Source organism: Reichenbachiella carrageenanivorans (genome assembly GCF_025639805.1).
Taxonomy (GTDB): Bacteria; Bacteroidota; Bacteroidia; order Cytophagales; family Cyclobacteriaceae; genus Reichenbachiella; species Reichenbachiella carrageenanivorans.
The window spans coordinates 870,001-927,671 of sequence record NZ_CP106735.1; the positions used below are offsets into that span (position 1 = coordinate 870,001).

The window sequence follows — 57,671 nt, forward strand, 5'->3', positions numbered from 1 at the left end:
CCCTTTCTAATGAAAGGTATGGACATCGCAGTAGAACGACTGACCCAAGCCATCGTTAATGAAGAGAAGATACTGATCTATGGCGACTATGATGTAGATGGCACAACTAGTGTCGCATTGGTTTACAACTTCCTAATGGAACTATCACCAAATGTCTTTACATATATCCCTGATCGATATACGGAAGGGTATGGTGTTTCCCGAAAAGGAATACAATGGGCTATAGACCATAACGTCAACTTACTGATTACATTAGACTGCGGCATACGTGCGGTGGAAAATATTCAATTCGCCACTAATCATAATATCAACGTTATTATCTGCGATCACCATTTGCCTGGGGACGTGCTCCCTTCTGCCATTGCGATACTCGACCCTAAGCAATCTGATTGTACTTACCCTTACGATGAATTGTCTGGCTGTGGCATCGGTTACAAACTGCTTGAGGCCTTTTCTATTCAAAATGGCATAGACCATAATAAACTGCTCAACTTACTCGATTTGGTAGCTGTGAGTATAGCATCAGACATAGTGCCTGTAACTGGAGAAAATAGACTGCTTGCTTGGTTTGGGATGAAGAAACTCAACAACTCTCCTCTGCCTGGCTTTGCTGCACTTATAGAAAAAGCAGGTATGCGAACACCTCTAAGTATCTCTGACGTGGTGTTTGGTATAGGCCCTCGAATTAATGCTGCGGGAAGAATAGGTCATGCAAAGACCGCCCTTGATCTGCTGACTCAGCCTACTAAAGAGGACGCTTATGTATTTGCTGAAAAGCTTAACTTAGAAAATCAAGAACGTCGCAACTATGACGAGAGCATTACCACTACCGCTCTGGAAATGATCAAAGAAGATGGGCAAGTAGAAAAGAACAGTACTGTACTATATAAGAAAGACTGGCATAAAGGAGTAATAGGGATTGTTGCCTCGCGATGCATCGAGCATTATTATAAACCTACTATTATAATGACTGAATCGAATGGACAAATCACTGGGTCTGCTCGGTCTGTAAACGGATTTGACATCTATCAAGCACTTGACAAGTGTAGGGGACATTTGATCCAATTTGGCGGACATAAGTATGCAGCTGGATTAACTATGACTCCAGAGAAATTGAATGACTTCAAAATAGCATTTGAACATTCCGTTTCCGAGCTGATCGAAGAAAAACAAAAAACACCAATACTAGACATTGACTTAGAGATCGATTTGGAGGACATAGATTTCAAGTTGTTTAGTGTTTTAAAACAAATGGGACCCTTTGGTCCTAAAAACATGCAGCCTACCTTTTGTAGCAGAAATGTAATTCTCAAAAAAGAGGCACGAGTATTGAAAGAGAAGCACCTTAAGCTCTTTGTCTCACAAGCTGGCACGACCAACAATTTTGATGCAATCGGTTTTGGTATGGGGCATTTTCACAATCAATTGGATACACCGTTTGACATTGTGTATACTTTAGAAGAAAATCACTACATGGGACAAACCACTTTGCAACTTATGCTAAAGGATATCAGGGTGTGAGATCAAGTAAATTGAATTATTATCGTTAAAATTGCTGAAAGCTAAAGTAAGGACATCATATGCAGTTGAGGGCAGAGAATTTAGTTAAGAAATATAAGAGTAGAACAGTCGTAAAAGGGATTTCCGTGAAGGTAGATCAAGGCGAAATCGTAGGTCTACTAGGGCCTAATGGCGCAGGCAAAACGACAAGCTTTTATATGACCGTGGGTTTGATCAAACCTAACAGTGGACACATCTACCTGGATGACCAAGACATTACTGACCTACCGATGTATAAAAGATCCAAACTCGGTATCGGGTATTTGGCACAAGAAGCTTCTGTATTCAGAAAATTAACCGTTGAGGAAAATATTCTGGCTGTATTAGAAATGAAAAATTTCACCAAGCAAGAGCAAAAAGAAAAAGCAGAAGCGCTAATGGAAGAATTCAGTTTGACTCATGTGAGAAACAACTATGGCATCGCGCTCTCTGGGGGAGAAAGACGACGAACTGAAATAGCCCGAGCGCTAGCCATCGATCCCAATTTTGTACTGCTTGATGAGCCTTTTGCAGGAGTAGACCCAATAGCAGTTGAAGAAATTCAGATGGTAGTAGCTCAGCTCAAAAACAAAAACATAGGCATCTTAATCACAGATCACAATGTGCAAGAAACCCTATCTATTACCGACCGAGCTTACCTGATGTTTGAAGGCCAACTGTTAAAATCTGGTACTGCCGAAGAACTAGCTGCTGATGAACAAGTTCGTCGCGTGTATCTAGGAAGACATTTTGAGTTGAAAAGAAAAATATAAGTCTGCGTGCCTCTTCTTAATTCCATCCTCACCTGGGTAATGAAAAAGCGAATCCATCAGATTGAGCTTTTTATGAAATATCCCCACGACGTACAAAAAGAAATATTGACACGTCTACTCCATACAGCCAAAGACACTGAGTTTGGTAAAAAGTATGATTTTAAAAACATTAAAACTTACGAGCAGTACAAGCAAACGGTGCCAGTACAAGCATACGAAGCCCTCTACCCATACATCGAACGTAGAATGAAAGGCGAACAAAAACTCATTTGGCCTTCAGATATTAAATGGTTTGCCAAGTCTTCGGGGACTACCAATGCTCGAAGTAAGTTTATCCCCGTATCCACTGAGGCGTTGGAAGATTGTCATTTCAAAGGAGGAAAAGACCTGATCTCTATCTATGTCAACAATAACCCTGACACACAAATATTCTCTGGCAAGGGACTAGCCATTGGCGGCAGTCATCAACTCAATGAACTAGACCCGTCGATGGGTTCTCATTATGGTGATGTGTCGGCTGTGATTATGCAAAACCTCCCCATCTGGGCACAATTTATCCGCACACCATCTTTGGACGTGGCACTCATGGATAAATGGGAAGAAAAAATAGAAAAAATGGCGGAGTCTACTGCCAATGAGAATGTCACCAACATCTCTGGCGTACCCACTTGGACGATTCCTCTGATCAAAAGGATAAAAGAACTAAAAGGCACAGACAACATCTTGGATGTATGGCCCAACTTGGAAGTCTTCTTTCATGGTGCGGTGGCTTTTGGGCCGTATCGTTCACTATTCAAAGAGCTGATCCCATCAGATCAGATGAAATATGTAGAAACCTATACCGCATCCGAAGGTTTTTTTGGCATTCAGGATCGATCGGATTCTGACGAGCTTTTACTTATGCTCGATTATGGTATTTTTTATGAATTTATTCCTTACGATGAAATTCATAAAGAACACCCCAACACTGTGGGGCTCGATCAAGTAGAAATCGGCAAAATCTATGCAATGGTCATTAGCACCAATGCAGGGCTGTGGAGATATAGTATAGGAGACACCATCAAGTTTACTTCGATCAATCCCTTCAGAATCAAAATCGCTGGGCGTACTAAGCATTTCATCAACGCCTTTGGCGAGGAAATGGTCGTAGAAAATGCCGAAACAGCCATTACTCACGCTTGTGATACTACAGGAGCAGTAATCGAAAACTTTACTGCAGCACCGGTGCACTTTACCGACAAAACCCGTGGTGGGCATGAATGGATCATTGAATTTCAGAAAAGTCCAGACAGTTTAGACCGATTTGCCCTGATCCTCGATGAGAAACTCAGAGAGGTAAACTCTGACTACGACGCCAAACGTTACAAGGATATCGCACTCAAAATGCCCGTTCTACATGCCGCACAACCTGGCACATTCTATGAATGGATGAAAAAAAGAGGCAAGTTAGGTGGGCAAAACAAAGTACCAAGGCTTTCTAATACTCGAGAATACTTAGACGACATTTTAAAATTGATCAACGGAGAGTAATCCAACACTACTAGTGACGTAGTCGATAAGCTGCACTAAAGATAAACTGGTGGAAGTATTCTGTATGAAACTGACAGTCGAAACCATGACCGGCCACTATCGCCCGTATGTCTTTGAGCTGGTTACTTTCTAGTTTTGTAGTTATTCTAAAAAACAAATGCATCAGACGAGACAGCACGGCATGTTGTTTTCGACTGGGTAGTATCTGAAAATCAGCAAGTAGTAAAATAGCGCTCGATTTCATCAATTTAGAAATATGACTCAAATGGTAAGTTAAGCTATGGTCGTTGAACAAATCCAAAAAATAAAAACAGCAGACACAATCGTAAGTGGCATGAGTCTCAAAGTGTTGAAACTTCTCTTCACAATAATTAATCTTCAATAGAGATCCGCTAACCACTCGCCGCTGGGCCTTTTTCATCATTTGACGAGATGGCTCTATAAAATCCACTGTCAAAGGGATTTTCAAATGATCCATAGCAACAAGTACTTGCCCAGCACCTCCCCCAAGAATCAATACACGATCCTCCGCTTTCAATAGATGTAAAAAATGTTTTTGAGAATGAAGTATTCTTCCTCCAAAGATCACATGAGCTAGCGTGTCATAAAACCAAGCGATACGATTGTAATTGTTCAAAACAGATAAATCAATCCAGGAAACAAAAAGACAACATCGCCTATCCAACGAAACCGCTCTTGCTGCTTGAACCACTCTGGGAACCAATAAATAGCAGCCAACAAACCTGACATCATTACAAAAATGTATTGTAAAACAAGTTCACTTTCCTTTGAATGAAGGAAAAAGGAAGTCACAATCAACACACCTAACACCACAATCATCCAGCGCAGATGACTCAGGGTACGTGCTGCGCCAAAATGCGTAGCCCAAGATCTGTGGCCATCCTGCGTATCGTATGCTACTTCATAATAAGAAAACAAGAGCAAATTGATCGCAGCCATCAAAACCGTCTGACTAAAAAATAAAACAAGAGAAGAATCGATATGGCTACCTAAAGAAAAAGTACCTAAATATATCCCACAAGCATATAACACGGCTATAAATATTTCTTTGGCAAAGTAAATCTTGAACAACCAAATAGAGAGAAAATACAACCCAACCAATCCCAACAAAACACAACCATAAATCAATGTGCTATGGGGAATAAAAAACAATAACCGCAAACCTAAGCCTGCGACAAGAAGGAATAGAACAAAAATGGGACGGCGATACTTTCTATGAAAAACATGGCGCTCCATACTCGGATCCCGATCTCTACTATTGCCATCTATCAAGTGATCGAGTGTGTATATGAGCCAAATACAACAGGCCAAAGCTACAGGGATACTAACGGGTAATTCTACCTGAGCCACTTTGGCCATCGAACATGTAAAAATGACTCCTCCTACCACCACATCGAGCGATAGCCAGCGTATTACAGATAATATGTGTTTGAGAAAAGTCACAATTCAATCTAAAACAAAAAAGGCTGAACTTAATAAAGCTCAGCCTTTCGATCGTATTTTATATTCCATTATCCATCACTGGCCAATGCTTCTGCACCACCCACGATTTCAAGAATTTCTTTAGTAATTGCTGCCTGACGAGTCCTGTTATAGGCCAGTTTCAAGGCTTTCAACATTTCACCTGCATTATCAGTAGCTTGATCCATCGCAGTCATACGTGCACCATGCTCAGAAGCGTTAGATTCTAAAGCGGCTTTATAAAACTGCACCTTCAATGATTTCGGAACTAACTCCTCCAACATGAATTCTTTTGATGGCTGATAAATATACTCTTGAGTAGTAAATGAAAATGTAGTAGTCTCTTCTTCTGGCTGCTCCAAAGTCGCCACTGGCAAAAATTGCTCTACCTGCAACACTTGAGTTGCTACGTTTTTGAACTCATTATATACCAATTCAACTCTGTCGTATTTTCCGTCTACAAACGACTTCATCACCTCTTCGGCTGTGCCTTTTGCCTCTTCAAAGGAAAGGTTTGAAAACAAGCCGTAATATTTGTCGATCACTTGATAATCTCTCTTAGAGAAATACTCAAACGATTTTTTACCTAAAGGCAAAATATGCAAGCCACCATCCTGCTCAACATCGGCATACTTTTCTTTGATCAAAGCCACTGTTGCTTTAAACACGTTATTGTTGAACGCGCCACAAAGTCCTCTGTCCGAAGAGATGACCACAAGAAGTACATTGTTTACTTCTCGTTCTTGACCGTAGATGTTTTCAGCATTATCGTCCATTCCCGCAGACACATTCTGCAATAGCCCAGTGAGCTTTTGCGAATAGGGTCTCATCTGAGTAATCTTGTCTTGCGCTCTTTTCAACTTGGCCGCCGCTACCATTTTCATGGCGCTAGTGATCTGTTGTGTAGAGGTGACAGACGATATTCTGTTTTTTACTTCTTTTAAATTAGCCATTGCAGCTTATTAGTTTTCAAATCTTGTAGCTACTTCTTTCGCTACTTCGCCCAATTTAGTAGTTGTATCATCGTCAAACTTGCCAGCGCCTAATGCAGACAAAATATCGGCATGCTGCGTTCTCAGTACGGTCACAAACTCTGACTGGTAAGCTCTCGCTTTATCCACAGGAACTTTATCCATAAACCCTTTAGTAGAAGCATAAATAGTAGCTACCTGCTCACCTACCGGAATAGGAGAGTACTGGGCTTGCTTCAATATTTCTTGGTTTTTCTGCCCTCTTGAGATAACAAGTCTTGTTGCATTGTCAAGATCAGAACCAAACTTAGCGAAAGCTTCAAGTTCTCTAAATTGTGCTTGATCCAATTTCAAAGTACCTGCTACCTTCTTCATTGACTTGATCTGAGCAGAACCTCCTACCCTAGACACAGAGATACCTACGTTAATCGCAGGTCTGATACCTGAGTTGAACAAGTTAGTTTCCAAGAAGATCTGACCGTCCGTAATAGAAATCACGTTAGTCGGGATATAGGCAGAAACGTCTCCCGCTTGAGTTTCGATAATTGGAAGTGCTGTCAACGACCCACCACCTTTTACTTTACCTTTCAATGACTCAGGCAAGTCATTCATATCTTGTGCTATCTCATCATTTTCGTTGACTTTAGCCGCTCTTTCTAGCAATCTTGAGTGAAGGTAGAATACATCACCAGGGTATGCTTCACGTCCTGGAGGTCTTCTCAATAGAAGAGACACTTCACGGTAAGCTACAGCTTGCTTAGACAAGTCATCATAAACTACAAGCGCAGGTCTACCCGTATCTCTGAAATACTCACCCACGGCTGCACCAGTAAATGGAGCAAAGAACTGCATAGGGGCAGGGTCAGCTGCAGATGCAGATACAATCACGGTATATGCCATTGCGCCTGCTTTTTCCAAAGCGGCATAAATACCAGCTACAGTAGATGCTTTTTGTCCTACAGCAACGTAGATACAAAATACAGGCTCTCCTTTTTCGTAAAATTCTTTTTGGTTGATAATGGTATCGATCGCTACAGCTGTCTTACCTGTCTGACGGTCACCAATGATCAATTCTCTTTGTCCTCTACCAATTGGAATCATAGAGTCAATAGATGTAATACCCGTCTGTAGCGGTTCTGCTACTGGCTGTCTGTAAATTACACCTGGTGCCTTACGCTCCAATGGCATATCGAAAAGCTCGCCAGAAACTGGGCCTTTACCATCGATAGGATTACCCAAGGTATCAATTACTCTACCGCATAAGCCGTCGCCAGCTTTAATAGAAGCAATCTGTTTAGTTCTTTTAACGGTATCACCTTCTTTCACACCAGAAGATTCTCCAAGCAATACAGCTCCTACGTTGTCTTCTTCAAGGTTCAAAACCATGGCTTTCAAGCCATTTTCAAACTCCAAAAGCTCACCTGACTGTGCCTGAGTCAAGCCATAGATTCTGGCTACGCCATCACCTACTTGTAGTACTGTACCTATTTCTTCTAATTCAGCCTCTGTTCTGAAGTTCGAGAGTTGCTCTCTCAATATCGATGAAACTTCATCTGGTCTTACATCTGCCATTACTGTAGTTAATTTTAGATCTTTTAATTTCTTTATAGCGTATCACCAGCTGGTGATTACATTTTACTCACATAGCCTTTATCTACAAACTGAAATCTTAATTCTTTCAATTTGCCGCTTACGCTATCATCTATTTGTTTATCACCTATTTTTAATACGAATCCACCAATCAACTCTGGATTGGTTTTTTCTGTGAGCACCACTTCTTGATTTGTGATTTTCTTCACAATGGCGCTTATTTCTTTTCTCACCTCTTCTGATATTGGATTCACCGTAGTGATGGTGCTTTCGACTATACCTTTGAAAAGGTTATATTGTGATTTGAATGCAGCTGCCACTTCTGGCAAATACATTTCTCTATTCTTCTTCGCTAGGATATCAAAAATGGCCATCGTCATATCATTGACCTTCCCATTAAAAACTTCCTTGAGGATAGATAGCTTCTTGTAATGAGCAATGACGGGGCTTTTCAATAGCAAAACCAAATCGCTGTTATTCTTGCATACATCTGTAAATGTATACATGTCGGCATTCACTTCATCCAAGCACTTCTTTTCTACCGCTAGTTCAAGGAGCGATTTTGCGTATCTGGAGGCTATCCTAAATTCTGACATACTAGTTTACTTTTATGTCTTTTATTAAATCTTTCACTAAAGCTTCTTGTGCTTTTTTGTCAGCCAAGCTGTTTTTCAAGACTTTTTCAGCAATGTCTAACGACAAGTTGGCCACGAGATTTTTCACGTCAGCTAGAGCGGCATTTTTTTCCGTATTGATGACGGCCTTTGCCTCTTCTATCATTTTAGCTGTGATCTTAGATGTTTCTTCTTTAGCGTCCTCCTTTATTTTGGCGGCCACTACAGCGGCATCACTGATCATTTTGTCTCTTTCAATGCGAGCCTCTTGAAGCAAGTATTCGTTGTCTTGCTTAAGCTCTTCTATTTTCTTTTTAGCATTTTCTGCAGCGTCCAAAGAATCCTGAATAAAAGACTCTCTTGTTCTCAACGCATCAGTGATTGGCTTCCATACAAATCCAGCCAAGATGCCAAATACTGCTAGGAATACTACTGTCTGCCAAAAAATAAGACCTATACCTGGGGTAACTAGTTCCACTTTATATTTTTTTAAATAATTAAAAAAGAAGACCTGGCCCTGATGCCTAATGCAAACAGAGCCGGGTCAAGAAATAAATTAATTAGTTCCGATGGACATAAATCCAATTACGGCAGCAAACAAGGCAACACCTTCAATCAAGGCTGCTGCGATAATCATTGCTGTCTGGATTTTTCCAGCTGCTTCAGGTTGTCTAGCGATACTTTCAGTTGCTGATTTACCGATCATTCCGATACCAAGACCTGCTCCTAGTACTGCTAATCCTGCTCCTATTGCTCCCATTACAGTTTAATTTATATGGTTAAAAAAAATAATTTCTTAATGATGCTCTTCTACGGCCTGTCCAAAATACATGGACGACAGCAAAGTAAATACATAAGCTTGTAACAAGGCTACAAACAGCTCCAGCATGTTCATCACTGTAGCAAAAGCTGTAGCGCCCACTCCCACGACCACACTCTGTGCGATAAAGGTCAAGCTAAGAATACTCAATATAATAATATGACCTGCTGTGATATTCGCAAACAAACGAACCATCAACGAGAAAGGCTTAGTAAATATTCCAATGATTTCGATTGGCCAAAGGATCAAATACAAAAGGATTTTAGCTACCCAAGGCATGCTATTCCCTAATGGATCCAAGATATGTAGCCAGTATGTTTTTCTCCCTGAAGCTAGCGTGATCACCAAAGTAGCTAAAGAAAGCATCAAGGTCACTGCGATGTTTCCCGTCAAGTTGGCAGCAGCTGGCAATAGGCCAAGCAGGTTGCCAAACCAGATGAAGAAAAACAAGGTAAGTAGGTAAGGCAAATATTTTTCATATTTAGGGCCAATGTTTGGCTTTACGATTTCGTCTCTTACATAAATAATGATAGGCTCAAAGAAAGACTGAATTCCTTTCGGTGCACGTTTTGCGTTCTTCTTATAGCCTCTGGCTACTGCCATGAATATCAGAATCATTACTGTCGCATTTATGAAAAGAAAGAGTACATTTTTCGTAATAGAAAAGTCGTACACATGTGCGCCATTTTCTAGTGCAATATGTTCGTGCTCCAACACGTAGCCGTTATAGGGCACTATCTGATGATCTTCGGTATAGAAATTTGCCGAAGAGAAAATATCCAACCCTTTTTCTGCTGAATATAAAATAACAGGAAGGGGCACTGTAAAGCCGTGAAAAATCTCCCATGAATGGGCATCCATGATGTGATGATTGATCATCGCACTTGGGTCAAATTTCTCTCCCTCTTTCGTTTCTCCTGCAAAAGTTGCCTGTGATAAAAACAGACCGAAAACCGTAAATAAAATGCTGATTTTCAGATGCTTAATTGATGCCATAATTCGACCGTTAATCATGTATTTTGATCTTGACTTGAATTTCGTCGCAAGTTAGACAATAAGGCTATGATTTCAAACACTACGTAGATTAAATAGACGACCATGAAATTTAGCACAAACAATTTAGCGTTGTCTGGGTGCTTCATGAGCCATACGAGCAAGGTGAATAACGTAACTACAAACCGTAAACCTAGGCCAACTAAAGGCAACATAGAGGTATCTATATTGGGGACTTTAGTCGCCAAAAGATAGGAGAAATGGATGCTAGTGTAAAGGAACCACAGAAAACCCAGTATTTGATAAATCGCTGGGTGCATAAATGAGAGCTCAAGTACTTCTAAAAAGAAGTAGCTTATTAAAATTAAAATCCCTGTAAAGACAGAGATTTTAGACAATTCTTTCATGAATTAATTTTTTGGCAACTTTCGAAATAAATTGAGCAATGCTCCTGCGATACCCAACAAAATGCCAACAAGTGTAAGTATAGATTCAAATTGAAAATACTTGTCCAACTGACTGCCAAGCCAATAGCCAATCAAGACAAAAGCCAGCATCTCAAATGCCACTCCTGAAAACTGCAGGAATGATAAAGGCTCGCTGTCTTTTTTATTCGGCTTTGAGGAGTTTTGACTTTCCTTCGGTTGCTTCTCCAATTTGGATTTCTTTTATGGTTACCCCCATTTTACATCCGCCATTGAAGGTCGCACCAGACTCTACAATGAGCTTGTTGGTGATGATGTCTCCGTTGATCACAGCCGACGGCTTGAGGATCAACAGTTCGGATACCTCTACCTTACCAGTCACATGACCAGCGATTTCGGCGTTTTGTGCGATCAAGTTGCCTTCGATATGACAGGAATGCCCACAGGCTGCTTTCGACTTGGTTTTCACATTTCCTACGATCTTTCCTTCGATTCGGATGTTTCCATAGGTCTCGATGTCTCCAGTAAGAAGGGCTCCCTTGCCTATAATATTACTAGAATTGCTAAGTTCTTCCACTTCTTTGATTTCTTGCTTATTATTAAACATAAGTACAGGTGTTTATTAAAATCTAATCAATTCCTCTGGGTTAATGGGATTGCCATTGTACCACAGTTCAAAATGCAAATGCGGGCCAGAGGTTAGTTCACCAGTGTTTCCAATGATGGATATCACTTCTCCCGTGGTTACAAAATTACCTACGTTTTTCAACAAATCCGAATTGTGCTTATACATAGACAATAGATTGCCTCTATGCTGAATTGCAATCACATATCCACTGTCCTGTGTCCACGATGAAAAAACCACGGTGCCGTCTGCCACAGATTTGACTGGCTCATCTTGTTTGGCTACTATGTCAATAGCAAAATGATCGATCTGCGGATCAAAGTGCTCCGACACAATACCGTCCACAGGTTTGAATAGAAAAAAATCTTGTAACTCATCAGAGAGTCTATTGTCCGTGAGTTGAAACTCTAACCCTCCTTTTTCAAACTCTTCGCGAAACTGAGAGTCGATAGGCTGAAGAGTTTGCGTACTAACAATATCCGTCACCTCATTTCTTTCTAATGTGGCGGAAGTCTCCTCTTCTTCACTCCCATTTACTTCGCCAGACATCACTGCTTTTATATTATTGATGAAATCATCCTTTTTCTTTACTTCATACTGTAAAGAATCTACTCGCGTGGCCAATTCCATCACTTCTTTGGTGGCTTTGAGCTCTGCAAACCGAGGATCGAACCAAGCTTCGAGTAGGGAAGTAGAGAGATAAAAGCTAAGTCCAAAAAATCCAAAGAAAGAAAGCATCAAGACAAGAATGATCTTGGAATAAGTGAAACTATACGTGGATTTTTCTGCGAAATTTTCTTCATTACGAACAATGAGTAAGTATTTCGTTGTCAGTCGATTTGATAAAGTTCTTTTTTGTTCCAAGGAAATTGCTTCTGATTTGCGGTAAAAATATATATTAATACATATTTACTAAGCCAATATTGTATTAATTGCATTTCAATTGGCGTTTATTCGAAAACATTGAATTTGATTCCTCGAAGTATAAAATTGTTGCTCGGCTTTGCCGTTATTTTAAGTTCCTGTGCTCCGGAAAAAAATAACGTAATGAGCAACTCTTATCACAACATGACCGCTCATTATAATGCCTATTTTATAGCAAAAGAGCACATTACCACCATCGAACAAACCATCGAGGATCAGTACGATTGGAATTATAACCTGATACTACCTGTTTTCCCTCAATTTGATTCTGTATCTGCCAGCGCCTTTACTCCTCAGATAGAAGACTGTATAGAAAAAGCTTCGCTAGCCATACAGCGACACAAAGGCTCCAAATGGGAAGACGACTCCTATGTGCTGGTGGGCAAGGCCAGGTTCTACAGTTTGGATTATCAAAATGCAGTAGAAACCTTCAAATATGTAAACACAAAAGGCAAAGACGACAATGCCAAACATGAAGCTTTAGTCGCACTCATGCGAACCTTTATCGAATACAACGAGAGCAACAATGCGATTGCGGTCTCGGATTATTTGAAAAAAGAAAAGCTCAACAGAACAAACCTCAAAGACCTGTACCTTACTCGTGGCTATCTCTACCAGCGAGCAGGAGACTACAACAATATGGTACAAAACCTGATTCAGGCCGAGGCATTAATTACTAATTTCAAAGAAAGAGCTCGAATCAACTTCATTATAGGACAGGTGTACCAAACGCTAGGTTTCGATGGCGAGGCTTATCTGTTTTATAAACAAACCCTAAAAAACAACCCTCCATACGAACTGTCATTTTATACTAAGCTCAACATGGCTCAAGTGACCCAGTTGGCCAAAACTAATGACGCGAAGAAAGTCCGGAAATACTTCAGAAAGTTGCTAAAAGATAGAAAAAACGAAGAATTCAAAGACAAGATCTACTATGAAATGGCCAAGTTCGAAGTCAGACATGGTCACTTAGATCAGGGTATCTCCTATTACAATTCATCCGTACGCTCTAGTGTAAATAACAATCGACAAAAAGCACACAGTTACTTGAGCTTAGGCAAAATCTACTACGACAGCCTGGCCAAATATAAGCTGGCTAAACTTTACTACGACAGTACATTGAGCGTACTGCCCAAGGACGAATTGGAATATGCTGAGATCGAAGCACGACAAAAAATCTTAGAAAATTTTGTAACACAATACACCATCATCCAAGTCAATGACAGTTTGTTGAACCTGACCAAATTGCCACCAGATTCTCTGGATCGATTCCTAAATGCCTATATCGCACAAGAAGAAGAAGCCGAAATGAAGCGGCGCGAAGAGGAGAAAAAAAGAAAACGAAATGAAGCTCGACTGGCTGCAAACAGCTCCAGTTCATTCACCCAAAACACTGGAAATATTGGGGGCAACAACTTCCAAGGCACCACTTGGTATTTTTACAACCCCTCGGCTGTGTCGAGAGGACGCTCCGATTTTAAGCGCCTATGGGGAGATCGTGCCCTCGAAGACAATTGGCGTCGATCCAACAGCGCAGCCGCCATTGAGATCGATGATGAAGGAGGTGCCGGGCCAGATGGCAAACCACTACCAGACGATAAAGAAGGCACAAAAGATAAAGAAGAAGCTTTCAAAATAGACAAAGCAGAGCTGATAGCTACCCTCCCACAGACAGAAGAAGACAAACAGCAATTACTCAATGAAATAGAAGAAGCATCCTATCAACTGGGTAATATCTACAATTTTGATTTGGACGAAAAACACAACTCAGCAGAAACTTTCGAAAATCTCTTTAATCGTTTCCCTCAATCCGAATACCGCCACGAAGTGATGTATCTATTATACATCATTTTCAATGAAATGGATAACATACCTAAATCCGACTATTACAAAAACCTATTGCTCGAAGAAGCACCAGAAAGCATCTATGCAAAAATCATCATCAACCCTAACTACCGTGCCGAGTCACAAGCCGCTAGCGAAAAGCTCAAAAAGGTATACGCTCAGGCTTACGCCCAATATCAAACTGGCGACTATAAGCAAGCAATGGCACTGATCAATGATGGGCTGCGCGAGTATCCAGACAACGACTTCGTGGATAATATAGCCCTACTGAAAATATTGGTACAAGGCAAGTCTGAATCAATTTACAAGTACCAATACGAACTCAATAATTTCATCAAAACATATACAGAAAGTGAGCTGATTCCGTATGCAGATTCGCTAGTGAAAGCTTCCGAACAGTACCAAATAAACTTGGTCAATAGTACTCGAGCCAAATTCATTCCTCGATTGGACAAACCACATTTTTTTATTTTCGTCTATGAAACAGATCAACAATTGTCCGATGCACTCCCACAATATTTCAAAACATTGATACCCGAAGAAAGCTCATTGAAAATAGGCAACTTACTCCTAGATGAAAAGCATTCGATCATCCTGATCTCTGAATTTGCAGACAAGGCTTCCGCCATCGCTTTCAACGAAAAAGTAGAAACCGAAAAGCCATCCGAAAAAATCAATAAGAGTGGCAAATTCTCTAATTTCGTAATTACAAAAGACAATTTTAATATCCTTTATCAAACGAGGGAATTAGATACTTACCTTAAGTTTTATAGGAAAAACTACCAGCAATGAATAAATACAAGAAGCTAATCGCACTAGTCTGGATCTTGCTAGCCACAGGTGTACTGGCCATTTTCCTCATGTTTTATTCAATCAAAATCGATGCATTCGGTTTGTACGGGCCACTCCCAAGCACCAAGTCTCTCGAAAAACCTGACCCAGACCTTTCTTCAGAATTATTTTCTGCAGATGGCGTGTCACTTGGCAAGTATTTCCGACACAACCGAACAGAGGTTGCTTACAATGAGCTTTCACAAGAACTCATCGATGCTTTGCTTGTCACAGAAGACGTACGCTTCACCCAACATTCTGGCATTGACCTCAGAGGCTTAGGCAGAGTCTTGTTTCAAACCATCCTAATGGGCAACAAAAATGCAGGAGGAGGCAGTACCCTCACTCAACAAGTCGCCAAAAACCTATTTAAAACTAGAGACCTTGGAGGCAAACTAAGCGATGTCCCTGGTTTAGGGATTTTTATTATTAAAATGAAAGAATGGATTGTTTCCATTCAACTAGAAAGTTCTTATACCAAAGAGGAGATTTTGGCCATGTACCTCAATACCATCGAATATGGCAACAACACCTATGGCATCAAAGTAGCTGCTCAGACTTACTTTAATAAGTTACCCAGCGAATTGAACTATAAAGAATCTGCGATATTAGTTGGTCTTATCAACAAGCCCACACGATACAACCCGATCCGAAATCCAGAATTTGCAATGGAAAAAAGGACTGAGATTTTGTATAACCTATACAAGTACAACAAAATAGATGAAGCATCTTATGACACACTTAAAGTTTCGGACTTCGGTTTGCAATACAAAGTACAAGATCAAAACGAAGGACTAGCTACCTACTTCAGAACCGTAATGCGCAATTTTCTCATGGGTTGGTCTAAGACTCACGGCTATGATCTCTTTGCTGATGGTTTAAAAATATATACAACCATAGATAGCCGCATGCAACTCTATGCGGAGCAGGCGGTGGCTGAAGAAATGGATGAACTACAAAGCGTCTTTATCGACCACCTAAATGGTGATGATCCTTGGATCGACGAAGATGGAAATATCATGTTAGACTTTGTAGACAAGGCAATCAAACGCACACCAACCTACAGAGATCTTGTTAACAAATACGGTAAAAAGTCAGACTCTGTCGATTACTGGTTGAATTACCCAAGAGATATGTCTGTATTTAGCTGGAAAGGAGAAATCGACACTACCTTTAGTTTGATAGACTCATTGAAATATTACAAACATTTTCTTCAAGCTGGCTTCATGGCCATGGATCCTCAAACAGGCCACATCAAAGCTTGGGTTGGTGGTATAGATCATAAATATTTCAAATATGATCACGTAAAACAAGGCAAGCGTCAACCTGGATCTACATTCAAACCATTTGTATATGCCGCTGCGATAGACCTAGGTTACTCCCCCTGTTATACTGCAGTAGATGCACCAGTTACTTGGATGCTAGACGATCCTGAAAAACCCACTTGGACACCTCAAAATGCAAATGGTAAATTTACTGGGGAAACCATGACCATCAGAAGAGCCATGGCCGCATCTGTAAACTCTGTAACGGCTCGTATCATGCAAAAAATCACGCCAAGAGCCGCAGTAGACATGGCACACACCTGCGGAATAGAAAGTGACCTGCCAGCAGTTCCAGCCCTATGCCTAGGCATCGGCGAAGTCTCGCTATATGAATTAGTAGGTGCCTATTCCACTTTTGCCAATCAAGGCGTATGGACACAGCCATTTTTCATTACTCGCATCGAGGATAAAAATGGAGTTGTTATTCAAGATTTTATTCCAAAAAGAAGAGAAGCTCTTAGCGAAAAAACGGCCTACTTGATGATACATATGCTAAAAGGTGCCATGGAAGAAAGAGGAGGCTCTGCCCATGCTTTAGATTACCGTTTAAAACAAAACAACGAAATAGGAGCTAAAACAGGAACTACTCAAAATGCTTCTGACGGCTGGTATATGGGGGTAACTCATGACTTGGTAGCAGGTGCATGGGTCGGAGGCGACGACCGCAGCATTCACTTCAAACACTGGGCACTAGGTCAAGGTGGGAAAACTGCGCGACCTATCTGGGAAAATTTTATGCTTAAAGTATACAACGACCCAAGGACAGGTGTAGAAAAGGGTTTCTTCAAAAAACCTAGCTCACCACTTGGCGTAGAGCTTGATTGCGATCTTTATGAAGGAGGCTCAGAACAAGTAGATTCATTAAGTTTGGATCTGGGATTTGACGATTTAGACCTTTAATCCTTCCCTGTTTTGGGTGAAAAATTAAAATATCCCATCGACCTCAAATCATTACCCAGCACACCTGGTGTATACAAGTACTTCCATAAAGAAGTATTGATTTATGTAGGTAAGGCTAAAAACATTAAAAAAAGGGTTTCTAGCTACTTCAACAAACAAACTGGAAATAGCCTAAAAACACGTAAACTAGTCAATGAAATAGATCACGTCGAATATGTGATCGTAAACTCTGAGTACGATGCCCTCTTGCTCGAAAACAACCTAATCAAAGAAAATCAGCCGAAGTATAATATCCTCCTCAAAGATGACAAAAGCTTTCCTTTTATCTGCATATCGAACGATCGATTTCCTAAAATATATACAACACGAAGAAATGAACTCAATGAAGGCGAGTACTTCGGCCCATACACCAGCGTAAGGGCACTAAACAATGTCATCGAGCTTATTCGAAGTCTTTATAAAGTAAGAACATGCAACTACCTTCTTTCCGAAAAAAATATTGCTAACAAAAAATTCAAAGTTTGTCTCGAATATCACATTGGCAATTGCCTAGGGCCTTGTGAAGGTCTTCAAACAGAAGAAGACTACTTAAAGGAAATTGATCAGGCTAAACACATCATTAAGGGGCACCTTAAAATAGTAAAAGATCATTATTTACTGTCTATGAAAAATGCAGCAGAAAACCTCGCTTTCGAAGATGCTCAAGAATACAAAACCAAAATAGAACTACTTGATAAGTTTCAATCTCATACGGTAATTGTTAATAAAAAACTTAAGGATATTGACGTAATCACCATTACCTCTACGGAGAAAAAAGCATTTATCAACTACATGAGAGTAGATAATGGAATGGTGAACATATCTGACTCGCTCACGATCAACAAACGGCTTGATGAGACTGACGAACAGATACTAGAACTTCTGATTATAGAACTACGTGATCGGTTCAGCAGCAACTCTAAAACGATCCTAAGCAACAAATCATTTGAATTCTGGCAAGAAGACACCGAAGTTGCCATTCCCCAAATAGGAGACAAGAAAAAACTCGTGGAATTGTCTCTAAAAAACGCACTCTATCATAAAAAAGAAGCCATTTCACAAGCAGAGAAATCGAAACAAAAAGAAAATAGGGTTACTCAACAGCTCATGGATGACTTGAAGCTAAAAGTAATCCCTAATCACATTGAATGTTTTGATAATTCTAACATTCAAGGTACTAACCCAGTAGCTTCTATGGTGTGTTTCAAAAATGGAAAACCTTCAAAAAAAGATTACCGTCATTATAAAATCAAAACAATAGTTGGTCCTGACGATTTTGGATCAATGCGAGAAATCGTAACCAGACGATATAAACGTCTACAAGAAGAAAACCTTCCCTTTCCTAACCTTATCTTAATAGATGGCGGAAAAGGACAATTGCATGCGGCCTGTGATGCCCTAAAGGACTTAGGAATCTATTCCGAAATCCCAGTAATAGGCATAGCCAAACGGCTAGAAGAAATCTATTACCCAGAGGATAGTATTCCACTACATATTAGTAAAAAATCCGAATCACTCAAACTCCTCCAACAACTACGGGATGAGGCACATAGGTTTGCCATCACTTTTCACAGATCGCTAAGGAGCAAATCACAAGTAACGTCGGAATTGGACGTGATACCTGGCATCGGGCCTCAAACACGACAGAAACTGCTCTCAAAATTCAAATCATATAAAAAAATATTGCAAGCATCCGAAGCAGAACTAGTTGCAGAAATAGGAGTAGCCAAAACTCAAGTTATATTAGACTACACACAAAAAAAGGGATCAAACTGATCCCTTTTAAATAGTATAAGTGCTCGATTTAAGTTAGAACTCCCAAAGTTCATTCTCAAATTCAACCATGTCATATTCTAATTGCTTTGATGCCAAAATCGCATCTCTTCTAGATTTAGTATAGATATCTACAATTCGATTATCCTTAGGGTTCGCAATCTTAGTTAAGTTTGACCCAAACAATCTCAAATTAAAAGCATCAGCCATATTTCTATGCTCAGCCATATTTTGTGAATTATACCAAATAGCTTCATCTGGCATACTTCTAAACAGGGCTTCTAAATCCTTATATTTAAAGGATGCTAATGGCTTTTCAAAAAGCGCAGGGTTTTTGTCTGCAGGAAGAAAAAGAGTGATTGCTTTAAGGTCATAGAATATTCTAGATCTCATTCTATCAAAATATACTTCTTCCTTCAACTCAGCAATAGAAAAATCTCTAGTTGCAAACTCATTGCTCTCTTCTATTACTTCCTCTGGCTCTTCACCTTCGTCACCACCACCACCAAAGAAATCATCATCAGAATCTGCACCAAAGCCCATATCCATTTCCTCTTGAGTAAGACCTCCGCCCTCCTCTTCATACTTCAAATTCTGCAAAAATGTCTCTTTAGACATTCTTGTAGTCACAGAATCATTTGTATATGGAAATAACAAACCTGCTTTAACTGCATCAATGATAATTGTTGATAATTCACCATTTCTTGAGAAGAATGGAGCATTTTGCTTCTCCTCCAAATCAATTCTTCTCCATACTGTCTTTTTGAACATTTTGTATGCCTCATTCACAGGGTAAACGGAATTCTTATCGTATCCTCTTACATTTTCCTGCGCACTACTCGACTCAATATTGAATAGAGCAAAACATACAAAAAGGCCAATTACATAACAAAACTTCTTCATAACCTATTTGTTTAGTTTATTCTTATCGTGATGATTTTAGGTCCAAAGTTTGAGAAATTTTCGATATCTCCTTTGAAATTCCTTCTCTGCACTTTTTTCACTTCAATCACCAATGCATCTCCCGCTCGCGCTTGCGAAGCCAAAGATGACAAATTCAAATCTGGACCTTTAGGTCTCACACTACCTACAGATCTTCCAGCTCTTACTAAGTTTACTTCAGACTCAGCCACTCTAAACTTGGCATCCTTCGGTAGGAATTGCGCAAATGATTCATCTGGCTCAGCTGCCAATTTCAAAGATCTTGGTGCACCTTTCACCCCTCTTTTCAAATTAACTGGACCACCTTTCTCATAAACAACAATTTCTGGCTTAGGTATCCTTTTTACTTTAAAATCTTGAGTGCCAATTAAGTTGCCATTGCTTGACACACTCAATGTCACCTTAGCAGAATTCGGGATAATTACAACTTCACCCTTTTGAGAGCCCTTAATATTAGTTCCTCCTTTGGTATTGAAAGAAGGGTTATAAGCCGTTCCCATAGCAGGCACCTGTACATCCAATTCGTTACCACAATTCAAGTAAAGTGCTTGAACAGATGCTGATTGAATCTGCATCACTGGTTTAGAAACGATATACTCAATTGTATCTACAAAAGTAGTATCTCTTCCTCCTGGCATTTTCACGCTAATTGCTCCAATAAAAGATTTTGTAGCATTTCCCGATTTATCATAATTGCCTGGAGTAGCAGTAAATGATACTTTACCCATTCCGCCTATTACTTCTATTTCCTCACCGTCTACTGTCATCGTTGGCGTAACAGAAGATGAAGAAGCAGCAATAAATAAATCAGCTTCATATTTTGTTCCTGCAGCAACCACTTTAGACTGTGGTTTCACCATTGGTACAATTTGATCAAACTTCAAATCTTCTGCACCAACTTGGCGAGCCAAGTTTTCCAAAGCCTTAGTTTCTTCTGTGATGACATCAGATTGAAATTGGCTAAGCGAAGCTAATGCACCAACCATTGGTGTGCTACTACCAAAGTTTAACTCAGAAAACCCTTTTGTGTTTTGATTCGGATCGTCTTTAAAAACGGAAATATCTTTTGCGTCCTTAGCAATATCATTAATAGATTCGTCTCCAGTTACTGTTCTTAAAAAATCTGAATAACCATTCAATTTATCTTTCAGTTTATCACCTTCTTTTTCAGTTACAAACATCGCAGACGAAGCATCAATATCCTTTTGACCAATATACACACCTGTTTCGGTGACCCCGCCCGTTCTTGCTACTAGTTCTACTTTATATGCTTCAATCTCTTTCAAGATTTTAGTTGTAGAAGCACGAACCTCTTGAGCTTTGGTAAGAACAGCTAAGTCCTTTTCTCTATTTCCAGCATCAGAAACCGTTTGCTGAATACTTTCTACTTTTTTAGCGTTGTTACTGATTTTATTTTCATTCGTAGCTTCAAAAGCTTGGTTAATGAAAATAAATTTTTCAAGAACGCTATTACTTACTTGCAGAGCTAATAAGGCAGTCAGTACCAAGTACATCATGCCTATCATCTTGTCTCTTGCGGATTGTTTACCTCCAGCCATAATTTTCGCTTTTTAAGGTTAAAAAATTATTTAACTTATTTAGCTGATGAAGTATCTCCCCCACCTCTCATAGCTGCCAACATGCTTCCATAAATTTTGTTCAATGAAGTGATGTTGGTATTCAAACTAGTCATTCCAGATCTGAATTTTTCGGTATCTTTTGCAGCTTCTGCCATACCCTCCATTGCAGACGTCACATTAGAATAGAATTTGTTCATAGCCTTCACATGACTATTCGCATCTTGCAATTCCATTTCATAAACTGCATTTAGTGCCCCTAGGTTTTTAGTTACATTTTTCACTTGTGAGTGATACTCTGAGGCGTCTTTTGAAGCATTCGCCATATCTGTCATCGATGATGCAGTACTAGCGTATGATTTGTTCATTTCAATGAGTGACTTTGATGCTGTTTTTACGTTGGTTGCGTATTCACTTGTAGCCACTGACGCATCCCCTAGGTTAGACATTTTCTTAGCAGATTCTGCCATATTTCTCATGCCGTCACCTAAACTTTTAATTAATTCTGGACCTACATTGGCATCTGCCAACATTTTATCCATTTGTTGTGATACTCCGCCAGTTGCTGCAGGAGCGGCTACACGTGGTTGAGCTTTAGGACCGTCATAATCATCAGCCAATTCTGGATAAACTTTAGACCAATCAATCTCTGCATGCTTTGGTTCAAATGCACTTAAGAAAAAGATAACTGCCTCAGTACTTAACCCAATGGTAAGCATCTCACTAGCACCTGGCAAGTGAAGGATTTTAAACATGGCACCAACAATTACTACGGCAGCTCCAATGCCATAAACTTTAGGCATTATTGTTGAAAACAAAAGCTCTTTAAATCCACCTTTTTTCGCACTCATATTATTTAATATTTTAGGTTATTTAATACAGTTTTAATAATTAAAATTCGTTTCCACCAGATCTTCCCAAATGTGTCATTGCACATCGGAATCCAATAGACGCTCTAGTCGAGTCTTTAAATTCGTAAGTTTTTGTCCCTGTCTCTAGATAATAAGCAATGTCTTTCCAAGACCCGCCCCTAATGACTTTCTTAGGTTCATCATCATCAAAATACGTTGGATTCAAGTCCCAAACCAATGGCATTGCGGAAGGATTAAATGCATCTTCACACCATTCGGCTACATTACCTGACATTTCATATAGTCCGTAATCATTGGCAAAGAATGTACCTACAGGTGATGTATAAGCAAATCCATCATCGAAATAGTTACCTCTACCAGGCTTGAAGTTCGCCAAAAGACAACCTTTCTTATTTCTGATATATGGGCTACCCCAGGGGTATTTGTTCATATCTCTACCGCCTCTTGCTGCATACTCCCATTCTGCCTCTGAAGGCAACCTGAAATTTGGCATTGGAAAAAGTCCACGATCAGCTCTGAAATTATTCAAATGATCAGTTCTCCATTTGCAAAAATACTTCGCAGCTTCCCAATCAACCCCTACCACTGGATAGTGGTCGAAAGCTGGATGTGACCAGTAGTATACCATCATTGGGTCTCCCATATGATGTGTAAAGTCTCTTACCCAAACAGAAGAATCCGGAACTAAGTCCTCCACAACGAATCCTTCTGGAAGATCAGTCTCTGATCCTTCGGTAATGTCTTCTACAAACTGTCGATATTCATTATTTGTGATTTCCGTATCATCCATATAAAAAGGACCGATCGTCACCTGTTTGTTGTAGTTGATTTGAGTAGCAGCTACATCTTCATCTGCCTGTCCCATATGGAATGTCCCCGGAGGAACTGCTACCATACCGAATGGCCGGCTCATTTCCCAACCTTCTCGTCCTTGAGCTCCTATCAATTCACCATTGGTATCCACAGCTTGACCTTTGTTGCCGCCAAACATATTGGCTATACTACAGCCTTGAGTACCAATAAGAACAATAGATAGAAAAAGGAACGAAAAAATTCGGCTTACACTAAATTTATTCATAACACAAAATTTATAACATTCATACTTTAACATAACAAGTATACACAAAATATATTGCACGGTTTAAACCATAAATATAATCTTTACAATTCAAGATACCTTAAATCTCGAACAAAAATTATTTCAGGCCACTAAAATAAGAAAAGCACTTTCTTTCCCACGGTTTTCTAACAACTAATTATAGTTTTAATATCGAAATCTTGGTGTGCGTATGATCTTTTTTGCCCCTGTAGATATCGAGGGCAAATCATATCTAATGAAAATCTCATGTGATGTAGGTTGCTTCGCAGATTGCTCTTTGATTATGTAATCAAATGAATACCCAGCTTTTAGCTGATTGTTCTCCAAAAACGAATACCCCATAAGTAAGGTCAAGGCCTCATTGTTCCGGTATGACAGCCCTCCCCAAAGTTTTTGGTTGTAGGTAGCAATGACACTCAAATCAATCGAAAAAGTATTAATATCTGATGTCACCAAAATAGACGGCGTAAGATCAACATTATAAGTCAAGCGATAATTATACTCTCCATATAGATTGTATATCATACTTGTCTTGTTATCCGCATCGCCTGTTCCAGATAGGGAATAGTTCATTTCTGGCTGAAGCAAATGATTGACCCCTGCCGCTAAAATAAACTCCTCGGTTGAGTAGCCTACGCCAAAAGCTAAATCTATTACCATTTGAGACTCCTGTTTTTGAGAATTGAAAGGGTCTGAACCATCCACAAACCTGAGCTGGTCACCACTTAATGTACGATTGATCAACTCAGGCCGAATGCCAAAACTAATCGTACCCCGATTCAAACGCTTGTGATATGCTAGAGACACCTGCGTTTCTATAGTATTGATAGGGCCTACCTTATCGTATAGAACATTGATCCCTACCCCTAGCGGTATTTTTTTAAGCGAGACAGGGGTTGAAAAATTCAAGTATTGTGTAGATGGGGCGCCGCCATCATTTTCGATCGTGGGTTCATAACCCACCCACTGTGCTCGGCTAATGACACTGACACTCCCTTTGCCATCCAATGCTGTTAGCGCAGGACTCCAATAGGACTTTGCAAACATATATTGACTGAAATGCGGATCCTGCTGCGCTATGGATTTATACCCAAACGCAACAATGACAAGAATAAGAATTAAGGATCTCCACATAGGGTTTGTAATTACAATGACGCCAATCTAATGGCGTAGTATGTAATAATAATCAAAAATTGAAAATACCCTTATCTAGTTCAATACAAATAAGTCGAACTATGGTCTTAATTCTTACTTACTTTCTTAATGTAAAGCTCTATTGCTCCTGTCATTGATGGTGCATTAGGCAATGGCGCTTCAATATCAAGAATCAAATTAGCATCTCTCACTGCCTGAGCCGTAGTAGGTCCAAAAGCAGCAATTCGAGTATTGTTTTGTTTGAAATCTGGGAAATTCACCAATAATGAATTGATCCCTGAAGGACTAAAAAAAGCAATGATGTCATAATTAACATCAGCCAAATCAGAAAGGTCACTCGCCACTGTTTTGTATATGATCGCTTCTGTACAGTTAAACCCATTTGAGTTTAAAAAGTCAGGGATATCATTTTTTCTAATGTTAGAACAAGGGAATATGTATTTCTCGTTTTTGTGTTTTTTCAACACTTCGATCAATTCGTTGGCCGTTCTAGAACCTGTGAATATTTTTCTTTTTCGAATAACGATATACTTCTGCAGGTAGTTGGCTGTCTGCTCTGAAATACAAAAATATTTCATATCAGAGGGTATTTCCACCTTGCTTTCTGCAGCCAATCTAAAGAAATGATCAACCGCATTTCGGCTTGTGAAAATCACTGCCGTATGCTTCAAAATGTCTATTTTCTGAGCTCTAAACTCCTTTATGTCGACTGGGTCGATTTGGATAAAGGGTCTAAAGTCAATCTTAATATTATACTTTTCAGCTAGATCGAAATACGGTGACTTATCACCTACAGGTTCTGGTTGAGAAACCAGAATACTTGATACTTTCTTTAGTCTAGCCTTGTCTTCAATCAATAATTCTTCGCTCATTCCAATGGACCTATTTGAAAACTATTATGTAACTATTTTAAGAAAATCTTAAAGAATAGTAACAGAGGGATCAATTCCGTGCTGCAAAGGTAAGAAAATAAATGAAGTTTTCGAAAAGTATAAATCTTATTTAAAACAAAAAAGATTAGAATAAGGCGTCCTATCCAAGATAAAAGGACAATTATTTTTATAAATGTAGCATGTTCTGAGAGGATTAATCCACCAAAAATACCATTGATTACGCTAAGCGAAAATGCAACTGTGGCAATGATCAATGAAAGCCTAAAGTAGGCAAAAAAGTGAATGAGCCTAACCTTTTTGATTTTGAACAGCTGGGTATTGATGGATACCACTATCAACTTAAACAATATCAACACAAAGCAATACACGGAAACCTCTAGGCCTACCTTGACCATACCTGATCCATCAGAGTAAAAAGAAAAAGACGAGAAAAAGTCTGGGTGAAACAGGCCAATGTTAATCACTGTGCTCCCTACTAATAAGGCATAGAAAACCACAAAACCGATATTAGGCCAAGCCATGGGCGAGTGGGCTATTATAAGATCAAAGTTTTGTCGTACTTGTATGGCTTTTATTACAGAAAAATATTCTTTGAACAACCTAAAACTGAATGCTCTAAGTAAGGCAACCAAAGACATAGTGACCATAGAGATGATAATAAACAAATCCAGTTTTTTATGTCCTCCTCGCACTAGAAAAGAGGATTGAGCAACGGCATTTTCCTCCCCTTTTTCTTTTTTAATTATCTGGGTAGTGATCATAGAAGCATTGAGCTGTTGACTATGAATAGCAACATAAATTCGGTTTTCCCTATAGACTTGATGCAAGCTATCCAATGACAAATAGACGGACTGATACACTTCACTTCCATAAACCAGTTCGCGTTGAATCCATACAAAGTGCTGCTCTGGAAAAGTGAGTTTGAGATATGCCCCACTGAATTTTTTCAGATCTACTTCAAAACGAACTACGTTTGTTTTAGACTGCTTGAAATAAGGCACATAAAGTTCTTCGTCTTCATCGAAAACCTCCCAATTCCAACGCAGGTTTTTAAGTTCTACATCACCAGAATAACTAGTTATCGGGAATAATAATCCCCACAAAAAAACTAGTGTGACAACCCTCTTACACATCTAACTGTGCTCTTCTTTTATTGATTAAAACCTCCAAAACTGTGCTAATAAAAACAGCAAAAGCACCTATGATTAGTAATAAGGTAGAATTACCTAAATGAGAAAAGAAAATACAAAACCCAACTACGCTTAAATTGATTATAATCAAAACAAACACAACCTGAAGATGAGATAATCCCATGTCGCAAAGATAATGATGTATGTGGTTGCGGTCAGGCATAAATGGAGAAACGCCACGATATACTCGAATCGTAAATACTCTAAGCGTATCGAAAATAGGAATAAAAAGCACACTAATGGCAATCGCTGGTGCCGAAGCTATTTTATCCATTTCTATAAAATGAATAGCTAGAATAGCTATAATAAATCCACTAACCAATGCCCCCGTATCTCCCATGAAAACCTTGGCATTAAGCAAATTATACCTAAGGAAACCAACCATAGCACCCGTTAGAGCAAAACAAACAAAGGCATAACTTTCTTCTCCATAGGAGTAAAAATAAACGCCGAAGGTCATACAAATAACTACTACAATAGAGCCTGCTAGACCATCCACTCCATCGATCAAATTGACCGCATTAGTGATACAAAGAATCACCAAAAAACTAAAAGCATAACTTATTCCTACCTCAAGATCATAAACCCCCATAAAACCTTGAAAACTGGAGATTCTAACATCGGCATAAAACAACACAATGCCAGCGGCCAGTACTTGCACAAAGAATTTTTTAAAAACTGATACACCGTTGATGTCATCTTTGACCCCAACAAAAAATATAATCAAACTCCCAGCTAGCAACTGCTGAATACCCAATGACATCTGTCCAAAAATGGCCACACTAGTCATGAATCCAGCGAAAATGGCTAACCCACCCAAGCGCGGTGTATCGATGTCGTGAAACTTTCTAAAATCTGGCTCGTCGAGGATCCGTTTACTATGTGCCACACTGATAATAGTGGGTATAGAAAACATAGAAATCAGAAGTGCCCAACAAAATATCAGTATGGATTCGATCATGTGCGAGTTGAATTTTGCTCAAAGTAAGTCAAAGTCAATACCTTTTCAAAAAATGGCTGTATAACCAAAATGTATTTTAGATGTGGCAAACGAAAACGACTCTCCATCCCGCTTGCCCAAACCATAGAGTATTTTGAAATTTCCACGTTCAGTGGCGAATTGCATACCTGCTCCCAACCCTGCTGGACGATCAGAATAGCTGCCGTAAATAATGTCATAAGACAAAAAAGCCTGATCATAAAACGTTACTAAGTAAGAAGCCGCATCCAGATAATATCGCCACTCCAAATTTACCAGTGCATACTTAGAAGCAAAAAATTCTAATTCATTAAAACCTCTTATCGTTTTTAGCCCACCCAGCCTATACAAATCATTGAGATACAGATAATCGTTAAATATCACTCCATTTTGAGATGACAGGTACAACACTGACCTTGGAGAAATCCGCTTATACGCTTCTAATATCACCTGCAAGCGATATTGGGTAGACTCGGGTATAGACGAACCTATAGTGCTCACAGACTTTCTCCCAACATTAGTGATCCATTGTGTTTTGAAACCATCTTTGGGTTGAAGCCATCGATCGAGCTTATACCAAGTGACTGCCAGTCCATAATAATCAATATTAAAATCACCACTAGCCCCTGTTTGATCATCCAATTCGTTTCCTAATAGACTTTCATAACTCATTCGCATACTTACTCGCTTCGACGGGCGGTAGTCGAATGCCAACTGTAGTGACCGATTCGAGTACACCGTGTCTTGTCGAATCTGATCTAGAGAAAAATAAAAGTCCAACGGCGAGCCTAACAATATTGGATGCAGGTAACTCGCATGCAACTGCTGCGAACCTGGCTCCAATTTTTTCCAGTTGACTTCCACTTTTTTGCCAGACTGAAACAAATTGTTGATACTCAAATCCAACTCACCCGTAACCTCTAGGCCTTCTCCATCTGCCTCAGGCACCACCCCTAATATTCCATCAAAATAATTGACTTTACGCGGCATCAGTTCTAAAGCTACGCGTGCTTTTTTTAATTGAAAAGAAGTACTCATTCTCTCCAAAGACAAAAATGGAAGGTGTTGGATTTTATCTTCAACTCTAGCCAAATCTTCTTCATCATAATTTTTGCCATAATCAAGACCCAAATATTTACTTAGAAATACTGGTTTCACCAGACCCTGTGGATTCACAGCCAAACTATCATAGGTGATTTGCGTACCCAGATCAAGCCTGAGCTCTACTTCCAAAAAGCCATTTTCTACTTTAGCAGGTCCTTCTAGTTCCAAGGTGGCAAATGGATATCCGTTGGCTTCTAAATACTTTAAAACCTCATGCGCTTCGGAGACAACCTGATCAGGTGAAATCACTTCCTGATTCACTTTTATTTTCGGAAAGCGTGACAAGCCGCCCATTACTTCCTGATCATCCATAATGGTGATAGCTACAGCCTCGAAGGCACGGCCTTGATACACCCATAAACGTATCGTATCTACTGCCAATAAGCTAGAATCTATACTAGCCAGCCAATAGCCATCTCTTCTAAGCTCTTCTATCATTGCCTTATTGGCCAATCTGATTTCAGAGCTATCCATCCTCGACCACTTAGGCACATAGGACTGATCCACTCCTTCATATACCACCGTGTAAGCAATAGGTTGTGCCCAAGTAATACTTGCTACCCCTATCGCCAGAAAAAAAGAAGCCACATGTTTTCCAAATACTCTATACATTAGCGACTCAAAATAATTCTAACGACTTGGCTGGTATCTACATCCATATTCCCTACTGCAAACAAGCCTGCCATTACTGTGATTTTCATTTTTCCACCAATCTAAACACCAAATCAGATTTAATCGAGGCTATCCTCAAGGAAATTGAAATACAGAAAAATTATCTCGGAGCAGAAACTGTAGAAACCATTTACTTCGGTGGCGGCACGCCATCCATGCTAAGCAGTGCAGAACTAGTCTCTACTTTGGCAGGCATTCGCCAAAATTTCAACATTAGCGAAAGCGCAGAGATCACACTAGAAGCCAACCCTGACGACCTCAGTCAAGCCAAACTGACGGCTCTCAAAAAAGCAGGCATCAACAGGTTAAGCATCGGCATTCAATCATTCGACAACGATTTACTTACTTACTTCAATCGCGCCCATGATGCCCACATGGCCACGAAGTGCGTACAGCAAGCCCAAGCTTTAGGGTTTAAAAACCTTTCGATCGACCTCATATTTGGAGCTCCCAGCCAATCAACAGCTGGCCTTAAAAAAGACCTTGAGCAAGCACTTCTATTAAAAACACCTCACATATCTATATATGGCCTAACCATAGAAAAAGACACCGTCTTTGGCAAATGGGAAAAACAGAATAAGCTCAAGCCCATGGATGAGGATATCGCTGCGGAGCATTTAGAGCTCATCATGACTACGCTTTCGGCTGCTGGATATGTGCAGTATGAGATCTCTAATTTCTGCTTGCCAGGTTTCGAATCCAAACACAACTCTTCCTATTGGCATGGTAAAAAGTATCTAGGATTGGGGCCCGCCGCACATTCATACAATGGCGAAGAGCGACAATTCAACCTAGCACACAACAGCAAGTACATTCGACAAATCCAAGCAGGAAAACTACCTACCTCAATAGAGAAATTAACCCCCGAAGACCAAATCAATGAGTATCTCCTCACCAAACTCAGGCTGATAGAGGGAGTGAACCATCAACTACTCCTATCAACTACTGGGTTTGACCTTTTGAGAGAGAGGGCTTCCGAAATAGATCAGTTCGTAGAGATGAAAATGTTAGAAACCAACGGAGATTTTGTTCGCTTGACTACTCATGGTAAATTACTTGCCGATTTCATTACTGAAAAACTGATAATCTGACTATATTCATCATTTATAAAGAAAAATTGTGGCGTGACTTAAGTACTTACCAAAAGGTTTGACTATTTATGAACACGCAGAAATGAGCTGGCATTTAAATATGACGAAACAAGAAAAAAGGGCAATGATGTTACTCAAATCGTTGATATTTCACTATCATGGTTTGGACGAAGACGAAAAAGCCATATTAGAAGAAAGTGCCATGCAATATGATGCCCATCGGGAGTTGGACTGGGCCAATGCCTTCATTGCCGAAGACTTTCTGTCGGCCTTCGAGCGTGCCCGCGAATTCTTAAATAAAGTAATTGGCGTACTGCCCAAAGAGCAAAAGCTCGATCATCTCATTGCCGTATGGCAAGACAATCACAAAAAAGGATATATGACTGAAATGGAGGCCACCGCCATGATCAACCTGGCCAAAGACTGGGACATTCAGTCCGAATTGATGGAGCGTGTCCGCGAGGGCTAGAGACTCATTCGTTCCTTAAATTTCGACGCCTGTCTTCTGCTTACCTCTACTTTTTCTCCTCCCTTGAGCTGTACCATAAGGCCACCATTGAACCATGGTTCAATCGACTCTACCCAACCCAAATTGATGATATGCTTCCTACTGGCTCGAAAAAAGGATTTGTCGTCCAGTTTTTCATCCAGTGCATTGAGAGACTTGTGAATCATGGGTCTAAAGCCATCAAAAAACACTTTGATATAGTTGCCATCAGATTCGAACAAACGAATATTTTCCAACTTCACAAACCAACATTTTTCCCCATCCTTTACAAAAACCTGATCCGTAGATTTGAGTTTTTCGGAAGTTTCTACAGCGACAGCCACAGGTTTAACAGTCTGACTTAGCACTTTCCTTACTACATCTGACAGTCGGTTAGCATCTATTGGCTTAAGCAAATAATCCAAGGCATTGAACTCAAAAGCTTTGATCGCAAATTGATCATAGGCTGTAGTAAATACGACCAAAGGTGTTTTTTCTAGCATTTCCAGCAATTCGAATCCCGTCTTGTCAGGCATCTGAATATCAAGAAAAATCAGATCAGGTTCGTATTTCTCTATTTTCTCAATCGCATCGTCCACATTGACCGCCTCATCCACGATCTCTATCTCTGGAAACTCAACCAGCAGTGAGGTCAATTCCTTTCTTGCCAGTCTTTCGTCGTCTATTATAATTGCCTTCATACTAATATCCTTTGGGTAAAACGAGTTCAGTCAATACGGTATTTTCAGTTTCGTTTTTGATTGAAAACCGAGCCATGTCTCCATAGATCAGTTCTATTCTCTTCTGGGTATTGACCAGCCCATACCCACTCTTTTTGGTTGGTTTATTTTCTAAATATACACCCGAATTTCTAATTTGAACAACTAGAAAATCTCCTTCTATTCTACTCATCACGTTGATGGTGCCTCCAGACTTCAATTTTGAAATACCATGCTTTATTCCGTTTTCGACCAAGGTTTGAATCATCATGGGTGGGATTTTTATCTTATATGTCCGTTCACTGATATTTAGTTCTACCCGTAAACGTTCTTCATATCTGATCGATTCAAGACTGAGGTAATCTTCTACGGTGGCCATTTCGTCTTGGAGCAAAACGAGCTTTTCTTTATCCACTTGAAGTGAATTTCTTAGAATATTAGATAATTGAGTAATCGCCGATTTAGATTTTTTAGGGTCTTCATCTACCAAGGCCCGAATGCTATTCAAGGCATTGAATATAAAATGTGGATTGAGTTGAGCACGCAGATTATTCAGTTCGGTGTCCCTAATTACAGCCTGATACTGCAAAGACTTATTGTACTCCTCAAAATAATGATACGTGAAATACACTAGCGACCACAAGAAATACATGGAGGTAGGCCCCAAAATACTCAACAACATATTGATAGGCTTTAGCTCCACCGACATAATGAGCGTGCCCATCAGATAAGATACCAAAAGTAGCAACACATAGTTGACCAACCCTAAAACAAGGTTGGAAATCAAAATACGAGGAATCAATTGAATTGAAGAAAAAGCAAACCACTCCTTTTTCTTGATCTGAACACGCAGGAAGTGAGTCGAACCAATATAAAATACGACCTGAAATACTGCACCAAAAAAATCCGTGGAAGTGACCTTGCGGCTTTGTAGCAAAAGCACACTAAAATTGAGCAAGCCCCAAAAGGACCATCCAATAATTTGGCACAACCAATAGGCACGCTGCTTTGTGATCTGCATATTTGTCAAAAATATAGAAACCCAACGATAGGGCTACTATGATTTGACCAGTGGTGATATAAGAAGGTCTATGGCTATATTTAAAAGCTGTCTCAAAATCTCCATTCACCTTCATTTAGCTTTTGAGACAGCCTTAATTGAGAATATTATACCTCTACTAATGGTTCTGGTTTTGCTTTTTTCCTCGCCTTGGCTTTTACGAATGGTCTAATGATCAGGCGTGTACCACGATCGTATGTAAAATAATTCCAAAGCCAATTGCCAAAGATCACGATCTTGCTACGAAACTCTACGATAAGGATCAAATGCACAAACATCCAAGTAAGCCACGCCATAAAACCTCCGTACTTGAATTTACCCATCAGTTCGGTCACTGCCTTGTTTCTACCTACAGTAGCCATGGTTCCTTTGTCCAAATACTTAAACGCTTTCCAAGGTTTGCCTTTAGACAAGCCATTTAGATTGTTGGCTAAAAGCTGTCCCTGCTGTATCGCCACAGGGGCTAGCATGGGATGGCCTCTCGGATGATCTTCATCCATCATACTGGCCACATCTCCAATGGCATAAATATTATCGAAGCCCACCACACGACTATACTCATCTACTTTAAATCGCTTGTCGGGAGTGATGTCATGCGTCAGTCCTTCGATCGCATTACCTTTCACTCCTGCGCCCCATACCAGCGTTTCGCTAGGAATCTGCATACCGTCGTTGAGTGTGACCGTCTCCCCATCAAAGGCTTTTACTACTTTGCCTACATAGATATTGACGTCAAATTTTTTGAGATAGTCAAATGCCTTCCTGCTGGAATATTCCGACATCGCACCGAGCAATCGCTCCTGCCCTTCGATCAGATAAATCTGCATCTTGTTGAGATTGAGCTCTGGGAAATCTTTCGGCAACACATGTTTTTTCAATTCGCCCAGCGCACCAGCTACTTCCACGCCAGTAGGCCCTCCGCCTACAATCACATAGTTCATCAGGCGCTGCATCTCATTTTCGTCGGTCTTGAGTACCGCCTTTTCGAAATTTTGTAAGATTTGGCTACGCAAGTTGAGGGCATGCGGTACTTGCTTAAGAGGAAAACTTTTCTTCTCGAAATCGTCATTACCAAAAAAATTGGTCAACGACCCACAGGCCAATACCAGTCGGTCATATTTCACACTCCCGATATTGGTTTCTACTATCTGATTTTCACCGTCTATCTTACTGACCGTGGCCATCCTAAAGTAAAAATTCTTCCTGTTTTGAAAACTCTTCCTGAGCGGCCCAGCTATTGAGTCCGGCTCTAATCCAGCCGTGGCTACCTGATACAGGAGGGGCTGAAACGTGTGATAGTTATACCTATCGAGCAATACTACTTGAAATTGTGAGGTGTCTAGTTTTTTAAGAAATCTGAGGCCTCCAAAGCCTCCACCTACTACTACTAATCTGGGTAATTCTGATTGAGGAATTTTGATCTCCCCACTTTCGCCTACCATGTTTTTATACGGTTTGAGTACTTTAAAATCTAACGATCTTAGAAGACGCGAAGTTCAGAAATTTTAAACTAAATAATAATAATTAACGAATAGAAAAACGATAATTAATTCGCTTTCAGCAAGTCTTTTTTGTTCAGCAACATACAAGTAATAAATCCACTTGTGGCCGACATCACGTGAATGAAAGAAATGTGGACATCAATGCCGATTACTGCAAGATTGATAGTTTCGAAACAAGCAATCAATCCGAGCAGTACCCACGGCTTTCTACTCATATATGCCAATGCTCCAATCAAAGCATAAAACCCAACAGATCCACCCATCCAGTTACGTTCAAAGCCAAACTGGAAAAAGGAAATATCTGGCCAATAAGCGATGCCAATATTGAACATGGTACCAAAAAAGACACCCACAAAAATATAGGACACGAAAAAGATAATGGCAGTAGCCTTGGTTCCGTGCTGCACTTCGAATGACTGTACGGGCATCATAAATCCGAATATGGTCACGAACAGAATGTGATCCAGCCCGTTATGAAAAAACGGAGCGGTAAACCAACTGATGACATAATTGAGTGGCTCAGTGACCATCTTGATCATCCATATGGCTCGATCGCAGGCAAAGGCCAGCTGCCAGGTTTCGTCACAATTGCGCGTAGACGCAAAACCCAAAGCAGCAATAATAGACCAAACCACAACCAAATACAGCAGCGTAAATGGTCTGGACTTCACCCATTCCCCAAATTCCATGCGTTCTCCATACACATTAGTCCAAAACCACTGATAAGGGATCAATTGCTCGCCAGTATGTTTTTTTCTGTGGGTTGTCCTGTTAGTCTCTGCCATTCCTCAATTTTCAAAGCCGCCAAAATAGGCCAAATATTTTAAGATGATAATTCCTCCGCCAAAAACTTGGCTGTGTAACCCGCATTTATCTTCACCACTTGCTCTGGTGTACCCTCGGCTATGATCTGCCCTCCGCCATGGCCTCCTTCTGGACCTAGATCGATCACATGATCCGAGATCTTGATCACGTCGAGATTGTGTTCGATAATCATGACTGTATTGCCTTTTTCCACCAAAATATTGAGCACATTGAGTAGATGCTGTATGTCTTGGAAGTGCAAGCCTGTGGTAGGCTCGTCGAGCACATAAAACGTCTGGCCAGTATCTTTTTTCGACAGCTCTGTGGCCAATTTGACGCGCTGTGCCTCACCGCCCGACAAAGTGGTGGCATGCTGTCCCAGTGTGATATAACCCAACCCTACCTCTTTCAAAGTTTTAATTTTGCGTACAATTTTCGGCTGGTGCTCAAAAAAGTCTACGGCCTGCTCTACCGTCATGTCGAGCACGTCGGAGATCGACTTGCCTTTAAATCTTACTTCGAGCGTTTCGCGATTGTAGCGTTTGTCTTTACACGTTTCGCACGGCACGTACACATCTGGCAAAAAGTCCATTTCTACCAGCTTCATTCCCGCACCTTCACACGTCTCACATCTCCCACCCTTCACATTGAATGAAAACCGGCCAGGCTTGTAGCCTCTGATCTTAGACTCTGGCAACTGAGAAAACAATGCTCGAATATCTGTAAATACACCCGTATAAGTAGCTGGGTTCGACCTCGGCGTTCTCCCAATAGGGGACTGATCCACTTCTATGATCTTATCCACCTCATCTGTACCTATTATGCTTTTATATGGCAAGGGGTCTTTCCTCGATCGGTAAAATTTCTTATTGAGAATGGGTACAAAAGTCTCATGAATCAACGAAGATTTCCCACTACCAGACACACCCGTCACACAGATCATTTTGCCTAAAGGCAAAATGAGATCCACATCTTTCAGGTTGTGACCAGTAGCACCCTTCAGCTCTATTTTTTTACCATTACCTTCTCTTCTTTTGTCTGGCACGGCTATCGTTAGCTGACCATTGAGGTAACCAGATGTAGTCGTTGGTTTTTTGACAAACTCGGCTGGAGTGCCTTCTGCAACCACCTGTCCGCCATGACGCCCAGCACCTGGCCCTATGTCTATGATATAGTCTGAGTCTAGCATCATGTCTTTGTCGTGCTCCACTACGATCACGGTATTACCCAAATCACGGAGGTCTTTTAGTGCTTTGATCAGCTTCACGTTGTCTCGCTGATGCAGGCCAATACTCGGCTCATCAAGGATGTACAACACACCTACTAACTGCGTTCCGATCTGAGTAGCCAACCTTATCCGCTGCGCTTCTCCGCCAGACAAAGTCCGAAGTGGTCGGTTGAGTTCTAAGTAGTTTAGCCCCACATCCAACAGAAAACCCAATCGTTTTCGAATCTCCTTGAGGATTTCTACAGCGATCATATTCTGGCGCTCCGTCAATCGATCTTCTATGTCATGAAACCAGTCCGTCAAATCATTGATATTCAATCGAGCCAATTCAGATATATTCTTATCTGCTATTTTGAAATGCAAAGATTCCTTTCTGAGCCTAGCACCATCGCACTCTGGACAAGTCGTGGTAGTGGTGAAATCCTTGATCCATTTTTGAATTTTTTCAGTGCCGCTATCTTTCTGTTTTTCCAAGAAATTGGCAATCCCTTCAAACTCAGTATTCCACTCCGTGCCCTGGATATTTTTTGGAGCTGACGGCTACAGGCTCGTCTTCTCCATATAGCAGCACATCGAGCACAGCAGGTTTGATGTCCTTGATCGGAGTAGTCAGACTGTATTTGTGCCTTTTTAGGATGGCTTCAATTTTCTTGAATATCCAAATGTCTCTGAATTCGCCTAAAGGCAAAATAGCTCCTCTGCTGATGCTCAAAGTATCGTCTGGGATGATATTTTCTTTTTCAATTTTCTCTATGACCCCCAGTCCGTTGCAGCATTGGCAAGCGCCATAGGGCGAGTTGAATGAAAAATTGTTGGGAGCGGGATCGTCGTAGGCCAGCCCCGACTTGGCATCCATCAGGTTTTTGGAGAAGTGATGCATCTCGCCTTGCTCATCCAAAATCATCATGATGCCTTTGCCTTGCTGTATGGCCGTCTTGAGCGAAGCATTGATTCTGATCTTGTCTTTGTCTCGTACTTGCACTCGATCGATCACGATTTCTATGTCGTGCGTTTTGTATCGATCTACTTGCATCTTGGGCACGAGGTCTTGCAGCTCGCCATCAATCCTAACTTTGGTATAACCCATCTTGGCGATCTGCACAAACAGCTCTCTGTAGTGACCCTTTCGACCTTTGACTACTGGTGCCAGAATAGAAATTTTTTGATCTTCGAAAAAAGACAATACATGAAAGAAGATCTGCTCTTCGGTCTGCTTTTCCATTTTCTCTCCTGTCACATAAGAGTAGGCGATACCTGCTCTAGCAAACAACAATCGCATAAAGTCATAAACCTCTGTAACTGTGCCTACCGTAGATCGTGGGTTTCTACTGGTGGTCTTTTGTTCGATAGAAATGACAGGAGAAAGTCCGTTGATCTTGTCTACATCGGGTCGCTCCATGTCGCCCATAAAGCTACGCGCATAGGCAGAAAAGCTCTCCATATACCTACGCTGCCCCTCGGCATAGATGGTGTCGAAAGCCAACGAAGACTTACCACTCCCACTGATACCTGTGATCACAACCAGCTGATTGCGTTTAAATTTTACATCTATGTTTTTGAGATTGTGCTCGCGGGCGCCATATACTTCTATATAATCCGTATGCTCTCCTTCTAGCGAATCCAAAATGGTGGGTTCTTCTACTTGTACTGCCTTTGCCATTATTCTCTTGCTGGTATTTTTACTTCAAATTTTTGGCCTTGCTTCACACGCATATCATACGTTCTGATCCAAGGGTTGAGTCTTTTCAATTGGTAATAATTGGTACCATGCGCTTCGGCAAAATCGTTCCAATTGGCAATCGAGGCCTCTACTGTAATGTTTTCTATAGGTTCGGGGGTATAAATTTCGTCTATCTCAAACCCATAAGCTGTAGGGTCTTCAAGCATATTTTTGAGTGCCAAAATTCTGAACACATACCTTGAGGGCTCCTCGGTCATTACCATGTCGTAGTAGGAAGTTGCACGCTGATTTTCTAGCACCTTAGCCACACCACTCATACCCATGTTGTACGAAGCAGCCACGAGTGCCCAGTCCCCAAATTTCTCATACGCCTTTTTCAAATATTTGATGGCAGCTTCTGTGGAACGAATAGGGTCGTAACGTTGATCCACTTCTTTGTTGACAATCAAACCAAAATCTCCTGCTGTGCCCTTCATAATTTGCCAGAAACCTACGGCTTGGGCGGGCGAGACTACTTGCGCCAGTCCGCTTTCGGCTACTGCCAAGTATTTAAAATCCGTAGGCACGTCGTTGGCTGCTAGGATAGAGTCCAAAAGTGGCAACCAACGTTGGGCTCTTTTGATCAGTATGATGGAATTGGAATGCCAAAAGGCGTTGACTTGAAGTTCTCGATCCAACCGCTCTCTTACATCCATTCGGTCGAGCGGCACCGCTTCGCCAGCAAATGTCATGACTTCAGGTACGGGATATCCTTTGATGGCATGATTGTTTTGCTTGATCTCCACCACAGGCTCTGGCTCAGATATAGCCACCGTCTGCACAGTAGTATCGAAATCTCTGGTAAACACACGATCAGCCACATAGATACCTACGCCTCCAATCAACAATCCCACTAAAAAATATTGGTGCTTTTTTAACATGCTGTGTTTAGAAGTTCGGAGACAATTTGTATTGATCGTAAAAATCGTCAATAACAGCTACAGCCTCAGATTCGGTTTCTACCAAATGGAATAACTTCATGTCCTCTGCGTTGATGTTTTTCTCTTTGACCAATACCTCTTGGAGCCAATCTACCAATCCGCCCCAGTAGTCCTTGCCCACCAATACGATAGGAAATTTTTCTATCTTATTGGTTTGAATCAAGGTTAGTGCTTCAAACATTTCATCCAACGTACCAAATCCGCCTGGCATCACGATGAAGCCCTGTGAATAACGCACAAACATGACTTTTCTCACAAAGAAATAATCGAAATTGATCAACTTTTCTGGGTCTATGTAGATGTTGTTGTTTTGCTCGAATGGCAAATCGATATTCAACCCCACAGACTTACCATTTTCACTACGAGCGCCCTTATTGCCCGCTTCCATGATACCAGGACCTCCACCCGTAATCACGCCATATCCATGACGGACCAACTTGGCTGCGATCTCCTCGGCCATTTGATAATACTTGTGATCGGGCTGTGTTCTAGCCGATCCAAAAATGGATACACAAGGGCCAATTTTAGCCAGTTTTTCGAAGCCTTCTACAAACTCCGACATGACCTTGAAGATCACCCATGAGTCTGCACTTTTAATTTCATTCCAATTTCGATTTTTAAAGGCTTTTTTTATTTTTTCAACATGTGCTTTTTTCTTAGATCCGTCTCCCATCTTATTTCTTATTCGTTGGTTATTAAATATTTATGGTTTCAAAAAATGCCAAGCCGGCAAAGGTAGAGATAATTGGCCAAAGCCTCAATCCTGACTTAACAATTCGCTAAGCGACTCCTTCACTAACTGGTGTTTAAATTGATAACCTGAATTTTGAAGTTTTGTACATGATACTTTATGCCCTTGTAGAAGCACCGCAGACATCTCGCCCAGCAAACCTCTGAAGATAAATGCTGGCACATTGGGTAGCCACAATGGGCGCTCAATAGCTCTCGCTATCAAACGAGTCAGTTCGTCATTAGTTACGGGGAAAGGTGCCACCAAATTGAAAGCCCCTGATAGCTCTTGCTGCTCGATCAAGTGTCCTACAGCTCCACACCAATCTTGCCAATGAATCCAATTGATATACTGCTGTCCAGACCCCAAAGCTGCACCTGCATAATAGCGAACAGGTAGCAACATCTTTGGGAACGCACCCCCAGCACCATCTAGCACCAACCCTGTACGCAACCGAACCACTCGCATACCTAGTGCAGAAAAACGATCGGCCTCCGTCTCCCATTGAACACATACCTGTGCCAGAAAATCGGTTCCTGATCGATCCTCCTCATCCGACACATATTCAAAATCTCTAAAGCCATAATAACCAGTAGCCGATGCACAAAGCAGCGCTTTGGGTTTCTTCTCCATTTTTTCAATGGCGTCGTAGAGCAATCGGGTAGAAAGTATCCTGCTGTCTACGATCTCTTTTTTTCGAGCATCCGTCCAGCGACCTTCGGCTATATTGGCTCCAGCCAAATGGATAACCACCTCCACTCCATCCAAGGCTCTGGGGTCTATGTATCCATTCTGCAAGCTCCATTTGTACTGCGGCGACTCTGCCGAAAGTTGTTCGGTACGGCTTACGAGCCTCGGGAGCATACCCAACGACCGTAAGTACCCCACCAGTCGCTGTCCAATTAATCCTGTGCCTCCCGTGACTAATACATGCATTCTAATCAAATTTTAATGTTGAAAAAAGCGTCAGAAACTGACCCTTTTAAAGTTATTGACTATTTTAGAATTTAGTCGAAACCAAACACCAGTTAATGAACTTTTCTTTTGAGTCATATCAGCAACTCATCGTACTGAGTCTAGGGTTTGCTGTGATTTGTATAGCAGCATCTCGCATTGCACCCCTCTTCCAGAGGGTTAATTTGCCTATCATCACTGGTTTTTTGGCCACTGGTGTTTTAGCAGGGCCTTATATTTTGGATTTGGTACCCAAGGAATCTTCGCACCAGCTCAATTTTATCAATGAAATTGCGTTGGCATTCATTGCCTTTGCTGCAGGCTCTGAGTTATACTTGAGGGAACTGCGTTCACGGTTCAAAAGCATCAAATGGAATACCATTAGTCAACTGGTCGCTACTTTTGGTTTTGGAGGTCTCTCGGTTTTCTTTCTGTCTGACCTGATCCCATTTATTGCAGATACAGACTTCAGCACCCGGTTGAGTGTTTCGCTATTAGCTGGTGCTATATTCGTAGCACGGTCTCCTACTAGTGCCATTGCCATCATCAACGAGCTACGTGCCAAAGGGCCTTTGACACAAACAGTATTGGGTGTAACCGTACTGACCGATTTTTTCGTCATCATTCTTTTTGCGGTGGCCATGTCATTCGCGGTTAGCTTATCTGGTGGAGATCATTTCAACTACATCAGTATTATCTTCCTCTTGGTTGAAATTTCCGTGTCTTTAGGCATAGGATTTCTACTAGGCAAAGTACTCAATATCGTTATCTCGTTTCGAATCAGACGCTATGTCAAATCTATCCTCATTGTTGCATTGGGCTATTCGGTATATATAATAAAACTCTACATACAAGATATCTCAACCGGGTTTATGTCTCATGCCTTTACCATCGAGCCGTTGATTATCTGTATCATAGCGAGTTTTTATGTGGCCAATTACACCAAAAACCGACCTGAGTTTCTATCCATTCTGGACAAAACTTTTCCGCTGATCTATGCAGCCTTTTTTACTTTGACTGGGGCTTCCCTTTCGCTATATGCGCTCATGGACGCTTCTTTGATTGCTTTACTTTTTTTCTTCATCAGGTTGTTGTCCATCATGGCAGGCAATTACTTTGGAGGAGTGATGGCAAAAGATCCATGGCCACAAATCCATGTAGGTTGGATGCCATATGTCACTCAAGCTGGAGTAGCACTAGGGTTGACTGCCGTGGTTTCCAATGAATTTCCTTCTTTTGGGCCCGACTTTGCAGCCTTCATCATAGCCATAGTCGTGATCAATGAGATCGTAGGGCCGCCACTGTTTAAATACGCAATCACCAAAGCGGGTGAAAATCGTAACAAAGGATCATTCAAATTCGATGGCGTACGAGATGCTATTATTTTTGGCTATGAATCTCAAAGCGTTTCTTTGGCTCGCCAACTCATGAACAATGGATGGCAAGTTCAAATCGTGACTCGCAAAAAACCCAAAGAAATAGAAGTGCCTGATGGCATTGTCTTAAGACATATCGAACAAGTGGATCTCGATACACTTAAAGCCATGAATGCCGATAAGTCAGAGGCCATTGTATGTCTCATGTCCGACCGAAGAAACCTAGAAGCCTGTGAATTGGCTTACAAGCATTTTGGCACACCAGACATGATTGTCAGGCTTGGTGATCGTTCGTATTATGATAAATTTTTGGCTCTGGGGGTCAGAGTGGTAGACCCGTCTACAGCAATTGTCAGTTTGCTCGATCACTACGTCCGATCACCTCAAGCCACTTCTCTCCTATTGGGAATGCAGCCAGGTCAGGACACCAGAGACCTGGAGCTACAGGATCAAAGTTTGCACGGCATCACGCTACGCGATCTCAGGTTACCATCAGATGTACTGATTCTATCTATTCACCGTGGGGGGCAAATGATTATTTCCCACGGCTTCACGCGATTAAGAGTAGGTGATGTAGTGACTTTCGTAGGGTCTACAGAGAGCTTAGATGTAATGCAGTTAAAATTTGATAACTACTCTTCGTAAGCCCAGTCGATGCCCGTCTTCATGTCTTTGAGCACTACACCTTGTGCTTTTAGGCTATTTCGGATTTCATCTACTTTGCCGTAGTCCTTAGCTTCTTTAGCTTCTTTGTATATCGTCAGTAGTACACTGATTAGGCCATCGGCATCTACATTATTTTCTTCTTTTAGCCCCAAAACATCCAAGATAAAGCCTTCAAATGTTTCCTTCATTCGGATGAATGTGTCGGTACCAATTTCAGCGATACTCAAAGCACCAGTATGAATGGAGTTTATTTTTTTCAAGAGATTGAATAAATGGCCAATAGTCAATGCCGTATTAAAATCGTCGTTCATGGCACGGTAGCAATTGTCGCAAAGACTGTTGATCTGCTGAATTGCCTTTTCATTTGGATCAGCGGCAACAATGCCTTCAGCTGACATACTCCTTAATGTTTTTAGCCCGTTCATCAATTTGCGGTAGCCCTTTTGTGCTGCGCCCAAGGCTTCATTGGAAAAGTCCAAAGTACTCGCATAATGAGATTGCAGCATGAAAAACTTAGTAGTCATTGGACTATACGCCTTGTCTAAGAGAGGATGGTCTCCTGCAAATAACTCTCTTGGCAAAAAGGAATTACCTAGAGACTTGCTCATTTTTTGCCCATTCACGGTAAGCATATTGGTATGAATCCAATATTTCACAGGATCTGTACCATGTGCCCCTACCGACTGTGCCAATTCACATTCGTGGTGCGGAAATTTCAAGTCCATCCCTCCACCATGAATGTCAAACGTTTGACCTAAATATTTTTTGCCCATTACGGTGCACTCCAAATGCCAACCAGGAAAACCTGCCCCCCATGGTGAATTCCACCGCATGATATGCTCTGGCGATGCATTTTTCCATAAGGCAAAATCCACAGGATTCCGTTTTTCTTCTTGTCCGTCGAGTGTGCGAGTATTGGATAGTAGCTCTTCTATTTTTCGACCCGAAAGTTTGCCGTAGTCATTATCTTTTTGATAAGCATTTACATCAAAATAAACCGACCCTTCTACCTCGTAAGCCAGTCCTTTTTCTATCAAAAGCTCAATCATTTCGATCTGCTCTAAGATATGTCCTGTTGCCGACGGTTCTATACTCGGAGGCAAGGTATTGAACATGGCCATGACCTGATGAAAATCCTGCGTATAGCGCTGCACGACCTCCATCGGCTCTAGGTTTTCGAGTTTTGCTTTTTTACCAATTTTATCTTCGCCTTCATCTTCGTCATTGACCAAATGCCCTACATCCGTAATGTTTCGTACGTATCTGACCTTATACCCAAGGTGCATCAAGTATCTGAAAATCACATCAAAACTCAAAAAAGTACGGACGTTACCCAAATGCACATCGCTATAGACCGTAGGCCCGCAGACATACATCCCCACATGAGGTGCATGGATAGGCTCGAATAATTCCTTTTTCCCTGAAAGGGAGTTATTGATACGAAGATCTTTCAGCATGGATGATGGTTTTAATGACAATGAAAACTGGGTTATACGGTGTCGCCCCAAAAAAGGTGATTATTTCAGGTTGAAAGTTACTTCTAATTTAATATCTGGGTGAATGCTAAGAGCAACTGGACAAGTTTTTGCCGCATTGATAAGCATCGTTTTTTGTTTATCGCTCAAGTCTAATTTAGGCCAATTGAAATTAACATGAATTTCGGACACCTTTCTTGGCTGTGCGGACATTACCTTGGTGATATCTGTAGTGAGCCCTTCCATGGCAATGTGCTCTCGGTCGGCAACTTGCCCCATGATGGTCATCATGCAAGCACTCAATGAGAAAGACATAAGATCCGTCGGGGAAAAGGCTTCACCCTTTCCCATATTGTCCACAGGTGCATCAGTAATGATCTTATTTCCAGACGGGAGATGAGTGCCTTCGGTACGAAGGTTACCCAGATATTCATTTTTTAAGGTGCCCATTAAACTTTAGATTTTGAAAAAACGTTATTTTGCAAAGCTTAAGCACCTGCGCTTCAAATCAAAAGTTATCAGAATTTTATTTTGTTGAGATAATGTAATAAGTAAGTGGAGTTGTTAGATTTATAAGAATATGCAGAGGAAACTCATACTTATATCGTGCCTTGTACTTTTAGCCACCAGTGGATTTGCTCAGTCCTCAGGACAATACGAGTATACCAAAGAATTTATCTGGGGAGTAAACAAAAATACCAATGGTGGTCTGATCGGTGGATTTGTGATGAAGTTTTCTAGTGCCATTAGCGAAACACAGTTTAGAACCATTGGTTTTGAACTGATGAATGTGAAGCACCCTAAAGAATTCAGAAGAAATTCAGTAGCAGGCAATCCTTTCATCTATGGCAAATCAAACTATCTCTACGCCATCCGGGCACAGTATGGCCGAGATTTCATCCTGTTTAGGAAATCGCCTCAACAAGGCGTACAAATCAATGCTTCTATTGCTGCTGGTCCTACGATCGGCATCGTAGCTCCTTATTATGTAAAAGTGGCCAGTGGCGGTGGCGACCGTGGGCAGGCCGTTCCATTTGGCTACGATCCTAGGACTACAGGCTCCAGCAATCCAATGCTCTACTCCTACCAATCCATCACAGGCACAGGACATTTATTTCAAGGGCTTGGAGAGTCTTCGATCAAACCAGGACTTAACTTAAAAGCTGCTATGGTCTTTGAACTGGGTTCTTTCAAAAGCAACGTTACTGGGTTCGAGATAGGTACACTGATAGAAGCCTATGCTGGTCAAATAGAACTTATGCCCGAAGAAGACAATCGCTCGATGTTTATCTCTGCTTTCATCACCTTATTCTACGGGCATCGAAAATAAAGCCTGAGACCCCCATCCTTTTAAAAAACCAGCCGTAAACCCTTCAAGTTAATCCACTTGTTTGTTTCTTTGCACAAATTTTAGTTTCATGATAGAGTTACCAGTAATCGACGGGAAGCAGGCCAGAAAACGCACCAAGCCAGATTGGCTTAGAGTAAAACTGCCTGTAGGACAGAGTTATGCCAATGTGCGTAAGATTGTAGACGAAAACAAATTACACACCATTTGCGAAAGCGGCAATTGCCCTAATATGGGTGAGTGTTGGGGTGCTGGCACGGCTACTTTCATGATATTGGGCAATGTCTGTACGCGAAGCTGTACGTTCTGTGCAGTAGCCACTGGGCGCCCACCTGAGTATGATACCAACGAACCCAAACGTGTGGCTGATGCTATCAAAACGATGGGAGTAAAACATGCCGTGATCACTTCGGTAAACCGTGATGAACTCAAAGACCGTGGTGCTGAAATCTGGTACCAAACCGTAGTAGAAACTAAAAAAGCCTCTCCAGAAACAACGATTGAAATTCTAATCCCTGACGTCAAAGCTAAATGGGACGCTCTCTATCGTATGATCGATGGAGGACAAGAAGTAGTCTCTCACAATATGGAGACGGTAGAAAGTCTATACAGAAGGGTTCGCCCTCAGGCGAGATATGCACGTAGCCTAGAGCAAATCAAGCTGACCAAAGCCTATGGCCAGCGCACCAAATCTGGCATTATGTTAGGGCTAGGAGAAACAATAGACGAAGTACACAAGGCGATGGATGATCTGGTAGAAAATGGTTTGGATATATTGACTTTAGGTCAATACCTACAACCAACCAAGATGCACATTGAAGTAGCTGAATTTATCCATCCAGATCAATTTGAAAAATACAAAGAAGAAGGCTTAAAACGAGGATTGAAATATGTAGAATCTGGACCCTTGGTCAGATCTTCGTACCATGCAGAACGGCATGTAAATGTGCCCATCTAAATCTGGATAATAATTTTCTAAAAGAAGCATTCTCAAAACTTGATGCCATCATCAGACTGAGGCTCTTCTTTGCTACCTCACGGCTATATTTTCATTTTCTATCTGAGAAAGTTCAATGAGCGATGCCTCAATGAAGGCTTGATCCAAATCCTGAACCTCCACATCTTTTCGGGCGGGTTTAAAATTGATATAATCTTGAAAAACCATACCCTCTATTGTACGTCTGTTCACAGCCTGCCTAAAACGAACTCCCCCACCATCAGTTAGATATGAATAAGCTAGATAGTCTAGTAAGCCCGTCTCTACATTAATCCAGTACACGAACACGTCTTCAAAATCTTCACCCCCATTGTCTTGTTTAAATGTTACCCTTACTTTGTCATACAGGTGCTTGTTGATCACTTTTTGACCTAGGTATTTTTTGACAACTGCGGGATCATTGAGACCGTATGGCAATTGAAAAAAGTACAACACTGAGTTGACAGAATTAGCATATTTTACCTTCATTTCATCACTTAATACCTGAAGGGTATCATTGATATACCGCTCTAGTTCCGTGCTATTTACCAATACGTCTTTCACTTGCGTGACGCTATCCTGTTCAAATGCTCGGATATAGGTATAACTACCCTTTTTCCGCTGTACCAGATAGTGTTTGTCTCTAAAATCGAAAGTGACCGTGCGTCCTTCGAAGAGCTGCCCTCCATGTGCAGCTATGGTTTGGTCTATGATCTTCTGAGGTTTTTTGCTAGGTGTACATGCAAAAGCAGAAATAGAAAGAAAGATAAAAAGCAGCTTTTTCATACAATTAGTTTTGTTCATTGAAAGATACGTGGCTAGCGCGATTGAGTTGAATGAATTGATAAACTATTGAGATAATTATATCCTGATAGGATTCTTCAAAAATCAAAAACATTACTACATTTGATTCCAACATTAAAAACGAAATCAGATGGCAATATTAGGACTGAGAACTACCATATACAAGGTTGGCAATATAGAAGAGGCGAAAGCATGGTACACCGAAGTATTTGAAACCCAACCCTACTTCATAGACGAAGAATACGTGGGATTTAATATTGCAGGCTATGAACTAGGGCTACAGCCAGAGACCAATCCCACTACCGACAAAGCAGAGAGTGTGATCAACTATTGGGGAGTGGATGACATCAACATCAGGTTCAAAAAAATACTAACTCAGGGTGCTACAGAGCACGAACCTCCTACTAATGTAGGCGGGGCTCTTGTGGTTGCATCAGTCAAAGATCCATGGGGCAACATTATTGGCCTGATCTACAACCCAGATTTCAAACTCTAATAAAAACACAGCCTATTCAGGGAGAGGCTAGAATGTTATTCCCAAGTAATAGATGTCTCAAAAAGACGATCTCCCTGAGCCATAGATTTTGTGATTTTTACATTCAGATTTTTACAGCCACAGATTTCCAAGGCCATTTCCATCCAGCCTGCGATTCGATATTCGATCAATTCGTTTTTGATGGGCAGTTGAGTGAACTGAATCACCATCGAATAATCCGTGCTTTGTGCTACTGTCAAGTCTGAAGGGTCGTAAAATGTAGCTATGACACGAGAAGCCCTTTTGAGCAAAAATGCTGGAGAACTAATCAGCACAAATACTTTATAGATGCCCGTAAGACCCATTTTTGCACTATAACGTCCAGATTCCCAAGCTCCTTTTTTCTTATCCGTGTATAACAAATCACAAAGCACCTGAGTAGGAGCAATCACCCCTGGCTCTACTGGATACCAATTGGAAGTAGACACTGAAGATAATAACAGGCTGGAGGCCGCAGACAACCCATTCTTCCACTGTTCATACTTACTCGCATGTACATCGGCGACAAAATTATCTATACTTTTAATTACTGATCCTCTGACTTGCATACTGAGTTTATTATTACATGGATGAATCTCAAATATAAGAATTAAAGAGAAATCGACTAAAATAATTACGCTAAACTAACGTGACAAAAAAGAGATTAACCTGATCCCATACAGATGACAGCACATCGCCGTACCTTTCGCAGCAATTTCTACTCAAATAGACTGGTATTTCTAAATGATTTTGGCAGGTTTGCCTCATGAATACCGAATCTCAGCCCCTCGTCTCTATTATCATGGCCACCAAGGACACAGAGCCTTATTTACCTGCTTGTCTAGACTCTATTCTGGCACAGACTTACCAAAACTGGGAACTCATCGCTGTCAATGATCATTCCTCTGATCGGACACCTGAAATATTAGAGACCTATGCGGCAAAAGACATGCGGGTACGCGTATTTCATAGCGACCGACCCAGACTCATACCGACCCTGCAAGAAGGGTATAAACACGTACGAGGCACTCTCATCAATCGAATGGACTCAGACGACAAGATGCCTGCAGACAAAATAGAAACCCTTGTAAACGAATGGTTAAAGCACGGCAAGGGTACTGTGATCGCTGGAGGCACCGAGCACTTTGTAGATGATGGCGAAGTAGGCGATGGGTTTCTACGCTACGAAAAATGGCTCAACGATGTAGCAAAACGTAGTGCACATTATGAGGAGATTTACAAAGAATGCGTGATCCCATCGCACAGCTGGATGGCACACAAAGAGGACTTAGACGCGGCAGGAGCCTTCGATTCAGAGATTTACCCCGAAGACTACGACCTCACATTTCGATTTTACAAACAAGGTTTGAAAATCGCTGGTATAGACAAAGTCTTACACCACTGGCGAGATCGATCCAATCGCATTTCACGGACGTGGGAAGAGTACAAAGACAATAGATACTTCGATCTAAAAGTCAGAAATTTCTACGCCTTGGATCGAGACAAAAACAGACCACTAGTGCTATGGGGTGCGGGCAGAAATGGCAAAGACATGGCCAAACTGCTCCTAAAAGAAGAACAGCATTTGCACTGGGTATGCGACAATGAAAACAAAATAGGAAGAGATGTATACGGCGTGATATTGACGCACTTTGAGGAAATACCTAGACTCGAATATCCTCAGGTTATGATTGTGGTAGCTTCGCCTGACGGACAAAAAGAGATTCGTCGGCAGCTAGAAAAATGGGGCAAAAAACCAGTCAAAGATTTCTGGTTTTTTGCCTAATGACCCAATCAGCCAAAAATTTCTTTTACATTTTTATCAATCTTACCTGCTAGGATATCTGTAGGTAAGTCATTGATGTCTGAGCCAAATGGATCTTCGATCTCCTCTGCCAGTAGCTCAATACTCATCAGAATGTAGAGAATCAAAACAACGATAAGGATCGTCCAATAGTGATACACTGTCACAAAGGCAAAAGGCAATGTAGCAATGTAGGCGAAGATAAATTTCTTCATAAACATACTGTATGAATATGGGATCGGTGTGTTTCTGATTCTCTCACACTTACCCATGATATCGGTCAGTGATTTGAGTTCCCCATCGAGCACTCTGTATTGCTCTGGATCCATCACCTTCTCTCCTTTCAATTTATTGGTAATGCCGATCAGCCTTTTGGCTATGGCATTAGGAATATGGTCTAGGTTTTCCATTTTCAATTTCTCCACCAATTCGGCTGCTACCTCAGCTGGTACGCCTTCTCTCAGGTGGTCTTTCAACGCTCTAGGATAGGCAGAAATACACTCGCTGATATAACCTCGTTCTGGATGATTCATCGGCACCATTATCGAAAATTTGATGGCGAGGTTTCTCGTATTATTTACTAACTCTCCCCATACTTTACGACCTTCCCACCACCGATCATAGGCGCCATTGGTTCTGAAAACCAAAAAGAAACCCAGTACAATACCTAAGATACTGTGAACCGATGTCGTACTGATAAAATCAATATTCAGCTCATAAAATACATAGGTGATAATCGAAGTATATACCGTAACGTATAAGAGTGCGGGTAGCAGACGTTTAAAAACATATCTACTGTAGCTGTGAAAAAGTAAGTTTAGCCAGCTCTTGGGGTTGTATTCTACCATGCGCCAAAACTATCAAAAAATGCCTAAAGGCAAAGCAATGGTTAATACCTAGCATTTAATACACAGTAAAATACGTATTTTTACGGATCAGATACAGCGACTTATACTGCTCTTATTTTTCTTCTTTCAATTTTCCTCTGAGTACACTCACGTTAGAGTTGAAAGGATGGCCTGTCGCACGACGAAAAGACACCACTTGCCCCACATGCCAAATAGCATCTGCCAATGGACCATTAAGCTGATTCCAAAAGGGATACTCAGTACGTCCATTATCTGAAATGAACACGATCTTATATAACTCCAAATCGTCATTCGTACTTTCTCTGAGAATTTCGCTTGCTTCTTGAATGTTCTTCAACGTTTGTGTTCTTTTCTCCTCAAACGCCAACACTTCTCCCTCACTTTTGGTGAAATCGTTGGGCAATTGCTTTGTCGCATTTACCAACACCTTGGAGAGTTCATAGATATGATCGATTGTCTCGGCACTTGTACGTGCCTCGAGCGATGGCTGATAGGCCAAATCTTCAGCTGTCAGACCTTCTGTACCCCAATAATACCTAAACCCCAAGGCATCGACCATACGAGCCGCCACAGTGCCAGCCGTATAAGACGATGGATAAGCAGGAATTTCAAAATAGTAATCTGAGGGACTTTGTGCATAACTAGCCGATTGGACAAGTATCAACACCGCAAAAAAGAATTTCATAAATCAGTCTATATTGTAGAAATGCAAAGTGATAGGAATTATTTAAAAATGGAGTAACATTCCAAATGTTTTTTAAATCTACATATGACACCAAACATCTCCTCCGCCAAGTGCCTTAATTAATTTACCTAAAACGCATCGCCAAGCCTAGTCCATTCGTGTTGATATTGAAATTAAAATTGACGGCCACTTTTTTATACCCATTGTTGTAGTAGTTCATGGCTTTGTCTGCATTTTTTTCAAACCCTTTTTTGAAAGGGATAGACAACAGCGCACAGCCAGCACCTATATAAGCCAAAGTCCAGTTGGGGTCGTCGTTGCCGGCGATATACTCACCGATCGGCCAAAAAATCAGAACACTCGACGCTGCCGTAAGCAAGGCGTCTCCCATAGAATTCAACGCTAGGGGCTTTACAAATTCACTCATATTAGGGTCATCCTTCATCAAGGTCATGAACTGAGCACTACTCATCGTGATTCCACATTTTTTATACGCTGCTTGATTTTTGAAAAGTCCAGTTTTAACTTTTTCAATCGCATCATCCGTTTGTGCTAGACAAGTAAAACTGCCTAAATAAGCAGCTATACAAAGGGTTAAGATTAGCTTTTTCATAAGTGGTGGTTTTAATTCTAATTGTGTTTTAAAAGCAAAGGTTAAAATAACCTGTATTAGGATAAATAATACGTACTTTGATAAAGAAGTGATCGAATCAACTCTTCTACTGGGTAGAAACCAAAAGAGCAGTCATAAATTGACTGCTCTTTTTCTGGTCGGAATGACAGGATTTGAACCTGCGACCCCCACGTCCCTAACGTGGTGCGCTACCGGACTGCGCCACATCCCGATTTGTATTTGGGGTGGCAAATTTAAGTAAAAAAATAAGTGATAATCAACTCCAAAAGCTTTTTGTAATAAAATCTATATCAACACTCTTTTCTTCGATCAAGTCAACCACAGCAGAATTAAAAAAAATAAGTTGAGCATAAAGGCAGATATGAAATTTAACCGCATGGTGTGTCGAAAATCGGCCTGGCTTTCGTCCTTCCATACTTTCATAAACCAAGACAAAAAATAGACACACACAGGCAGCAACAGCACCATAAAATACCCACCTATCTGAATAGTGAAAGTTTCCTTGAAATAGAAGAAAAAACCCAAACTAGAAATCAGAAAGAATAGCCCCGTAAAATAAAATGTACCCTTGACTCCCAACCGCAGACTCAAGGTGATGTCGCCACGCTGCTGATCTTCGCCATGCTGGTAGATCTGCGTCATCGGATAGCTACCCAGCAACAGCAACGTGCTCAACATAGCCGGGCACTGCCACGTCCAGCTCAACAACCCGAACAGCTCGATTTCGGCTACACCATATACTGTCATCAAAAAAGTAAAATAACCCTGAAAAAAACCTACGGCCAACCAGCCCCAAATGGGCCTCCTTTTCAACCGTACAAGTGGATGACTATAAGCCTTGGAGGCCAATCCATACATCAAAAGCATCACGCTAAATTTCCAATCCACCAGCCACCCAAGCATCAGTGCCAAGGCATCCAGTATAAGTGCCCATTTGTACAAGTCCTTCGTAGTAGCTGGCGGATGCTCCAGCCCTCCAATACTGCCCTCGTCTCTATCAAAATAAGAATTGTAGCCATTGCTGGCAGGATACAAAAGAAAGTGTAGAATAAAAAAAACCAGCCCCAATCGCCCCCAATTTGTAGGGTGTAATATAGCCACGCCGAAAATAAATACCGGCAGGAGATAAAATGAAAATGGAAACCGAAGGTGTAAAAAAGTGGACTTTTTCATTGAATGAGCATATTACTAAATTTTCATAAAAATGACAGGATTACTATTCTGCACTTGGGAAAACGAATTTAGAAAAAAACCTCTCCAAGGGTTCTCAAAGAAGCTATCCTGAAATAACAAAAATTCCTACAATCATCCAAAACAACCCTTGGAGGGTTACTTTGGGTGATCTACCCTGTTGAATGCGATGGCTCTATTTTCTTCACCACTCAATTTATTAAAATGGATAGTGCAGAAAATTCTTTATTTTCAAGCTAGAAATGGGAGCATACATCACCGCCATAGGAACCGCCAATCCAGCCAACCGCTACGCACAAGAAGATCTTGCGCATTTTATGTGCAAACACCTGACGGCCGACGAACAAGAAGCAAAAAAACTACAAGTGCTCTATCGGGCCACAGGCATTCAATACAGACACTCTGTCTTGGACGACTACAAAAAACAACTCGGCACATTCAGCTTTTATCCAAACCATGCAGGCACCTTTCCCAGCACAGAAAAACGCATGGCTATCTATCGAGAAAAGGCACTGCCACTAGCCATCTCTGCAATTACAGACTGCTTGGGCAACAGTCACCCCTTTCCAGAATTTACCCATCTGATCACCGTAAGTTGCACCGGTATGTATGCCCCTGGGCTAGACGTGGATCTGGTCAAGGCACTCAACCTATCTGCAAATATCAGGAGAAATAGCCTGAATTTTATGGGCTGCTATGCCGCCATGAACGCCATGGGCATGGCCAAAGACATCTGCGACAATCACCCTGTAGCCCAGGTGCTCATCGTAAGTGTAGAGCTCTGCAGTCTGCATCTGCAAAAGGAGCAAACCGAAGACAACCTACTTGCCCATTCGCTCTTTGCAGACGGTGCGGCAGCCGTGGTGGTGAAAGGGCAGTCTGCGCCCAACGAACCTGCGCTTGCCATTCTCCACACCGCCAGCCAACTACTCGTGAATGGGCAAAGTGATATGGCTTGGCAAATTGGCAATACGGGATTTCAAATGGCACTGACGGCCTACGTCCCCAAAATCATAGAAGGAGGTATCTCCGCCTTGACCCACAAACTGATGGCTCAGACTAGCCTTTCCTTGACGGATATCGACGCCTTTGCTATTCACCCTGGAGGCAAAAAGATTTTGGAAACAATTGAAACTGAGCTTGGCCTATCTAAACAGCAAAACGCAGCCGCTTACGAGGTACTTCGAAACTATGGCAATATGTCGTCGCCAACGGTACTATTTGTACTAAAAAAAGTATGGTCAGATTTGAAAACACAACCTAATAAACAAATCCTTTCTTTCGCCTTCGGTCCTGGCCTGACTATGGAAAGCCTATTATTCAAAACCATCTAATCATGTTTGAGTTTCTCAATCAGCGTTCGCTCAAAGAAGAAATCATGGACGACTTCTACTGTCAGGGAGAAGTCGTAGATCAGACTCTTCGCGAACTCCACCAGATCAATACCTATCTGGGAGGAGATCAGCTTTCGCTGAATGCAATCAAAAAATTACTAATCAAACATCCCAAAGACAGCTATGAGATCGTAGACCTCGGCTGTGGCGGAGGAGATACACTCAAGCGATTCGCCAAATGGGGCAAGCGCCACCACCAACACTTACAATTGCTCGGTATAGATGCCAATGCATACATCGTAGACTACGCCCTCAAAAATTGCAGAAAATATCCGAACATCAGTTTCAGTGCCGACAACCTCTTGAGTAGTCAGTTTCGCAACAAGACCTTTGACATTGCACATGCCAGTCTGTTTCTACACCACCTACAAGACGAGGAAATTATAGTCCTCTTAAAGCAACTCATCGACCAAGCCCGAGTAGGCGTGGTCATCAATGATCTGCACAGGCACTGGCTGTCTTACGCTTTCACAAAACACCTGATCACCCGCTGGTCTAAATCCGAAATGGTGAAATATGATGCTACACTTTCAGTAGCACGCGCTTTTACCCGATCAGAATTAGAAAAGTATATGAAATGGGCAAATATTAAAAACTACAGCCTCACCTGGCAATGGGCCTTTCGCTGGGAGCTGATTATTTGGAAGTAGACTCCCTAACCCAGCGTACCTTTTTGTGTATCGACTTGCGTTTTCCTGTGGGCCACTTGCCCGACTTTGGCATACCGATATAAAGAAAACCCATGAGCAAATCTTTTTCACTCAAGTCAAAAAATGCATTGGCTTTCTTTTCATAAGTCACACCACCTGTGCTCCAGTAGCAGCCCACTCCGAGCGCAGTAGCCGTAAGGTGCATGTTTTGTACAGCTGCTGCCACCGCCGCTATTTCTTCCATTTTAGGTACAGACTTATTTCTTTTCATGCCGATAGAAATAATGTGTGAGCACATCAGCGGCTTAGATTTGAGCTTTTTTATTTTGTCTTTGTCGGGCTTTTTTCCAGCAGATTTTAGATATAGCTCTGCTTGAAAATTGGCGAAAGCCTCTATCCCCTCATCACAAAAAACGGTAAACCTCCAGGGCTCTGTCATTTTGTGGGTCGGAGCCCAATTGGCACTTTCTAGCATTTCGGCGATCGCCTCATCTGGTACTCGTTCTCCAGAATAGTTTTTAGGGAAAATCGACCTGCGATTTTTGATCAACTCAGAAATTTGTGCTTTGTCGTAGGTCATCGGTTTGTTTGGTTTAATACCCTAGGCTAGCATATACTACGCTGTCGGCAGCATCCTGTGGCAGATACATCTCTGCCAATCGCTGTTGCCATATCTGACGTAGTGAATCAAAGGTAGCCATATTCTCAGGCAATATCGGCTCTGACGGTGGCAATTCAACTTTGAGTGCATCTACTTGCTTACCGTTTTTCCAAAATCTATAACACAGATGTGGCCCGCTCGCAAGCCCTGTAGAACCCACAAAACCGATCGTTTCTCCTCGTTTGATTTTGACGCCAGTGCGCACACCACTGGCTATTTTCGACATGTGAAGGTACTGCGTAGCAATATTGCCATTGTGCTGAATCTTCACATAATTGCCATTGAATCGGTGGTACTGGGCAGCTATGATTTTACCATCGGCTACTGCTCTGATCGGCGTGCCTACTGGTGCGGCATAGTCTGTCCCCAGATGTGCTTTGTATCTTTTCTGAACGGGGTGATAGCGACGCCCGGTGTATCTCGAACTGATACGGGTAAAACTCAACGGCGCTTTCAAGAATTCCTTGCGAAGGCTCTGACCCGTTTCGTCAAAATAATCACAGGTGCTACTGTCTTGCTCAAACCTAAACCCAAAATAAGGCGATCCTACATGCTCAAAATAGGCGGCTTTTATTTCTCCAATACCAACCAACTCTCCATCTACATATTGTTCGTCATAGATCAGTCGATAATTGTCTCCACGTTGTATACCGAAAAAGTCTACCTGCCAGGCGAATACATCCACCAGCTTATTTACCAAATCGGCATGACCGCCAGATGCTAACATATCCACATACAAAGAAGTAAAAATTTCACCGCTCATTTCAGTTTCTTTCAATTCTATTTCTTTGGTTCCCTGATACATCCTCACAGAGTCCTGAAAGTCTATCACCACAAAATCAATAGCACTCGGTTGGTAGATGAAATGAGTGGCTTCTTTGATGCTATCTCCTTTGTATATCATCGAATACGGCTTGCCTGACACAATCTTTCTCACATCAAAGACTTCTTTGGACTGTCGCGCTACCGAATGTATTTTTTCATACGGCACATTGTAGGGTTGTAGTAAATCAGATAGATTTTGATTTCGTTTGATTGTGCCTTCATCGATTTGAAGTGAGTCTACGATAATCCCAAAATATTTTTTAGGGATGTAAGCTTGAACGGTGTCTTCCAGCTCACCTGGCACCTCCACTAGCTCCTTGGCTGGAATGGGCTCATATAAAAATGAGAAATAAATAACCGCTGGTACTATCCCAGCAAACAACACGATACCCCAACCCCACTTCTTCAAAAACTGCATACTGCTCTTTACTGTCTATTCAAAAATTCTGCTTTGGCTTCATCCAAAAACGCCACAAAATTAGCAATTTCTAAATCATACGCCTTGATCGGAGGAATAAGCACTCCATCGGTATCGAGAATGACATAATAAGGCTGGGCATTGTTATTAAATTTCGTGATTTGAAAATCAGCATTTTGTTTGCCTATCGACTGCTTAGTTTTACCATCGTAGCTTGAAGTATACCACTCCGATTCAGGCAATGTAGTTTTGTCGTCTACATAAAGCGCCACCACTACAAAATCTTCCTTGAGTCGCTGCAGCACTTCTGGATCGGACCACACTCTGGCTTCCATTTCTCTACAATTCACACATCCGTGTCCAGTAAAATCTATAAACAAGGGTTTGTTTTGTTCTTTGGCGCAAGCCAACGCTTGGTCATAATCGAAGTAGCCTTGGATGCCATGAGGCAAATGCAAGAAGTCTGCATACTTGGGGGCTTCACATATCGTACTTTTCGCTGTTTCTACACTTCTAGGTGAAGTCAGATCAAAATCCAAAGTGGTCTGTGGTGGCAAATACCCTGACAACGCTTTGAGTGGTGCACCAAACATGCCTGGGATCAGATACACCACAAATGAAAAAGTAATAATTGCTAAAATTAAACCTCCAACAGAGGTCTTC

Annotated in this window: 54 protein-coding genes, 1 tRNA gene and 1 pseudogene (2 of these 56 only partly in view); 15 read left to right on the forward strand and 41 right to left on the reverse strand. The window is 41.3% G+C overall.

The annotated features are described in order from the left end of the window. The 3 genes in view from recJ to N7E81_RS03355 are tightly spaced (at most 59 nt apart) and all read left to right on the forward strand, a layout consistent with a single transcriptional unit that may run on beyond the window. Positions 1–1,521, forward strand: partial view of a single-stranded-DNA-specific exonuclease RecJ gene (recJ, locus tag N7E81_RS03345; protein WP_263051865.1) — the 3' portion only. Its footprint begins 171 nt before the window's first position; only the last 1,521 of its 1,692 coding nucleotides appear in the window; the start codon falls outside the window, past its left edge; the stop codon is at positions 1,519–1,521. A gap of 59 nt (positions 1,522–1,580) precedes the next feature. Continuing rightward, positions 1,581–2,312 (forward strand): LPS export ABC transporter ATP-binding protein, encoded by a 732-nt coding sequence (gene lptB, locus N7E81_RS03350; RefSeq protein WP_263051866.1) that lies wholly within the window; start codon positions 1,581–1,583, stop codon positions 2,310–2,312. A gap of 39 nt (positions 2,313–2,351) precedes the next feature. Beyond that, positions 2,352–3,842, forward strand: coding sequence for a GH3 auxin-responsive promoter family protein (locus tag N7E81_RS03355; protein WP_263051867.1), 1,491 nt, complete (start codon positions 2,352–2,354; stop codon positions 3,840–3,842). A 10-nt stretch (positions 3,843–3,852) separates the two neighbouring features. Here the strand turns inward: N7E81_RS03355 and N7E81_RS03360 are convergent, their stop codons facing one another. From N7E81_RS03360 to N7E81_RS03410, 12 genes are all read right to left on the reverse strand, one after another. Next, complete coding sequence (locus N7E81_RS03360; protein ID WP_263051868.1) at positions 3,853–4,479, reverse strand: class I SAM-dependent methyltransferase; 627 nt, start codon at positions 4,477–4,479, stop codon at positions 3,853–3,855. After that, on the reverse strand, positions 4,476–5,306 hold the full coding sequence (locus tag N7E81_RS03365) for a UbiA family prenyltransferase (protein WP_263051869.1): 831 nt from the start codon (positions 5,304–5,306) through the stop codon (positions 4,476–4,478). Before N7E81_RS03365 ends, N7E81_RS03360 begins: the two co-directional genes overlap by 4 nt. Before the next feature lie 68 nt (positions 5,307–5,374). Beyond that, the gene (gene atpG / locus N7E81_RS03370) at positions 5,375–6,277 is read right to left on the reverse strand and encodes an ATP synthase F1 subunit gamma (protein WP_263051870.1); all 903 of its coding nucleotides are present in this window, start codon (positions 6,275–6,277) and stop codon (positions 5,375–5,377) included. Between the two features lie 9 nt (positions 6,278–6,286). Further along, positions 6,287–7,867: a F0F1 ATP synthase subunit alpha gene (gene atpA / locus N7E81_RS03375; RefSeq protein WP_263051871.1), complete on the reverse strand. Its 1,581-nt coding sequence runs from the start codon at positions 7,865–7,867 to the stop codon at positions 6,287–6,289. A gap of 56 nt (positions 7,868–7,923) precedes the next feature. Beyond that, positions 7,924–8,481: an ATP synthase F1 subunit delta gene (gene atpH, locus N7E81_RS03380; protein ID WP_263051872.1), complete on the reverse strand. Its 558-nt coding sequence runs from the start codon at positions 8,479–8,481 to the stop codon at positions 7,924–7,926. Position 8,482: 1 nt separating this feature from the next. Beyond that, entirely contained in the window at positions 8,483–8,977 is a 495-nt protein-coding gene (gene atpF / locus N7E81_RS03385; RefSeq protein WP_263051873.1) for a F0F1 ATP synthase subunit B, read from the reverse strand. Positions 8,978–9,055: 78 nt separating this feature from the next. Beyond that, the gene (gene atpE, locus N7E81_RS03390; protein ID WP_263051874.1) at positions 9,056–9,259 is read right to left on the reverse strand and encodes an ATP synthase F0 subunit C; all 204 of its coding nucleotides are present in this window, start codon (positions 9,257–9,259) and stop codon (positions 9,056–9,058) included. A gap of 36 nt (positions 9,260–9,295) precedes the next feature. Next, the gene (gene atpB, locus N7E81_RS03395; protein ID WP_263051875.1) at positions 9,296–10,315 is read right to left on the reverse strand and encodes a F0F1 ATP synthase subunit A; all 1,020 of its coding nucleotides are present in this window, start codon (positions 10,313–10,315) and stop codon (positions 9,296–9,298) included. Positions 10,316–10,329: 14 nt separating this feature from the next. Next, the gene (locus N7E81_RS03400; protein WP_263051876.1) at positions 10,330–10,719 is read right to left on the reverse strand and encodes a hypothetical protein; all 390 of its coding nucleotides are present in this window, start codon (positions 10,717–10,719) and stop codon (positions 10,330–10,332) included. A 3-nt stretch (positions 10,720–10,722) separates the two neighbouring features. Then, positions 10,723–10,968, reverse strand: coding sequence for an AtpZ/AtpI family protein (locus N7E81_RS19465; RefSeq protein WP_407692706.1), 246 nt, complete (start codon positions 10,966–10,968; stop codon positions 10,723–10,725). Continuing rightward, positions 10,922–11,344: a bactofilin family protein gene (locus N7E81_RS03405; RefSeq protein ID WP_263051877.1), complete on the reverse strand. Its 423-nt coding sequence runs from the start codon at positions 11,342–11,344 to the stop codon at positions 10,922–10,924. The genes N7E81_RS19465 and N7E81_RS03405 overlap by 47 nt, the downstream gene beginning before the upstream one ends. Before the next feature lie 15 nt (positions 11,345–11,359). Beyond that, on the reverse strand, positions 11,360–12,226 hold the full coding sequence (locus N7E81_RS03410; protein WP_263051878.1) for a M23 family metallopeptidase: 867 nt from the start codon (positions 12,224–12,226) through the stop codon (positions 11,360–11,362). Between the two features lie 129 nt (positions 12,227–12,355). Here N7E81_RS03410 and porW point away from each other — a divergent pair, with 129 nt between their 5' ends. Genes porW through uvrC form a run of 3 tightly spaced genes read left to right on the forward strand, consistent with a single transcriptional unit; the run spans position 12,356 to position 19,002 of the window. Further along, on the forward strand, positions 12,356–14,923 hold the full coding sequence (porW, locus tag N7E81_RS03415) for a type IX secretion system periplasmic lipoprotein PorW/SprE (RefSeq protein WP_456101576.1): 2,568 nt from the start codon (positions 12,356–12,358) through the stop codon (positions 14,921–14,923). Next, positions 14,920–17,187 (forward strand): transglycosylase domain-containing protein, encoded by a 2,268-nt coding sequence (locus tag N7E81_RS03420; RefSeq protein ID WP_263051880.1) that lies wholly within the window; start codon positions 14,920–14,922, stop codon positions 17,185–17,187. The genes porW and N7E81_RS03420 overlap by 4 nt, the downstream gene beginning before the upstream one ends. A 12-nt stretch (positions 17,188–17,199) precedes the next feature. Then, positions 17,200–19,002, forward strand: a complete 1,803-nt coding sequence (uvrC, locus tag N7E81_RS03425) for an excinuclease ABC subunit UvrC (RefSeq protein ID WP_263051881.1) — start codon at positions 17,200–17,202, stop codon at positions 19,000–19,002. Between the two features lie 33 nt (positions 19,003–19,035). Here uvrC and porN read toward each other — a convergent pair whose 3' ends face one another. The 9 genes from porN to N7E81_RS03470 form a co-directional block, all read right to left on the reverse strand. After that, positions 19,036–19,902, reverse strand: coding sequence for a type IX secretion system ring subunit PorN/GldN (gene porN / locus N7E81_RS03430; RefSeq protein WP_263051882.1), 867 nt, complete (start codon positions 19,900–19,902; stop codon positions 19,036–19,038). An 11-nt stretch (positions 19,903–19,913) separates the two neighbouring features. Then, complete coding sequence (gene porM / locus N7E81_RS03435) at positions 19,914–21,500, reverse strand: type IX secretion system motor protein PorM/GldM (RefSeq protein WP_263051883.1); 1,587 nt, start codon at positions 21,498–21,500, stop codon at positions 19,914–19,916. A gap of 35 nt (positions 21,501–21,535) precedes the next feature. After that, positions 21,536–22,369 (reverse strand): type IX secretion system motor protein PorL/GldL, encoded by an 834-nt coding sequence (porL, locus tag N7E81_RS03440; RefSeq protein ID WP_263051884.1) that lies wholly within the window; start codon positions 22,367–22,369, stop codon positions 21,536–21,538. A gap of 40 nt (positions 22,370–22,409) precedes the next feature. Continuing rightward, entirely contained in the window at positions 22,410–23,468 is a 1,059-nt protein-coding gene (porK, locus tag N7E81_RS03445; RefSeq protein WP_263051885.1) for a T9SS ring complex lipoprotein PorK/GldK, read from the reverse strand. Between the two features lie 186 nt (positions 23,469–23,654). Next, positions 23,655–24,623, reverse strand: a complete 969-nt coding sequence (locus tag N7E81_RS03450) for a PorP/SprF family type IX secretion system membrane protein (RefSeq protein WP_263051886.1) — start codon at positions 24,621–24,623, stop codon at positions 23,655–23,657. Between the two features lie 107 nt (positions 24,624–24,730). After that, positions 24,731–25,516 (reverse strand): uroporphyrinogen-III synthase, encoded by a 786-nt coding sequence (locus N7E81_RS03455; RefSeq protein ID WP_263051887.1) that lies wholly within the window; start codon positions 25,514–25,516, stop codon positions 24,731–24,733. Between the two features lie 32 nt (positions 25,517–25,548). Beyond that, complete coding sequence (locus N7E81_RS03460; protein WP_263051888.1) at positions 25,549–26,640, reverse strand: DUF4271 domain-containing protein; 1,092 nt, start codon at positions 26,638–26,640, stop codon at positions 25,549–25,551. Positions 26,641–26,662: 22 nt separating this feature from the next. Next, the gene (locus N7E81_RS03465; protein ID WP_263051889.1) at positions 26,663–27,688 is read right to left on the reverse strand and encodes an MraY family glycosyltransferase; all 1,026 of its coding nucleotides are present in this window, start codon (positions 27,686–27,688) and stop codon (positions 26,663–26,665) included. Between the two features lie 45 nt (positions 27,689–27,733). After that, positions 27,734–29,422, reverse strand: a complete 1,689-nt coding sequence (locus N7E81_RS03470) for a BamA/TamA family outer membrane protein (protein ID WP_263051890.1) — start codon at positions 29,420–29,422, stop codon at positions 27,734–27,736. Positions 29,423–29,448: 26 nt separating this feature from the next. Between N7E81_RS03470 and hemW the strand changes: the two genes are divergently transcribed. Both hemW and N7E81_RS03480 read left to right on the forward strand, forming a co-directional pair. Beyond that, positions 29,449–30,573 carry a radical SAM family heme chaperone HemW gene (gene hemW / locus N7E81_RS03475; protein WP_263051891.1) on the forward strand — a complete coding sequence of 375 codons (1,125 nt, stop codon included), beginning with the start codon at positions 29,449–29,451 and terminating at the stop codon, positions 30,571–30,573. Between the two features lie 124 nt (positions 30,574–30,697). Continuing rightward, positions 30,698–31,042 carry a hypothetical protein gene (locus N7E81_RS03480; protein WP_263051892.1) on the forward strand — a complete coding sequence of 115 codons (345 nt, stop codon included), beginning with the start codon at positions 30,698–30,700 and terminating at the stop codon, positions 31,040–31,042. Here N7E81_RS03480 and N7E81_RS03485 read toward each other — a convergent pair. From N7E81_RS03485 to N7E81_RS03520, 8 genes and pseudogenes are all read right to left on the reverse strand, one after another. Continuing rightward, positions 31,039–31,761: a LytR/AlgR family response regulator transcription factor gene (locus tag N7E81_RS03485; RefSeq protein WP_263051893.1), complete on the reverse strand. Its 723-nt coding sequence runs from the start codon at positions 31,759–31,761 to the stop codon at positions 31,039–31,041. The two genes, N7E81_RS03480 and N7E81_RS03485, sit on opposite strands and share 4 nt — an antisense overlap. Position 31,762: 1 nt before the next feature. Continuing rightward, complete coding sequence (locus tag N7E81_RS03490; RefSeq protein ID WP_263051894.1) at positions 31,763–32,800, reverse strand: sensor histidine kinase; 1,038 nt, start codon at positions 32,798–32,800, stop codon at positions 31,763–31,765. A 146-nt stretch (positions 32,801–32,946) separates the two neighbouring features. Then, positions 32,947–34,281 carry an NAD(P)/FAD-dependent oxidoreductase gene (locus N7E81_RS03495; RefSeq protein WP_263051895.1) on the reverse strand — a complete coding sequence of 445 codons (1,335 nt, stop codon included), beginning with the start codon at positions 34,279–34,281 and terminating at the stop codon, positions 32,947–32,949. A gap of 104 nt (positions 34,282–34,385) precedes the next feature. Next, positions 34,386–35,126, reverse strand: a complete 741-nt coding sequence (locus N7E81_RS03500) for a rhomboid family intramembrane serine protease (protein WP_263051896.1) — start codon at positions 35,124–35,126, stop codon at positions 34,386–34,388. A 38-nt stretch (positions 35,127–35,164) separates the two neighbouring features. Further along, positions 35,165–38,033, reverse strand: a pseudogene (gene uvrA, locus N7E81_RS19375) (excinuclease ABC subunit UvrA). Then, on the reverse strand, positions 38,033–38,974 hold the full coding sequence (locus tag N7E81_RS03510; protein ID WP_263051897.1) for a lytic transglycosylase domain-containing protein: 942 nt from the start codon (positions 38,972–38,974) through the stop codon (positions 38,033–38,035). Before N7E81_RS03510 ends, uvrA begins: the two are co-directional and overlap by 1 nt. A 7-nt stretch (positions 38,975–38,981) precedes the next feature. Beyond that, the gene (locus N7E81_RS03515) at positions 38,982–39,707 is read right to left on the reverse strand and encodes an LOG family protein (RefSeq protein ID WP_263051898.1); all 726 of its coding nucleotides are present in this window, start codon (positions 39,705–39,707) and stop codon (positions 38,982–38,984) included. Between the two features lie 84 nt (positions 39,708–39,791). After that, positions 39,792–40,700, reverse strand: coding sequence for a TIGR01777 family oxidoreductase (locus N7E81_RS03520; RefSeq protein WP_263051899.1), 909 nt, complete (start codon positions 40,698–40,700; stop codon positions 39,792–39,794). 95 nt (positions 40,701–40,795) lie between these two features. Here N7E81_RS03520 and N7E81_RS03525 point away from each other — a divergent pair, with 95 nt between their 5' ends. Next, complete coding sequence (locus N7E81_RS03525; RefSeq protein WP_263051900.1) at positions 40,796–42,739, forward strand: monovalent cation:proton antiporter family protein; 1,944 nt, start codon at positions 40,796–40,798, stop codon at positions 42,737–42,739. Here the strand turns inward: N7E81_RS03525 and cysS are convergent. Further along, entirely contained in the window at positions 42,727–44,217 is a 1,491-nt protein-coding gene (cysS, locus tag N7E81_RS03530; protein WP_263051901.1) for a cysteine--tRNA ligase, read from the reverse strand. The genes N7E81_RS03525 and cysS overlap by 13 nt on opposite strands. A gap of 60 nt (positions 44,218–44,277) precedes the next feature. Then, positions 44,278–44,685, reverse strand: coding sequence for an OsmC family protein (locus N7E81_RS03535; protein WP_263051902.1), 408 nt, complete (start codon positions 44,683–44,685; stop codon positions 44,278–44,280). 130 nt (positions 44,686–44,815) lie between these two features. Between N7E81_RS03535 and N7E81_RS03540 the strand changes: the two genes are divergently transcribed. After that, on the forward strand, positions 44,816–45,565 hold the full coding sequence (locus tag N7E81_RS03540) for a hypothetical protein (RefSeq protein WP_263051903.1): 750 nt from the start codon (positions 44,816–44,818) through the stop codon (positions 45,563–45,565). An 88-nt stretch (positions 45,566–45,653) separates the two neighbouring features. Next, complete coding sequence (gene lipA / locus N7E81_RS03545) at positions 45,654–46,541, forward strand: lipoyl synthase (protein WP_263051904.1); 888 nt, start codon at positions 45,654–45,656, stop codon at positions 46,539–46,541. Positions 46,542–46,613: 72 nt separating this feature from the next. Here lipA and N7E81_RS03550 read toward each other — a convergent pair whose 3' ends face one another. Continuing rightward, complete coding sequence (locus N7E81_RS03550) at positions 46,614–47,345, reverse strand: DUF6503 family protein (protein WP_263051905.1); 732 nt, start codon at positions 47,343–47,345, stop codon at positions 46,614–46,616. Between the two features lie 148 nt (positions 47,346–47,493). On the opposite strand from N7E81_RS03550, the gene N7E81_RS03555 reads away from it, so the two are divergent. Next, positions 47,494–47,859 carry a VOC family protein gene (locus N7E81_RS03555; protein ID WP_263051906.1) on the forward strand — a complete coding sequence of 122 codons (366 nt, stop codon included), beginning with the start codon at positions 47,494–47,496 and terminating at the stop codon, positions 47,857–47,859. Between the two features lie 35 nt (positions 47,860–47,894). Here N7E81_RS03555 and N7E81_RS03560 read toward each other — a convergent pair whose 3' ends face one another. Beyond that, positions 47,895–48,446, reverse strand: a complete 552-nt coding sequence (locus N7E81_RS03560; RefSeq protein ID WP_263051907.1) for a hypothetical protein — start codon at positions 48,444–48,446, stop codon at positions 47,895–47,897. A 197-nt stretch (positions 48,447–48,643) separates the two neighbouring features. Here N7E81_RS03560 and N7E81_RS03565 point away from each other — a divergent pair, with 197 nt between their 5' ends. Next, positions 48,644–49,663 carry a glycosyltransferase family 2 protein gene (locus N7E81_RS03565; RefSeq protein ID WP_263051908.1) on the forward strand — a complete coding sequence of 340 codons (1,020 nt, stop codon included), beginning with the start codon at positions 48,644–48,646 and terminating at the stop codon, positions 49,661–49,663. Positions 49,664–49,671: 8 nt separating this feature from the next. Here the strand turns inward: N7E81_RS03565 and N7E81_RS03570 are convergent, their stop codons facing one another. The 5 genes from N7E81_RS03570 to N7E81_RS03590 all read right to left on the reverse strand — a co-directional run bounded on the left by N7E81_RS03570 (position 49,672) and on the right by N7E81_RS03590 (position 53,042). Beyond that, positions 49,672–50,529 carry a bestrophin family protein gene (locus tag N7E81_RS03570; RefSeq protein WP_263051909.1) on the reverse strand — a complete coding sequence of 286 codons (858 nt, stop codon included), beginning with the start codon at positions 50,527–50,529 and terminating at the stop codon, positions 49,672–49,674. A 112-nt stretch (positions 50,530–50,641) separates the two neighbouring features. After that, positions 50,642–51,235 (reverse strand): hypothetical protein, encoded by a 594-nt coding sequence (locus N7E81_RS03575; protein ID WP_263051910.1) that lies wholly within the window; start codon positions 51,233–51,235, stop codon positions 50,642–50,644. 124 nt (positions 51,236–51,359) lie between these two features. Then, complete coding sequence (locus N7E81_RS03580; RefSeq protein WP_263051911.1) at positions 51,360–51,848, reverse strand: hypothetical protein; 489 nt, start codon at positions 51,846–51,848, stop codon at positions 51,360–51,362. 155 nt (positions 51,849–52,003) lie between these two features. Then, positions 52,004–52,080: transfer RNA gene (locus tag N7E81_RS03585), tRNA-Pro, on the reverse strand. Positions 52,081–52,178: 98 nt separating this feature from the next. Beyond that, a complete protein-coding gene (locus N7E81_RS03590) occupies positions 52,179–53,042 on the reverse strand; it encodes a UbiA family prenyltransferase (RefSeq protein ID WP_263051912.1) in 864 nt (287 codons plus the stop codon). Positions 53,043–53,302: 260 nt separating this feature from the next. Here N7E81_RS03590 and N7E81_RS03595 point away from each other — a divergent pair, with 260 nt between their 5' ends. After that, entirely contained in the window at positions 53,303–54,394 is a 1,092-nt protein-coding gene (locus tag N7E81_RS03595) for a type III polyketide synthase (RefSeq protein WP_263051913.1), read from the forward strand. Between the two features lie 2 nt (positions 54,395–54,396). After that, entirely contained in the window at positions 54,397–55,104 is a 708-nt protein-coding gene (locus N7E81_RS03600; protein WP_263051914.1) for a methyltransferase domain-containing protein, read from the forward strand. On the opposite strand, the gene N7E81_RS03605 is transcribed toward N7E81_RS03600, so the two are convergent. The 3 genes in view from N7E81_RS03605 to N7E81_RS03615 are tightly spaced (at most 13 nt apart) and all read right to left on the reverse strand, a layout consistent with a single transcriptional unit that may run on beyond the window. Beyond that, complete coding sequence (locus N7E81_RS03605) at positions 55,091–55,684, reverse strand: nitroreductase family protein (protein ID WP_263051915.1); 594 nt, start codon at positions 55,682–55,684, stop codon at positions 55,091–55,093. The genes N7E81_RS03600 and N7E81_RS03605 overlap by 14 nt on opposite strands. Positions 55,685–55,697: 13 nt before the next feature. Beyond that, positions 55,698–57,008 (reverse strand): peptidoglycan DD-metalloendopeptidase family protein, encoded by a 1,311-nt coding sequence (locus N7E81_RS03610; RefSeq protein WP_263051916.1) that lies wholly within the window; start codon positions 57,006–57,008, stop codon positions 55,698–55,700. A gap of 8 nt (positions 57,009–57,016) precedes the next feature. Continuing rightward, positions 57,017–57,671, reverse strand: the end of a protein-coding gene (locus N7E81_RS03615; RefSeq protein WP_263051917.1) for a protein-disulfide reductase DsbD family protein. Its footprint extends 1,361 nt past the window's final position; the window shows 655 of its 2,016 coding nt (coding positions 1,362–2,016); its start codon lies off the right edge, out of view; its stop codon occupies positions 57,017–57,019.

Coding starts and splice junctions, on each gene's coding strand:
- lptB (WP_263051866.1), top strand. CDS start 1,581: ATGCAGTTGAGGGCAGAGAATTTAGTTAAGAAATATAAGAGTAGAACA.
- N7E81_RS03355 (WP_263051867.1), top strand. CDS start 2,352: ATGAAAAAGCGAATCCATCAGATTGAGCTTTTTATGAAATATCCCCAC.
- atpG (WP_263051870.1), bottom strand. CDS start 6,277: ATGGCTAATTTAAAAGAAGTAAAAAACAGAATATCGTCTGTCACCTCT.
- atpA (WP_263051871.1), bottom strand. CDS start 7,867: ATGGCAGATGTAAGACCAGATGAAGTTTCATCGATATTGAGAGAGCAA.
- atpH (WP_263051872.1), bottom strand. CDS start 8,481: ATGTCAGAATTTAGGATAGCCTCCAGATACGCAAAATCGCTCCTTGAA.
- atpE (WP_263051874.1), bottom strand. CDS start 9,259: ATGGGAGCAATAGGAGCAGGATTAGCAGTACTAGGAGCAGGTCTTGGT.
- atpB (WP_263051875.1), bottom strand. CDS start 10,315: ATGGCATCAATTAAGCATCTGAAAATCAGCATTTTATTTACGGTTTTC.
- N7E81_RS03400 (WP_263051876.1), bottom strand. CDS start 10,719: ATGAAAGAATTGTCTAAAATCTCTGTCTTTACAGGGATTTTAATTTTA.
- N7E81_RS03405 (WP_263051877.1), bottom strand. CDS start 11,344: ATGTTTAATAATAAGCAAGAAATCAAAGAAGTGGAAGAACTTAGCAAT.
- N7E81_RS03420 (WP_263051880.1), top strand. CDS start 14,920: ATGAATAAATACAAGAAGCTAATCGCACTAGTCTGGATCTTGCTAGCC.
- porN (WP_263051882.1), bottom strand. CDS start 19,902: ATGAAGAAGTTTTGTTATGTAATTGGCCTTTTTGTATGTTTTGCTCTA.
- porM (WP_263051883.1), bottom strand. CDS start 21,500: ATGGCTGGAGGTAAACAATCCGCAAGAGACAAGATGATAGGCATGATG.
- porL (WP_263051884.1), bottom strand. CDS start 22,369: ATGAGTGCGAAAAAAGGTGGATTTAAAGAGCTTTTGTTTTCAACAATA.
- porK (WP_263051885.1), bottom strand. CDS start 23,468: ATGAATAAATTTAGTGTAAGCCGAATTTTTTCGTTCCTTTTTCTATCT.
- N7E81_RS03450 (WP_263051886.1), bottom strand. CDS start 24,623: ATGTGGAGATCCTTAATTCTTATTCTTGTCATTGTTGCGTTTGGGTAT.
- N7E81_RS03455 (WP_263051887.1), bottom strand. CDS start 25,516: ATGAGCGAAGAATTATTGATTGAAGACAAGGCTAGACTAAAGAAAGTA.
- N7E81_RS03465 (WP_263051889.1), bottom strand. CDS start 27,688: ATGATCGAATCCATACTGATATTTTGTTGGGCACTTCTGATTTCTATG.
- N7E81_RS03470 (WP_263051890.1), bottom strand. CDS start 29,422: ATGTATAGAGTATTTGGAAAACATGTGGCTTCTTTTTTTCTGGCGATA.
- N7E81_RS03480 (WP_263051892.1), top strand. CDS start 30,698: ATGATGTTACTCAAATCGTTGATATTTCACTATCATGGTTTGGACGAA.
- N7E81_RS03485 (WP_263051893.1), bottom strand. CDS start 31,761: ATGAAGGCAATTATAATAGACGACGAAAGACTGGCAAGAAAGGAATTG.
- N7E81_RS03490 (WP_263051894.1), bottom strand. CDS start 32,800: ATGCAGATCACAAAGCAGCGTGCCTATTGGTTGTGCCAAATTATTGGA.
- N7E81_RS03495 (WP_263051895.1), bottom strand. CDS start 34,281: ATGGTAGGCGAAAGTGGGGAGATCAAAATTCCTCAATCAGAATTACCC.
- N7E81_RS03500 (WP_263051896.1), bottom strand. CDS start 35,126: ATGGCAGAGACTAACAGGACAACCCACAGAAAAAAACATACTGGCGAG.
- N7E81_RS03510 (WP_263051897.1), bottom strand. CDS start 38,974: ATGTTAAAAAAGCACCAATATTTTTTAGTGGGATTGTTGATTGGAGGC.
- N7E81_RS03515 (WP_263051898.1), bottom strand. CDS start 39,707: ATGGGAGACGGATCTAAGAAAAAAGCACATGTTGAAAAAATAAAAAAA.
- N7E81_RS03520 (WP_263051899.1), bottom strand. CDS start 40,700: ATGCATGTATTAGTCACGGGAGGCACAGGATTAATTGGACAGCGACTG.
- N7E81_RS03525 (WP_263051900.1), top strand. CDS start 40,796: ATGAACTTTTCTTTTGAGTCATATCAGCAACTCATCGTACTGAGTCTA.
- cysS (WP_263051901.1), bottom strand. CDS start 44,217: ATGCTGAAAGATCTTCGTATCAATAACTCCCTTTCAGGGAAAAAGGAA.
- N7E81_RS03535 (WP_263051902.1), bottom strand. CDS start 44,685: ATGGGCACCTTAAAAAATGAATATCTGGGTAACCTTCGTACCGAAGGC.
- N7E81_RS03540 (WP_263051903.1), top strand. CDS start 44,816: ATGCAGAGGAAACTCATACTTATATCGTGCCTTGTACTTTTAGCCACC.
- lipA (WP_263051904.1), top strand. CDS start 45,654: ATGATAGAGTTACCAGTAATCGACGGGAAGCAGGCCAGAAAACGCACC.
- N7E81_RS03550 (WP_263051905.1), bottom strand. CDS start 47,345: ATGAAAAAGCTGCTTTTTATCTTTCTTTCTATTTCTGCTTTTGCATGT.
- N7E81_RS03555 (WP_263051906.1), top strand. CDS start 47,494: ATGGCAATATTAGGACTGAGAACTACCATATACAAGGTTGGCAATATA.
- N7E81_RS03560 (WP_263051907.1), bottom strand. CDS start 48,446: ATGCAAGTCAGAGGATCAGTAATTAAAAGTATAGATAATTTTGTCGCC.
- N7E81_RS03565 (WP_263051908.1), top strand. CDS start 48,644: ATGAATACCGAATCTCAGCCCCTCGTCTCTATTATCATGGCCACCAAG.
- N7E81_RS03570 (WP_263051909.1), bottom strand. CDS start 50,529: ATGGTAGAATACAACCCCAAGAGCTGGCTAAACTTACTTTTTCACAGC.
- N7E81_RS03575 (WP_263051910.1), bottom strand. CDS start 51,235: ATGAAATTCTTTTTTGCGGTGTTGATACTTGTCCAATCGGCTAGTTAT.
- N7E81_RS03580 (WP_263051911.1), bottom strand. CDS start 51,848: ATGAAAAAGCTAATCTTAACCCTTTGTATAGCTGCTTATTTAGGCAGT.
- N7E81_RS03590 (WP_263051912.1), bottom strand. CDS start 53,042: ATGAAAAAGTCCACTTTTTTACACCTTCGGTTTCCATTTTCATTTTAT.
- N7E81_RS03595 (WP_263051913.1), top strand. CDS start 53,303: ATGGGAGCATACATCACCGCCATAGGAACCGCCAATCCAGCCAACCGC.
- N7E81_RS03600 (WP_263051914.1), top strand. CDS start 54,397: ATGTTTGAGTTTCTCAATCAGCGTTCGCTCAAAGAAGAAATCATGGAC.
- N7E81_RS03605 (WP_263051915.1), bottom strand. CDS start 55,684: ATGACCTACGACAAAGCACAAATTTCTGAGTTGATCAAAAATCGCAGG.
- N7E81_RS03610 (WP_263051916.1), bottom strand. CDS start 57,008: ATGCAGTTTTTGAAGAAGTGGGGTTGGGGTATCGTGTTGTTTGCTGGG.